Source organism: Amycolatopsis azurea DSM 43854 (assembly GCF_001995215.1).
GTDB classification, from domain to species: Bacteria; Actinomycetota; Actinomycetes; order Mycobacteriales; family Pseudonocardiaceae; genus Amycolatopsis; species Amycolatopsis azurea.
Genome location: NZ_MUXN01000045.1, coordinates 1 through 42,525, shown reverse-complemented (window position 1 = coordinate 42,525; position 42,525 = coordinate 1). Strand labels below are relative to the sequence as shown.

36 protein-coding genes are annotated in these 42,525 nt (G+C 69.9%); 18 read left to right on the top strand and 18 right to left on the bottom strand.

What is annotated here, in order from left to right:
• Positions 1–215 precede the first annotated feature (215 nt).
• Together B0293_RS42495 and B0293_RS42490 are read right to left on the bottom strand one after the other, a co-directional pair.
• On the bottom strand, positions 216–1,847 hold the full coding sequence (locus tag B0293_RS42495) for a carboxylesterase/lipase family protein (protein ID WP_005160693.1): 1,632 nt from the start codon (positions 1,845–1,847) through the stop codon (positions 216–218).
• Between the two features lie 177 nt (positions 1,848–2,024).
• The gene (locus tag B0293_RS42490) at positions 2,025–5,471 is read right to left on the bottom strand and encodes an indolepyruvate ferredoxin oxidoreductase family protein (protein ID WP_005160692.1); all 3,447 of its coding nucleotides are present in this window, start codon (positions 5,469–5,471) and stop codon (positions 2,025–2,027) included.
• Positions 5,472–5,634: 163 nt separating this feature from the next.
• On the opposite strand from B0293_RS42490, the gene B0293_RS42485 reads away from it, so the two are divergent.
• The gene (locus B0293_RS42485) at positions 5,635–6,102 is read left to right on the top strand and encodes an Lrp/AsnC family transcriptional regulator (RefSeq protein ID WP_039918905.1); all 468 of its coding nucleotides are present in this window, start codon (positions 5,635–5,637) and stop codon (positions 6,100–6,102) included.
• On the opposite strand, the gene B0293_RS42480 is transcribed toward B0293_RS42485, so the two are convergent.
• Complete coding sequence (locus B0293_RS42480; protein ID WP_005160689.1) at positions 6,011–7,045, bottom strand: helix-turn-helix transcriptional regulator; 1,035 nt, start codon at positions 7,043–7,045, stop codon at positions 6,011–6,013. The genes B0293_RS42485 and B0293_RS42480 overlap by 92 nt on opposite strands.
• Positions 7,046–7,102: 57 nt before the next feature.
• Between B0293_RS42480 and B0293_RS42475 the strand changes: the two genes are divergently transcribed.
• Positions 7,103–9,388: an excinuclease ABC subunit UvrA gene (locus tag B0293_RS42475; protein ID WP_052014508.1), complete on the top strand. Its 2,286-nt coding sequence runs from the start codon at positions 7,103–7,105 to the stop codon at positions 9,386–9,388.
• Positions 9,389–9,525: 137 nt separating this feature from the next.
• Here B0293_RS42475 and B0293_RS42470 read toward each other — a convergent pair whose 3' ends face one another.
• The 3 genes from B0293_RS42470 to B0293_RS42460 all read right to left on the bottom strand — a co-directional run bounded on the left by B0293_RS42470 (position 9,526) and on the right by B0293_RS42460 (position 11,336).
• On the bottom strand, positions 9,526–10,092 hold the full coding sequence (locus B0293_RS42470; RefSeq protein WP_005160683.1) for a hypothetical protein: 567 nt from the start codon (positions 10,090–10,092) through the stop codon (positions 9,526–9,528).
• Entirely contained in the window at positions 10,089–10,910 is an 822-nt protein-coding gene (gene yidC, locus B0293_RS42465) for a membrane protein insertase YidC (protein ID WP_005160680.1), read from the bottom strand. The genes B0293_RS42470 and yidC overlap by 4 nt, the downstream gene beginning before the upstream one ends.
• Before the next feature lie 69 nt (positions 10,911–10,979).
• On the bottom strand, positions 10,980–11,336 hold the full coding sequence (locus B0293_RS42460; protein WP_039918911.1) for a DUF6412 domain-containing protein: 357 nt from the start codon (positions 11,334–11,336) through the stop codon (positions 10,980–10,982).
• A 63-nt stretch (positions 11,337–11,399) separates the two neighbouring features.
• On the opposite strand from B0293_RS42460, the gene B0293_RS42455 reads away from it, so the two are divergent.
• The 7 genes from B0293_RS42455 to B0293_RS42425 all read left to right on the top strand — a co-directional run bounded on the left by B0293_RS42455 (position 11,400) and on the right by B0293_RS42425 (position 17,587).
• On the top strand, positions 11,400–13,019 hold the full coding sequence (locus tag B0293_RS42455) for an ABC-F family ATP-binding cassette domain-containing protein (protein WP_039918903.1): 1,620 nt from the start codon (positions 11,400–11,402) through the stop codon (positions 13,017–13,019).
• A gap of 58 nt (positions 13,020–13,077) precedes the next feature.
• A complete protein-coding gene (locus B0293_RS42450; RefSeq protein WP_157376427.1) occupies positions 13,078–13,473 on the top strand; it encodes an SseB family protein in 396 nt (131 codons plus the stop codon).
• A 34-nt stretch (positions 13,474–13,507) separates the two neighbouring features.
• The gene (locus tag B0293_RS42445) at positions 13,508–13,852 is read left to right on the top strand and encodes a hypothetical protein (protein WP_005160674.1); all 345 of its coding nucleotides are present in this window, start codon (positions 13,508–13,510) and stop codon (positions 13,850–13,852) included.
• A complete protein-coding gene (locus B0293_RS42440) occupies positions 13,852–15,057 on the top strand; it encodes a putative T7SS-secreted protein (protein WP_005160672.1) in 1,206 nt (401 codons plus the stop codon). Before B0293_RS42445 ends, B0293_RS42440 begins: the two co-directional genes overlap by 1 nt.
• Positions 15,058–15,064: 7 nt before the next feature.
• Positions 15,065–15,397, top strand: coding sequence for a hypothetical protein (locus B0293_RS42435; RefSeq protein WP_039918902.1), 333 nt, complete (start codon positions 15,065–15,067; stop codon positions 15,395–15,397).
• A 167-nt stretch (positions 15,398–15,564) separates the two neighbouring features.
• Positions 15,565–16,578 carry a YdcF family protein gene (locus B0293_RS42430; RefSeq protein ID WP_005160670.1) on the top strand — a complete coding sequence of 338 codons (1,014 nt, stop codon included), beginning with the start codon at positions 15,565–15,567 and terminating at the stop codon, positions 16,576–16,578.
• Positions 16,579–16,765: 187 nt separating this feature from the next.
• Positions 16,766–17,587 (top strand): class I SAM-dependent methyltransferase, encoded by an 822-nt coding sequence (locus B0293_RS42425; protein ID WP_005160668.1) that lies wholly within the window; start codon positions 16,766–16,768, stop codon positions 17,585–17,587.
• A gap of 1 nt (position 17,588) precedes the next feature.
• On the opposite strand, the gene B0293_RS42420 is transcribed toward B0293_RS42425, so the two are convergent.
• Positions 17,589–19,190, bottom strand: coding sequence for an ABC-F family ATP-binding cassette domain-containing protein (locus B0293_RS42420; RefSeq protein ID WP_039918901.1), 1,602 nt, complete (start codon positions 19,188–19,190; stop codon positions 17,589–17,591).
• 380 nt (positions 19,191–19,570) lie between these two features.
• Here B0293_RS42420 and B0293_RS42415 point away from each other — a divergent pair, with 380 nt between their 5' ends.
• Positions 19,571–20,389: a DUF2382 domain-containing protein gene (locus B0293_RS42415; protein WP_039918900.1), complete on the top strand. Its 819-nt coding sequence runs from the start codon at positions 19,571–19,573 to the stop codon at positions 20,387–20,389.
• Between the two features lie 42 nt (positions 20,390–20,431).
• Here the strand turns inward: B0293_RS42415 and B0293_RS42410 are convergent, their stop codons facing one another.
• The 3 genes from B0293_RS42410 to B0293_RS42400 all read right to left on the bottom strand — a co-directional run bounded on the left by B0293_RS42410 (position 20,432) and on the right by B0293_RS42400 (position 23,634).
• A complete protein-coding gene (locus B0293_RS42410) occupies positions 20,432–22,135 on the bottom strand; it encodes a serine/threonine-protein kinase (RefSeq protein WP_005160662.1) in 1,704 nt (567 codons plus the stop codon).
• Positions 22,132–22,911 carry a hypothetical protein gene (locus B0293_RS42405; protein ID WP_052014509.1) on the bottom strand — a complete coding sequence of 260 codons (780 nt, stop codon included), beginning with the start codon at positions 22,909–22,911 and terminating at the stop codon, positions 22,132–22,134. The genes B0293_RS42410 and B0293_RS42405 overlap by 4 nt, the downstream gene beginning before the upstream one ends.
• 171 nt (positions 22,912–23,082) lie before the next feature.
• Positions 23,083–23,634: a hypothetical protein gene (locus tag B0293_RS42400; RefSeq protein WP_005160658.1), complete on the bottom strand. Its 552-nt coding sequence runs from the start codon at positions 23,632–23,634 to the stop codon at positions 23,083–23,085.
• Between B0293_RS42400 and B0293_RS42395 the strand changes: the two genes are divergently transcribed.
• The gene (locus B0293_RS42395; RefSeq protein ID WP_005160656.1) at positions 23,633–23,893 is read left to right on the top strand and encodes a hypothetical protein; all 261 of its coding nucleotides are present in this window, start codon (positions 23,633–23,635) and stop codon (positions 23,891–23,893) included. The two genes, B0293_RS42400 and B0293_RS42395, sit on opposite strands and share 2 nt — an antisense overlap.
• Before the next feature lie 11 nt (positions 23,894–23,904).
• On the opposite strand, the gene B0293_RS42390 is transcribed toward B0293_RS42395, so the two are convergent.
• From B0293_RS42390 to B0293_RS42370, 5 genes are all read right to left on the bottom strand, one after another.
• The gene (locus B0293_RS42390) at positions 23,905–24,342 is read right to left on the bottom strand and encodes a response regulator (RefSeq protein WP_005160654.1); all 438 of its coding nucleotides are present in this window, start codon (positions 24,340–24,342) and stop codon (positions 23,905–23,907) included.
• Positions 24,339–25,862 carry a sensor histidine kinase gene (locus tag B0293_RS42385; protein ID WP_005160652.1) on the bottom strand — a complete coding sequence of 508 codons (1,524 nt, stop codon included), beginning with the start codon at positions 25,860–25,862 and terminating at the stop codon, positions 24,339–24,341. Before B0293_RS42385 ends, B0293_RS42390 begins: the two co-directional genes overlap by 4 nt.
• Complete coding sequence (locus B0293_RS42380) at positions 25,859–27,085, bottom strand: PP2C family protein-serine/threonine phosphatase (RefSeq protein WP_005160650.1); 1,227 nt, start codon at positions 27,083–27,085, stop codon at positions 25,859–25,861. Before B0293_RS42380 ends, B0293_RS42385 begins: the two co-directional genes overlap by 4 nt.
• Before the next feature lie 247 nt (positions 27,086–27,332).
• Positions 27,333–28,307, bottom strand: a complete 975-nt coding sequence (locus B0293_RS42375; RefSeq protein WP_005160646.1) for a TerC/Alx family metal homeostasis membrane protein — start codon at positions 28,305–28,307, stop codon at positions 27,333–27,335.
• A gap of 159 nt (positions 28,308–28,466) precedes the next feature.
• Positions 28,467–29,270 carry an LLM class flavin-dependent oxidoreductase gene (locus B0293_RS42370; RefSeq protein WP_005160638.1) on the bottom strand — a complete coding sequence of 268 codons (804 nt, stop codon included), beginning with the start codon at positions 29,268–29,270 and terminating at the stop codon, positions 28,467–28,469.
• A 332-nt stretch (positions 29,271–29,602) separates the two neighbouring features.
• On the opposite strand from B0293_RS42370, the gene B0293_RS42365 reads away from it, so the two are divergent.
• A complete protein-coding gene (locus B0293_RS42365; protein WP_005160632.1) occupies positions 29,603–30,040 on the top strand; it encodes an SRPBCC family protein in 438 nt (145 codons plus the stop codon).
• Here the strand turns inward: B0293_RS42365 and B0293_RS42360 are convergent.
• From B0293_RS42360 to B0293_RS42350, 3 genes are read right to left on the bottom strand one after another with little or no spacing between them, the layout of a single operon-like run.
• Positions 30,037–31,266: a glycosyltransferase gene (locus B0293_RS42360; protein WP_005160630.1), complete on the bottom strand. Its 1,230-nt coding sequence runs from the start codon at positions 31,264–31,266 to the stop codon at positions 30,037–30,039. The two genes, B0293_RS42365 and B0293_RS42360, sit on opposite strands and share 4 nt — an antisense overlap.
• A complete protein-coding gene (locus B0293_RS42355) occupies positions 31,263–32,096 on the bottom strand; it encodes an SDR family NAD(P)-dependent oxidoreductase (RefSeq protein WP_005160627.1) in 834 nt (277 codons plus the stop codon). The genes B0293_RS42360 and B0293_RS42355 overlap by 4 nt, the downstream gene beginning before the upstream one ends.
• Positions 32,093–33,139 (bottom strand): alpha/beta hydrolase, encoded by a 1,047-nt coding sequence (locus tag B0293_RS42350; protein ID WP_005160624.1) that lies wholly within the window; start codon positions 33,137–33,139, stop codon positions 32,093–32,095. The genes B0293_RS42355 and B0293_RS42350 overlap by 4 nt, the downstream gene beginning before the upstream one ends.
• A gap of 447 nt (positions 33,140–33,586) precedes the next feature.
• Between B0293_RS42350 and B0293_RS42345 the strand changes: the two genes are divergently transcribed.
• The 6 genes from B0293_RS42345 to B0293_RS42320 form a co-directional block, all read left to right on the top strand.
• Positions 33,587–34,255, top strand: a complete 669-nt coding sequence (locus B0293_RS42345) for a hypothetical protein (RefSeq protein WP_005160621.1) — start codon at positions 33,587–33,589, stop codon at positions 34,253–34,255.
• 35 nt (positions 34,256–34,290) lie between these two features.
• Entirely contained in the window at positions 34,291–36,036 is a 1,746-nt protein-coding gene (locus B0293_RS42340; RefSeq protein ID WP_005160619.1) for a fatty acyl-AMP ligase, read from the top strand.
• Positions 36,033–40,244: a type I polyketide synthase gene (locus B0293_RS42335; RefSeq protein WP_005160618.1), complete on the top strand. Its 4,212-nt coding sequence runs from the start codon at positions 36,033–36,035 to the stop codon at positions 40,242–40,244. Before B0293_RS42340 ends, B0293_RS42335 begins: the two co-directional genes overlap by 4 nt.
• Positions 40,241–41,737 carry an MFS transporter gene (locus B0293_RS42330; protein ID WP_005160616.1) on the top strand — a complete coding sequence of 499 codons (1,497 nt, stop codon included), beginning with the start codon at positions 40,241–40,243 and terminating at the stop codon, positions 41,735–41,737. The genes B0293_RS42335 and B0293_RS42330 overlap by 4 nt, the downstream gene beginning before the upstream one ends.
• A 72-nt stretch (positions 41,738–41,809) precedes the next feature.
• Positions 41,810–42,337, top strand: coding sequence for an RNA polymerase sigma factor (locus tag B0293_RS42325; RefSeq protein ID WP_005160614.1), 528 nt, complete (start codon positions 41,810–41,812; stop codon positions 42,335–42,337).
• The coding region (locus B0293_RS42320; protein ID WP_143254781.1) for a hypothetical protein at positions 42,330–42,525 on the top strand (196 nt) is incomplete at its 3' end. The genes B0293_RS42325 and B0293_RS42320, both read left to right, overlap by 8 nt.

Genomic DNA, 42,525 nt, shown 5'->3' with positions numbered 1-42,525 from the left:
GCCCGTACGCCGACCTCAGGTGTTGCGAAAGCCACTTTCGCAACGTTGAAGGTTGCGAACGTGGCTTTCACCACGCTGATCGCCACCGAACACCGGTCCGTGAAGGACTCCTTGAGGGACCCAGGGTCCCTCAAGGAGTCCTTCACGGACGTGGCACCTGACAGGACACCTTTGCCTATCTGCTCAATAACCCGAAACGCCACTCACGACCCAGACTATCGGCGCTCGTTGAACGGCGTCAGCGGGTCCCAGAGCTTTTCGCAGTGGTGCTGCCGCGGGATCTCGGTGGTGAGCTGACTGTCACCGGCGGCGTTGAGCGACATGACGACGGGATCGTCCTCGCTGTAGGGGTCCCAACGGGGAGCGCCGTCCACCGTGGGATTGCCGGTGCGGGCGAAGCCGGTCCACTGCGTGAGCAGTTGGTCGGACAGGACCTGTTGATTGGGGGTGAGCTTGTTGCCGCCCGGAAGCAGCAGGAGCATTTCGGCGATGTGGTAGGCGCCGTTCGGTTTGGTGGGATCGAGGAAGAACTGCGGCGGAACGTCGGTGTCGTCGAACTGGTAGGCGAACACCGGAATGTGCTTCGCCAGCCGCTCGGTGTTGAGCATCGAGGGGCAGACCGAATTGGAATCGGCCACGATGGTCCGGTAGGCGAGGAACGGCGCGGGCGCCGGGAACCGCTTCAGCGGATAAGTCCTGCGGACCGCGGGCGCGTGCTCGCCGTACTGCTGGCGCACCAGGTTTTCGTAGTCGGCAGGAGTCGTCGCGAAGGGCAACTGGGTCTCGTCGCGGTCCACGCCGTGGATCAGCGCGACGTCGTTGACGTGCCCGGTGGCGAAGGCCTCCCCCGGTGACATCGGCAGGAACTTCCCGTCCACGATCGGCGCCACCGTACCGTTGGCGGGCTCGCGTCCGTGATCCGCCTGTTTGAGGACTGCGGCCGCCGGAGCCTTGCGCAGACACGCCGCCGCTTCGGCGGCGACGCCGCAGCCGAGAGCGGCGGCGAACTTCGCTCCGGTGCGCTGCGCCTGCTCTTCGGTGGGCAGTTTCGCCTTGCAATCCTGCGCCTGCCAGACGGTGTCCACGCCGAGCAGCGAGTTGTACTCCCCGCTTTGGGCGATACCGCGCTGGAACAACCCCGCCGAACTCGGCGCCGCCGTGTGGGCGCAGACGCTCGAGCCACCCGCGGAAGCACCGTAGATCGTGACGTTGCGCGGGTCACCGCCGAACCGCGAAATGTTGCGCTGCACCCAGCGCAACGCGGCCTGCTGGTCCAGCAATCCGTAGTTCCCCGCGTGCTCGCCGAATCCTTCGTGGGCCAGGAAACCGAAGATCCCGAGCCGGTAGTTGACTTCCACGCTGATGACGTTGCCGCCGGTCACCAGACGGCTGGCGTCCTGTGGCTTCAACAGCAGGAAGCCGCCTCCGTGGATCTGCACCATCACCGCGAGCGGCCCTGGCCCCAGTTTGGCGGGCGCGCGGACGGTCAGGTTGAGGCAGTCTTCGTTGTCCGTGCCCGGACCCACGCTCGCCGGTTGCGGGCACTGGTTGCCCTCGGTGGTCGCGGCGAAGGTCTCGGTCCACGGGGCCGGGCGTCGCGGTGCTTTCCAGCGTAGTTCTCCGGTCGGCGGTGCGCCGTAACGGATTCCCTGCCACGACGTCACTCCGGCGGCCGTGACACCGCACACCGGACCGTCGTCGGTCTTCACCGTGGTGCCCGTCGAGCAGACCGGCGCGGGCGGGTCGCCTTTGTTCTGCTCACCGGCCATGGACACCGAACCGGTCAACGGCGTCGCGATCAGCACGGTGGCCGCTACGGCGGCGACCACCTTTCGGTCGAATCTCATCCGTCCTCCTCCGCGGCGGTGACGATCTCCAGTCTTGCCACCGCCGGGGAGGGCACAACCTCCGTTCGGCCGCCCGGGAATGGTCATATTCCCGGGCAAGATGGTCTTCGCCGGGGTCCGGATTCACCTGTTCAGGAATACGGAAACGAAGACCACGGAAACGACGGAATTCACCGGTCAGGATTTGACCCGGGTCTTTCCGGGTGCGAGATCGGCGAGGAGAGCGGACTGTTCCCGGCGATAGGCCTCGACATTCCTCAGTTTGACGTCCTCGTAACCGCGAACGAGGTCGGGCAGTTCGGCCAAGGCGAGCAGCCTGCCTCGATCGGCGTCCACGGTGGCGAAAGCGGTGAGGATCGTTTCCCGGTATTGCGTGACGAGTTCCCGCTCCACCTTCCGGACGTGCGCCTTGCCGAACAGGTCCCAGCGCGTACCCCGCAGTTTCCGCGCGGCGCGCAGCGCGACGAACACCGGGCGGAACTTCGGGCCCAGCGCGATTTTCCGTTTCATCCCCAGCGCGCGGAGCACGGGTGGGTGCAGGCGATAGGCGTAGCGGCTGCCGACGCCGAACTCCGCCTCGATCCCCGCGATCACGGCGGGATCGAGCGAAAGCCGCGCGACCTCGTACTCGTCCTTGTAGGCCATCAGTTTGTGCAGGTTGCGCGCCACCGCCTCGGTGACGGCGCTCGAATCCCCTTCGAGAACCCGGACCCGTTCGACGAACTCGGCGTACTCCCGCGCATAGCGAACGTTTTGGTACTGAACGAGTTCGGGGACGCGGATGTCCAGCAGGCGCGCGAGTTCCGAACCCGGCTCGGCGTGCACGAGCGCGCGGGCGCGGAAGGTGGCCGCAGACGGGGCGGGGGTCGCGGCGACAGCGGGCGGGGCGACCGCCGCGTGCAGCCCGTCGGGATCGGCGACGAGCTGCCTGCCGCGCCGGAACGCCTGGAGGTTGCCCGCGACGGCGACCCCGTTGAGTTCGATCGCGCGTTCCAGGCTGGCCGCGTCCAGCGGGATGGCGCCGGTCTGGTGCGCCGCGCCGAGCTGGAGGATGTTGGCGAACTGGTCGTCGTCGAACAGGGTTTCGGCCAGTGCCCGTGCGTCGAGCGCCACGGTCCGCGCCGCGTTGTCCGAGATCGCGCCGCGGACGGCCGCCGCGTCGGGGAAGGACACGGTGGTGTCGACGACCATCCGGCCGGTCGGCACCTCGGTCGTGGAGACCACGGCGGTGGTCCTGCCTGGATCGGTCACCGACAGATGCGCCGGGTCGGCGCCGACGAGGACGTCACAGGCCAGGTAGAGATCGCATTCGCCGGCGGCGAGTTTCGGGGCCTGCGGCGTCGGCTCGGCGGTGATCTTCAGATCCGAGACGACGGCGCCGCCCTTCTGCGCGAGCCCGGTCTGGTCCAGGGTGCGTACCTGCTTGCCCTCGATCACGGCGGCCGTGGCGAGGATCTGCGCGACGGTGACCACGCCGGTCCCGCCGACCCCGGTGATCCGCACGGTGAAGTCGGTGCCGGCGGTCTCGGGCCGGGGCAGTTCGGCCGCGGTGATCTCGCCGGCGTGGCGCCGGTGCTTCCGCCCGGTGGGCACGACCGTCATGAACGAGGGGCAATCCCCCGCCAGGCAGGAATAGTCGACGTTGCACGACGACTGGTGGATCGTGGTCTTGCGGCCGAATTCGGTGCTGACCGGCTGCACCGACAGGCAGTTCGACTTCTCGCCGCAGTCGCCGCATCCCTCGCACACGCGCTCGTTGATCACGACCTTGGCGGCCGGGGTCTCCAGCTTCCCGCGACGTCGTTTGCGGCGCTTCTCCGCGGCGCATTCCTGGTCGTGGATGAGCACCGTGACGCCGGAGACGCCGGCCAGTTCCTCTTGTGTGGTCAGCAGTTCGTCACGATGCCGGACCTCGACGCCGTCCGGGAGGCCGACCCCGCGGAACCGTTTCGGCTCGTCGCTGGTGATGACCACCTTGGCGACGCCTTCGACCAGGAGCAGCGCCGCCAGCCGTTCCACCGGGAGCCCGCCGACGGCGTCCTGGCCGCCGGTCATCGCGACGGTCGCGTTGTAGAGGATCTTGTAGGTGATGTTCACCCCGGCGGCCACCGCGGCCCGCACCGCGAGGCTGCCGGAGTGGGTGAACGTTCCGTCGCCGATGTTCTGCACGAAATGCCGGGCGTCGACGAACGGCTCCATCCCGAGCCACTGCGCGCCCTCGCCGCCCATCTGGGTCAGGCCGACCACGTCGCCGACCTGTTCCGGCTCCATGAACAGCGCCATGGCGTGACAGCCGATGCCGCCGCCCACCACGGTCCCCTCGGGCACCTTGGTCGAGGAGTTGTGCGGGCAGCCGGAGCAGAAGTACGGCGTCCTGGTCAGCAACGGGACCGAGATGCGCTCGCGGCGTCGGCGCTGCCGCCACGCGGTCACGGACGGGATCTCGTGGTGCTCGCCCAGCCGTCCGGCCAGCACCCTGGCGACGGCGTCCGGGTCGAGTTCGCCGAGTTCGGTGCACAGAGTGCGGCCGTCCGGGCCGGTCTTGCCGTACACGGCGGGCGCGCCCGCGGTGCCGTAGAGCACCTCCTTGATCGCCGACTCGACGAAGGAGCGCTTCTCCTCCACCACGACGATCTCGCTCAGGCCGTCGGCGAACCGGCGGACGATCGACGGTTCGAGCGGGTGGATGACGCCGAGTTTGAGGATCCGGATCCCGTGCCGGGACAACGCTTCCGCGTCCAGGCCGAGCAGCCGCAGCGCCTGCATCAGGTCCAAATAGGACTTTCCGGCGGTGACGATGCCGATCCGGTCCGAGGGTCCTTCCTGGACGATCCGGTTGACCCCGCTCGCCCGCACGTACTCGACGGCGAGCGGCACGCGTTCGGTGTAGAGGCTGCGTTCGAGCGCCATCAGCGTGGTCCCGAGCAGCCGGGAGCTGGGCTTGTGCCGGTACGCGGGCAGCGCCAGCTCCGGCGCCGTCCACCTCGGCCGGACGTGGGCGGTGCCCGCGGCGTCGGCCACGTTCGCCACGAGCTTCATCGACGACCACAGCCCGCTGGCCCTGGACAACTCGACGGCGTGCAGCCCGAAGTCCAGCACGTCCTGGGAATCGGAGGGGAAGAACACCGGCATGGCGAGATCGGCGAGCGCGAGTTCGGAGGCACAGGGCACCGACGAGGACTTGGCGTTCGGGTCGTCGCCGACCAGCGCCACCGCGCCGCCCGCCGGATCGGTGCCGGCGAGGTTCGCGTGCCGTAAGGCGTCCGTCGCGCGGTCCAGGCCGGGCGCCTTGCCGTACCAGAAGCCGGTGACCCCACCGGGTGAAGACCCGACCGACGCGGTGAGCTGGCTGCCCATGACCGCCGTCGCGGCGAGTTCCTCGTTCAGGCCCGGCCGGTGCACGACGTCGTGCTTGTCGAGCAGGACGGAACGGCGGCCGAGTTCGAGGTCGTACCCGGCCAGCGGGGAACCCTCGTACCCGGAGACGAACACGGCGGGCGACGCCCCGGCCGCGCGGTCGTGCCGCACCCGGTCGAACAGCATCCGGACCAGGGCCTGGACCCCGCTGAGATAGACGGTGCCGTCCTCCCGCAGATAGCGGTCCTCCAACGTGAACTGCTCCACCAGACCTGCCTCCTTCGGCACCCCCGCGTGACGTCACGACAGGAGACCCGAACTCGCCGGGCCGCCGCAACAAGCGGCAGTCTATTGCTCCCGATCGCGCAAAGAATCCGGCCCATCTTCTCCGCTGGCCGATATCCGTTGCGTCTGCGTACCATCTCGGCTCATGGCGGACCTGCTCATCGACGAGACCGATCGCGAGATCCTCGAACTGCTCCGGGAAGACGCCCGGCGCACCCTGGGGGACATCGGCGCCCGCGTCACGCTGTCGACCGCGGCGGTCAAACGCCGCATCGACCGCATGCAGGAGAACGGCGTCATCACCGGCTACACCGTCCAGATCGACCACACCAAACTCGGCTGGGGCATCGAGGCGTTCACCGAACTGCGGTTCACCGGGACCACCAAGGTCGGCGAGATCGTCCGCACGACCACCCGGATGCCGGAGGCCCAGGCGGTGTTCACCATCGCGGGCGACCCCGACGCGCTCGTCTGGCTGCGAGTCCGGGACATGGCCCACCTGCAGCGCACCATCGACGAGATCAGGCGGCACCACCAGGTGACGGGCACGAAGACCCTGATGGTGCTGGACTCGTGGACGCGGGGCCAGCAGTGGCCCCATCCCGACGCTTGAGCCCGAGGAACCGGCTCCCGATCCGCGCGAGGTGATCAGCGAATTCGGGTGGGTCCTCCACGGTGAACCCGATCTCGGTGAGCGTCAGGACCACAGCCAGCCACTCGAACGAATCGACGTACGCGACGTACCGGCACCTGTCCTCGCCGAGTGCTTCGAAACTCCCGTCGACCCGGTGCAGCCGCGCCGCGGCCTCCCCCGCACCGACGTCGAGCGTCAGCGTGATCCGGAGCGATTTGGGGCTCTGGAAGCGTTCCTGGAGATGACCCGCGACGTCGTCGATGGGCAGCTCACGGGGCTCGAACGCCACCTCGGTCGTCTTCGGCGAGGCGATCCGGTCGAGGCGGAAGCTCCGCCAGTCTTGCCGGTCGAGGTCCCAGGCGTAGAGGTACCACCGCCTGCCGAGCTGGACGAGACGCATCGGCTCGACCGTTCGGGAAGACGGGCCGTCCTTCGCCGTGTACGCGAATTCGAGGCACCGGCGAGCCGCGATCGCCGCGGCGAGGACGTCCAGGACGCCGGTGGTGACCCGCGGCTGTTCACCGCTCCCGAACTCGACGGCCGCCAGCATCGCGTCGGTCCGCCGTCGCAACGCCGGCGGGAGGACTCGCCGGAGTTTCGCGGCGGCGCGGTCCGCTGATTCGGCGGTCAGGTCGATGCCGGTCCCACCCGCGGCGGCGAGACGCAGCCCGAGCACGGTGGCGATCGCCTCGTCGTGTTCCAGCATGAGCGGCGGCAGCGCGGCGCCCGCGACCAGCCGGTAGTTGCCTCCCGGGCCCCGGCTGCTCTCCACGGGATAGCCCAGGCCGCGGAGGTGGTCGATGTCCCGGCGCAGGGTGCGGGGCGGGACCTCCATGGCCGTCGCGAGTTCGGCGGCGGGCCACGCCCGGCCGGTCTGCAGGAGCGACAGCAGCCGCAACATCCGTTCCCGTGGTGCGGTCACGACGCCTCCCGGTAATTGTGGCCGTAAACCGGCCACATCTCATCGTAGCGTGGTGTCATGGCGAAAGTGCGAGACGATCGCGGCCGGTGGATCACCGTCGAGGGTGCCCGGACGAACAACCTCCGCGAGGTGTCGGTGCGGGTACCGAAACACCGGCTGACGGTGTTCACCGGCGTATCCGGCTCGGGGAAGTCGTCGCTGGCGTTCGACACGATCGCGGCCGAAGCCGAGCGCCTGGTCACCGGGACCTATCCCGCCTTCGTCCGCAACCGGCTCCCGCAGCATCCGCCCGCCGACGTCGACCGGATCGACGGCCTGATCTTCACCACGATCGTGGATCAGCGCCGGTTCACCGGCAACGCGCGGTCCACCGTGGGCACGGCGAGCGACATCGCGCCGTTGCTGCGCCTGTTGTTCTCCCGCCTCGGAAAGCCAGGCGCCGGGTTCTCGCCCGCCTACTCGTTCAACGATCCCAGCGGGATGTGCCCACGCTGCGAAGGGCTCGGCGTGGTCGACGACATCGATCTCGACCGGCTGCTCGACCGCTCGCGAAGCCTGCGCGACGGCGCCGTGCGCTTCCCGACGTTCGCGCCGGGGACCTACCGCTGGAAACGGCTCGTCCACTCAGGACTCGTCGACCCGGATGTCCCCTTGCGACGGCTACCGGCGACCAAAGTGGACATATTGCTGCACGCCGAGGGACTTCCCCTCGACAACCCCGGCTCCGACTACCCCAAACACGGTCTCTTCGACGGCGTCGTCCCACGACTGCGGGACTCCTATCTGCGCAAGACGCCGTCGCGCCTGACGGCCGAGGAACGGGAAGGGCTCGACGGAGTCGTCACCCGTGGCGTCTGCCCGGACTGCGAGGGGACCCGCCTCGCCGAGGCGGCGCGCGAAAGCCGGATCGACGGGCGGTCCATCGCGGACTGGTCGGCCCTGCCGCTCGATGACCTGAGCGACGTCGTCGCGGCCGTGCGCGATCCGTCGGTGGCGCCGCTGGTGCGAGCGATCCGGGAACGTCTCGACGCGCTGGCGTCCGTCGGCCTCGGTTACCTCAGCCTGTCCAGGGAATCGAGGACGCTGTCCGGCGGCGAGGCCCAGCGCGTCAAGATCGTCCGCCATCTCGGCAGCGCGCTCAGCGACGTCTGCTACGTGTTCGACGAGCCCAGCACCGGCCTTCACCCGCACGACGTGCACCGGCTCCTCGAACTGCTGGCCAAGCTCCGCGACGCGCACAACACGATCCTCGTGGTCGAACACCATCCCGCGGTCATCGCGGCCGCCGACCACGTCATCGACCTCGGACCGGCCGGCGGTGAAGGTGGTGGCCGCGTCCAGTTCGAAGGCAGTCCCGGCGAACTCGCCGCGAGCCGTACCGAAACCGGGCGGAGCCTCCGTACACCGCTCCATTTCCGGGAGGAACCTCGCGCCGCCCGAGGAACCGTGACGATCTCCGGCGCCCGCAGCCACAACCTGCGTGACGTCACCGTCGACGTGCCGCTCGGCGTCCTGACCGTCGTCTCCGGGGTCGCCGGTTCCGGCAAGAGCAGCCTGATCACCGGCGAACTCCCCCGGCGGCATCCCGATTTCGTCGTCGTCGACCAGGCCCCGCTGCGCGGCGGCATCCGCTCCACCCCCGCCACCGTGCTCGGTGTCGCCGAATCCGTCCGCGACGCCTTCGGCAAGGCCACCGGGAAACACCCTTCGTGGTTCAGCGCCAACGGACGGGGAGCCTGCCCGGTCTGCAAGGGAAAGGGCGTCATCATCACCGATCTGGCGTTCCTCGACGACGTCCAGACCGGCTGCGACGCCTGTGGCGGTACCCGGTTCAATCCGGAGGCGCTCGCCGCGCGCCTGAACGACCGCAGCATCGCCGACGTCCTGGCGCTGAACCCCGCGGACGCCGCCGCCCTGTTCGGCGAGCGGTCCCCCATCGGGCAACGCTTGCGCTGGCTGGACCGGGTCGGACTCGGCTATCTGACGATCGGGCAGAGCCTCGACACCCTGTCCGGCGGCGAACGGCAACGGCTCCTCCTCGCCCGTCACCTCGCCGACGCGGGCCCGGCCGACGAACTGCGCCTGGTCCTCGACGAACCGACCGCTGGACTGCACGGCAGCGACGTCGACCGGTTGCTCACCCTCTGCGACGAACTCGTCGACGACGGCGCGACCCTCGTCCTGATCGAGCACGACCAGCAGGTGATCGCGCACGCCGACCACGTCATCGACATCGGGCCGGGCGCGGGTTTCGACGGCGGGACGGTCGTGTTCGAGGGCACGCCGTCCGCGCTGGCGGAGGAACCCGCGTCACTCACGGGCCGTTACCTGCGAAATCGCTGACTACGCGTTCCCGGCGCCGGACGGCGCCGGGAACACCCACCCGCCCGGGAACAGTTCCCGGGCGAGCGCGATGATTCCCGATCAGGCTTTGTCCGACACGCCGGTACCGAACAGTTCCTCGGTCGGATATCGGTGATCTAGCCCACCAGCTCGCACGCCTTGTCCGCCTTCATGGCCTGGTCGAGCCCGGGCACCTTGCCGGTCTCGACCGACGGCGTGTGCGTGACCAGGTCGGCCCCGCTCAGGTTGAGAGCGGCCTTCGCGTACTCGACGCCGCCCCTGGGCAGCAGAGCACGGTACTCGGTCACCTTCCCGTGCAGCTTCCGGTAGAAGGCCAGCTCACCGGACGCGAGCGTGTTGGCCTCCTGCGCGGGCGGCGCGACCTGCGGCAGTTTCTCGAGCCCGCCGATCGCCGCGACGAGCGCGGTGTCCAGCTTCTCCAGCGACGCCGACGCCTTCGGCAGGTCCGCCTCGGTGGTGATGTCGAAGCTCCTGGCCAGACTGTAGACGATCAACCGCATGTCCTTGACGGCGCCGCAATACCCTCCCGCCCAGGAGACCAGCGCCGGATCCGGGCCGGTCGGGGACGGTGGCGGTGGCGCCGAGGACGGCGCGGGCTCCGATGGGGTCGAACCGCACCCCGCGAGGACGAGTCCGGCGACGGCCGCGGTCACCCCGAGGCGCGCCGCTGTCCGGTTGATCATGCGGCGAGGGTAGAGCCATCCGGCGGGACCGGTCCCCGGCGTGTCTCCTCTTCCCTGTCGACGACCTTGGTGAGGAAATGCTGCTGCCCCAGCGTCCACACGTTGGTGGCCAGGAAGTACAGCAGCACGCCGATCGGCACCGGGAAGAACGAACCCGAGACCAGCATGCCGAGCGGCGCCAGGTACATCATCAGTTTGGTGATGCCCGCGGCCTGCGGGGCGGCCGAGGTCTGCCGGTTGAGGCCCGAGCGGATCGAGAAGAACGTGGCCAGGCCGGCGATCAGCATCAGCGGCACCCCGACCGCGATCATGTGGACATGGTCCGTGCCGAACGCGGCCAGCTCCGCCGACGGCTGCGAAAGCCAGTTGCCGAGCTTCGCGCCGAACAGGTCGGCGTTCAGGAACGACTCCACCCCGGCGTGGTCGAAGACGCGGTTCGACTGGGCTCCCGGCGTGAAATCACGCAAGACCCAGTACAGCGAAAGGAACACCGGCAGCTGGATCAGCGCCGGGAGGCAGCCGCCCAGCGGACTGGAGCCGCTTTCGGCGTGCAGCTTCTGGATCTCCTCCGCCATCCGGCGACGGTCCTTGCCGTACTTCTCCTGGATCTTGCGCATCTGCGGGGCGAGCGCCTGCATGCGACGGCCCGCGCGCAGTGCGCCCAGAGCGGGTTTGACCAGCAGAAGGCGCAGGGTGAAGACGAGGAACACGATGGACAGCACCCAGGCAACGCCCGAGTCGGGACTCGCGACGACACCGAAAACCTTGTGCCAGAACCAGAGAATGGCGGAAACGGGGTACAGGAAGACATCGAACATGAACGGGTCACTCCGTCGGTTGAAGGTGCGTGGGCAGGAGTGACTGCCTCACCTTCGGACGAAGAGAGGTCAGGCAGCCGCGATGCCCAGTGACGGAGCCCGTGGCCGGACGCGACCGCGCGCGTCGGGGTCGCGGAGGCTCAAGAACAGCTGCGCGCGTTCGCGCAGCTTGATGACCCGCACCTTCATCGCGGCGGCTGCCGGTTCCGGGCCGAAATGCGCCGCGAGCGCGAGCAGGACGACGGCGAGGGACGCCGTCAGGGCGGCGGCCAGGCCGAGCGGGTTGGCGACCGCGACCGACGCCGTCAGCGCGGTGACCAGGCTCAGCGGGTTGACCCCGCCGACGACCGGGAGCACGACGAACAACTCGGGCAGGAACAGCGCAAGCATCAGCTTGAGCCGCACGCCGAAGTAGGTTCGCTCCACGTCACTGAGACTACCGGAAATATTGCGTTGCGTGATTTCCGTGGTCGCGGGCAGTCTGGCGAAATGGGTCACGTGGAAGTCGCGCACGTCGAGTACTACCTGCCCGACGGGCGGTTGCTGCTCGGCGACGTCTCGTTCCGCGTCGGCGAGGGCAACGTCTGCGCGCTCGTCGGCGCCAACGGGGCGGGCAAGACGACCTTGCTGCGGCTGATCTCGGGCGAACTCGCCCCCGACGGCGGCTCGGTGACCATCAGCGGCGGGCTCGGGGTGATGCCCCAGTTCGTCGGCTCGGTGCGCGATGAGCGGACCGTTCGGGACCTGCTCGTGTCGGTGTCACCGGAAGCGCTCCGCGCCGCGGCCCGCGCCGTCGACGAGACCGAACTCGCGATGATGGAGCGCGACGACGAAGCGGCCCAGATGGCCTACGCCCAGGCGCTCGGCGACTGGGGCGACGCTCGCGGCTACGAAGCCGAGGTCATGTGGGACAAGTGCACGACGGCGGCGCTCAACCTGCCGTACGAGAAGGCGCGCTGGCGCGAAGTGCGCACCCTGTCCGGCGGCGAGCAGAAGCGGCTGGTCCTGGAGGCGCTGCTCCTCGGCGGTTCGGGTGTCCTCCTGCTCGACGAGCCGGACAACTATCTCGACGTCCCCGGCAAGCTGTGGCTGGAAGAGCGGCTGCGTGAGACCCAGAAGACCGTGCTGTTCGTTTCGCACGACCGGGAACTGCTCGCGCGGGCGGCGAAGAAGATCATCAGCGTCGAACCCGGGCCCGCCGGCGGCGACGTCTGGGTGCACGGCGGCGGCTTCGACACCTACCACGAGGCGCGCACGGAGCGGTTCGAACGCTTCGAGGAGCTTCGCCGGCGTTGGGACGAAAAGCACGCCCAGCTCAAGAAACTCGTCGCCGACATGCGTCAGTACGCCGCGCGCAGCGACGAGATGGCTTCGCGCTATCACGCCGCGCAGACCCGCTTGCGCAAGTTCGAGGAGGCGGGCGCGCCCGCCGCTCCCCCGCGCGAACAGAAGATCACCATGCGCCTGCGCGGCGGCCGGACCGGCGTCCGCGCCGTCACCTGCGAAGGGCTCGAACTCCGCGGCCTGATGAAGCCCTTCGACCTGGAGATCTTCTACGGCGAACGAGTCGCGGTGCTCGGCTCGAACGGCTCCGGCAAATCGCATTTCCTGCGGCTGCTGGCCGGCGAGGACGTCGCGCACGACGGACTGTGGAAGCTCGGCGCCCGGGTCGTCCCGGGGCACTTCGCGCAGACACACGCCCATCCCGAACTGCTCGGGCGCACGCTCGTCGACATCCTGTGGACCGAGCACGCGCGCGGCCGCGGGCCCGCGATGAACATCCTGCGCCGCTACGAACTCGACGGCCAAGGCGACCAGCGGTTCGAGAAGCTGTCCGGCGGCCAGCAGGCGCGGTTCCAGATCCTGCTGCTGGAGATCGGCGGCGCCACCATCCTGCTGCTGGACGAGCCGACCGACAACCTCGACCTCGCTTCGGCGGAAGCTCTCCAGCAGGCCTTGGAAGCATACGAAGGCACCACGATCGCGGTGACGCACGACCGGTGGTTCGCGCGCTCGTTCGACCGGTACCTCGTGTTCGGCACCGATGGCCACGTGCGGGAGACCCCGGAACCAGTGTGGGACGAGCGGCCGGTGCAGCGGCAGCGCTGACCTGGCGAGGTGGCCAGACGCACGGTTACGCTCCGTTTTCATATGTACACTGGTTGCCGTGACTCCGGAGGCGAGGCTGGCAGTCGTCGCGCGGGAGGTGCGGGACGGCACCCGGGGGCCGGGTGAACTGACGGACGTCTTTGCCGGTGTCGTCGTGTATGCGCAGCGTCCCGAGCAGCCTGGACTGTGGGTGACAGATCTAGGCGAGCGCGGCCGATGGATGGTGGTGTTCTCCACGTTGGAACGCCTGGCCCGCCACGCCGGAGAGTGTGACTACCTGTCCACGACCGGAGCCGATCTGCTGGAACTCGTACCGCCGGGAATCGGTCTGATGGTTGATCCCCATGACGACCACCGATTCCCCATCTTGTCGCGCATGGCGCCCCCGGACGTCGTGGCGAGGACATGGGCGCAAGCAGGGAAACGGCCGCCGCGTCCCGGTATCACCGGATAGCGACGCGGAGGCTGGAAATGGAGGGGGCTCCAAGATGGATGGTCCAGGCTTTCACGTCGAGATCGAGGTACTGGAAGGCGCCTCGAAGAACATGAGCCAGATCGTGCACGATCAGGAGAGCTTCGAGCTGCGTGGCCTGTGTGGCGAGCCACCGCTCTACGGCCACGACGGCGTACATGCGGCTCTGGCCGAATTCTGCGGCAGCTGGAGCGTCGGGATCGACGCGCTGTCCGACCGTGCGAACGACCTCGGAACCCTGCTCGGCAAGGCCGCCCAGGCATACCGCGCGGTCGAACACGACAACACCGGTGCGTTGAAGACCGATCCGGGTATCGACGCGATCACACCGGACATAGCACCCCGGATCGGTGGCCGCTGATGGCGGAGCTGGGCCAGACAACCGACCCGAAAGCGCTGATCCCCGGTGACCCGCCGTCGATCTACGAGAACGCCCGAGTCCTCGGCGCACGGGCGAACTCGGCGGGCGCGGTCGGCGATGCGTTGAAGCGGATCGATACCGGCGGATGGCATGGCCCGGCCTCGGACCGATTTCACGAGGACCACCAGACAGAAGTCCCGCGCTGGCTGCAAGCAGACGACTCACTCGACAACGCCGCTCAAGCCCTAACCGCCTACGCCGACACCTTGGCGTGGGCACAGGGCCAAGCCGGCGAAGCGATCACCCAATGGCAGCACGGGGACACCGCAACCGAGCAGGCCAAACAGGTATACGACCGCGCGGTAGCCGACGCGCAGACCCGAACGCGGGCCAACGCCGAGCGCGGAGATCCCACCGTCGTCCAACCACCGGCGTTCACCGACCCCGGCGAGGCACAACGGCAGGCGGCCCGCGACATCCTGAACCGGGCACGCCAGCAGTTGGCCGAAGCAGGCGACCGCTGCACGGCAGCCTTGCGGATCGAGGCGACACTGGCCCCGCAGGACTCCCGCAAGCAAGCGGACGCCAACTTCTACGGCGGTATCTGGGACTCGATCTCCGGCGCCGGTGAAGCCCTCTGGGGTGCGATCTCCGACCCAGGCGGAACGGTGGCGGCGATGGCGCACAACGTCATGCACCCCGTCGAGACCTTCAAAGCCATCACCGCCTGGGACGACTGGGCCAACGGCCACGGCGACCGCGCCCTCGGCAAGATCACCGGCGGCCTGTTCCTGGGCCTCGGGTCGGGAAAACTCCTCAAAGACTTGGTCGGGCGGAAACACCACGACACGGACACACCGGCCGAACACCGTCCCGGCACCCCCGCCGGCACACCCGAAGCCCGGGTTGAGAGGGTTCAGCAGGGCATCACGGACAACCGTGGCAATCTGCTCGGGGTGGAGGACAGCAAAGGCGTACGCCTCATCGACGAGGCGCAGCTCAACCAAGTCCGGCAACACTTCCACGACAACCTCGGCGCACCGACCAAGGTCTATGAAACACCGAAAGGAACTGTGGAATTCTGGGAGATCAGCACTGACCCCAAGCAGCAGGTCGTCTACCGAACATACAGCGGCTCAGGGGGTGCCACCATTGACATTAACGGCGTGTCAGGCGTTGACATGAAACGTTTCCACATAAAGTGAGCCACCAATGAACACAGACGAGAAGTACCAGGAAGAACTCGACTACTTTACCGAGTACACTCAAGGCGACTGGGTTCCCATTAACTACATATTTGTTTCGGCAAGCAATCTTTTGGGCGCCGGGGCGAGTTTGCGGCAGATCACTGACGTTGCCGAAGGAATGTTCAAGGACCTGTTCGCTCGGAACGTGTGCATCGGCGACCTCACGGCGCATGATCCCGGTTTCGAGGCGTGGCAGGGCACGCCCGGCGAGTGGCTTGAGCGAATCCGTGAAGATGTCGAAAAGCGCGGCGATATCCCCGACCCCGGCGAATTCGGATGGCTTCACACAGTCCGCTGACCAGCGGAAATGTCACTAGCCAGACCCTGGGCAACCACTGCCGGGTAAGGAAAAGCGACACGCCGACCGTGGGAGCCCGCGATGGCTCGGCAGTGTGTTTCAATGCCGCACGCACGCGTGCCCGTCCACCGGCGACCACGCCGAACCCGTTCGAAGCTGGAGATCCCGTGAGGGCCGCCGTAATCCCCTTCGCCATCGCCGCCTTGTGCTGCGCGGCGTTCCTGGTGAGTTTCCTTCGCGACCGGCGTCGGCTGCGGGTCGGTTTCTACCTGTTCTTCGCGCTCCTGTTCCTCGGCATCACCTTCATCGCGCTGCTCGCCTCGGTGTCGCCCAAGGCGGCGGGCTTCGTCGCGGTCGGCGTGATCCTGCTGATCATCCCGACGGTCCTCGCGCTGACGGTCTTCCTGATCTGCAACGGGATCACCATGCTCCGCCGCGAAGGACGCCGTCTGGCCAACGTGCTTTCGCTGCTGACGGGACTCGGCATCTGCGCGCTGATCGTGTTCAACGCGACGGTGACGCAACTGGCCTGGGAGCCGCTCGACATCGTCCGGGGCAGCCTCAACGGAATCCTCGTCTACGTCTCGTTCCTCTTCGTCTGCTTCCTGCTGTACTCGATCGTCTACGGCCGCATCCGCACCGAGAAGGGCGTGGACTTCGTCGTGGTGCTGGGCTCGGGACTGCTGGAGGGCCACAAGGTGCCGCCGCTGCTGGCCGGCCGCCTGAAGCGGGCCAAACGCGTCGTGGACGCGGAGGCCCGTCGCGGCCGGGAGCCGATGGTGGTCACCTCGGGCGGGCAGGGGCCCGACGAGGACCTGCCGGAGTCCCACGCCATGGCCGGCTACCTCGTCGAGAACGGCGTGCCGAGGGAGCGGATCCTGCTGGAGGACCGTTCGCGGACGACGTTCGAGAATCTGACCTTCAGCGCCGAGATCATGAAGGAGCGGAAGGCGGACTACCGGTGCACGGTGGTCACGAACAACTTCCACGTGCTCCGCGCCGCCCTCATCGCCCGCCGCGCCAAGGTGAACGGCCAGGTGATCGGGTCGCCGACGGCCTGGTACTTCTGGCCGAGCGCCACCATCCGCGAATTCGTGGCGATCCTGGTGGACCACAAGATCAAGAACCTGGTCATCTGCGGGCTCATCGTGCTTTCCCAGGTCTCCCGCGCCTTCTCGTGAGGCTGAAGGGGACTTTCCCCGCATGCGATGCGACGAAAGCGCCCTTCACCGCGTGAGATGAGGGGAAAGTCCCCTTCAGCCATCTTTGACACCCTGGCACGAATTCCCGCTGCCACCACCCAGAGCGCCGTGACAAATCCCGGAAGCCCGTTGACAACACCGTTTTCACCGGGCCATCGTCCTGCGCATGACCACCGACACCCGGCAGGCGATGGCGCTGCTGTTCGACCGGACGGCGAAGACCTACGACGCCCTCGGCGTCGACTTCTTCAGCGTGTTCGCCAGGGAACTGCTCGACCGGGCCGGTCTCGTCCCCGGTGAGCGGGTGCTGGACGTCGGCTGCGGACGCGGCGCGGTGCTGTTCCCGGCGGCCGAACTGGTCGGCGCGGACGGGTCGGTGCTGGGCATCGATCTGTCCGCCGAGATGATCGAGCGCACCGCGAAGGACATCGAGGACCGCGGAGCCAACGCCTCGGTTTCCCTTATGGACGCCCAAGAACCCACACTGCCCGACGCCTCCTTCGACGTGCTCCTCGCGTCCTTCGTGGTCTTCTTCCTGCCGGATCCGGTCGCCGCCCTGCGGTCGTGGCACCGCGTCCTCAGGCCCGGCGGCCGGCTGGGGGTGACGACGTTCGGCGCCGACGATCCGCGGTGGGCGGCCGTGCGCGAGGTGTTCAAACCGTTCGTACCGCCGGAATTGGCTTGGACATTGGCGATCAGAGCCGGATTGTTCTCCTCTGTCGAGGGGTTCGGCCAGGCCGTGGAGTCGGCGGGCTTCACCGGTGTCACGTCCGAGGAACGGGTCTGTCCGGTGAAGTTCGCCGACCCCGGGCACTGGATCGATTGGTCCTGGTCGCAGGGCCAGCGGATGTTCTGGGAGCTGGTCCCCGAAGACCGCCTCGACGCCGTGCGCCAGGCCGTGCTCGCGGAACTGGAACCGCTGCGCGAACCCGACGGGAGCGTGGTGCTGGCGCAGACCGTGCGCTACACCCTCGCCCACCGAGCCTGACTCACAGCGCGAGCCGCGGCCAGGATTCCGTGTCCCGAGACAACTGCCGGTCGTGCGTGGCGATCACCACCGCGGCAGGTGTCGCCCCGAGCGCGGCGGTCAGTTCGTCGACGAGGGTGGCGGACAGGTGGTTGGTCGGCTCGTCCAGCAGCACCACATGCGGACGGCGAGCCAGCACCAGCGCCAGATCCAGCCTGCGCCGGGCGCCGACCGAGAGTTCGGCCACCGGCCGGTGCCGGTCGTAGCCGGCGAGCAGACCCAGTTCGCCCAGCCCCGGCCCGGAAATCCCGGCCCTGGCGAGCTGCTCGTCGTACAGCTCCATCGCCGTCCGCCTGGCTGGCAGGTCGGATTCCTGCGCCAGCCGCCCGATCCGCGCCGACCGGGAGCGGGTGACCGTACCCGTGTCGGGCTCCCTTTCCCCGGCCAGCACGGTCAGCAGCGTCGACTTCCCCGCGCCGTTGGGTCCCGTGATCACCAGCCGGTCACCGCTTTCCAGCGTCAGATCGGCCGGTCGGGTGAGCCGTCCGGCCACCGTCACCCCGGCGGCGCGGAGCAGTGTCGCGCCGCGACGTTCGGGCAGTTCCGGCATGGCGAACCGGGCGGGCGGCGGCGGGACGGCGACCACGTGCTCGGCCAGTTCCTCCTGCCGCCGGTGGACCGCGCGGACCAGCCCGGGCGCGCGGGTGGCACGGGTATGCCTGCCGGTGCCCTTGGGAGGCCGCCAGTTGTCGCGCAACCGGTTCCGCGCCGCGCTCAAGTCGTCGGCCAGCCGTTGCCGCTCGGCGATCTGCTCGGCGTGCGACGCCTCCCAGCGAGCGCGTTCGGCCCGCCGGCCCTCGACGTAGGCCGCGTAACCGCCGCCGTAGACGCGCGGCCGGTCGTCGCTCGACGGATCGAGGTCGACCACCGTGGTGGCCACGTCCGCGAGCAACGCCCGGTCGTGGCTGACCAGGACGACCACTCCCGGATGGGCACGCAGCCGCTCCGTGAGGTGTTCGAGCCCGGCGGCGTCGAGGTGGTTGGTCGGCTCGTCGAGCAGCAGGACCGGATGTCCGGCGCCGAGCAGACAGGCCAGCCGCACCCGGTGGCGTTGCCCGACCGACAGCGTCCCGAGTGGACGGTCACGATCGTCGACGGCGTTCAAGGCGGCCAGTGACACCTCGACCCGCCTGTCGGCGTCCCACGCGTCGAGGACCTCGGCCTCCTCCAGCGCGGCGGCGAAGAAGTCGTCCGCGCCAGGACGACCGGCGCCCAGCGCCTCGGTGGCGGCCTCCAATCGAGCCAGTGCTGCGCGGACGGCGGCCAGCTCGAGGTCGATCAGCGCGCCGACGGTGTCGGTGGCACCGAGCGGGATCTGCTGGTCGGCGACACCGACCGAACCCGAGCGGTGGACCTCACCCCGGTCGGCGGCCAGCTCACCGGCGAGCACACGGAGAAGGGTGGTCTTGCCGCGGCCGTTCTCCCCGACGAGGGCGACGCGTTCACCAGCGGCGGCGACGAGGTCGACCCCGGAAAGCACGGGCCGTCCCCCGAAGGAGAGGTGGACGCCGGACAGGCGGACGTGCGCCGCGCGGACAGGCGCGGGCGAAAGAGGGGATGACATGAAGGAACTGCCTCCGATGAAAGTGATGAGCAGGAAGAACGAACTCCGGTACCGCGGCTCGCGGTACCGGTGGAGGCGTCGTTCCTCAGAGGAACAGCAGTTGCTGCATCACGATCACGAGGTTAGGACACGCCGGACCTCCGCGCAGCTGATTTTCGGCGCGCGGAAGATCCACACCTTCGCTTCATCCCCCATGCGGTCCGATCACCCCACGGGCACCCACTCCCACCTGCGAAGACACGCCACTCCTAACCCGCGGGCACGTCCTCAAACCCGCACTTTCCGGGGTCACCCACAGGTGCACCACGACGGTTGCCATGATCACCGGCCCGGCCGACGGTGGCCTTCTCAGCAGCATCGTTCGAAAGGAGCCAGGACCGATGGCGAAGACCATGCAGCCGCAGGAACTCATCGACAGTGCCGTGGTCGACCCGACCGGCACGAAGCTCGGCAAGGTCGGCACCGTCTACCTCGCCGACGCGACGCATCAGCCGGAGTGGATCACGGTCAAGACGGGCCTGTTCGGTTCCAAGGAGAGTTTCGTCCCGCTCTCGGGCGCGCACGCGGACCAGGACGGCGTGCACGTCCGCGTCGACAAGGACGCCGTGTCCGAAGCGCCCCGCATCGAGGCCGACGGCCACCTGTCCCAAGAGGAAAGCGCACGGCTGTACCGGCATTACGGGCTGCCGATGCCGCGGACGTCGCCGGACGGCCGGATGGACGACCGGGCGCAGGGTCGAGGCACCCAGGGCAAGGGCACCGGCCGAGGCGACACCGGCCGCGGCAAGGCCGGGATGGACGCGGGCACCGGAAAGTCCGGCCAGGACACCGAGCACACCATGACGCGCTCCGAGGAACGGCTGAACGTCGGCACCGAGCAGGTCGAGACCGGTCACGTTCGGCTGCGCAAGTACGTCGTCACCGAGGAGCAGCAGGTCACCGTGCCGGTCAGCCACGAGGAGGTGCGCATCGAACGGGAACCGATCACCGGTGCCTCCGGCGGGAAGGCCGAGATCGCCGAGGACGAGCAGGAAGTCGTGCTCCACGCAGAGAAACCTGTGGTGAGCAAGGAAACCGTCGCGGTCGAACGGGCGAGGCTCAAGACCGAGACCGTCACCGAGGACCAGACGGTCTCCGGCAAGGTCCGCAAGGAGCAATTCGAGGTCACGGACGACGAGGGCAAGCACCGCAAGTCCTGACCCCGGAGCGGGGGCGGCTCGCGTGACGGGCCGCCCCCGGGTTCAGCGCGTACGCACGCGCGCGGCCGCGACCACGAAGCCCGTGGCCACCGCGCCCGCGACCGAGCAGCCGACGCCGAACAGCACAGCGGGCTCGTGCACTCGCAGCGCCGAGACGCACAGCCACACCGTCGCGCCGAACAGCAGGCCGAGCACCGGCCCGCCGACGAGCGCGCCCCGCCAGCGGTGACCGTTGCGGAGCGTCCGCAGCCCCGATTCCAGGTACGCCAAGGCGAACAGCGCCAGGATCAGGCTGCCCGCGCCGAGCGCGCTGGCGAGCGGATGCTGCCGCGTGACGACGGTGAAGGACTGGGGAACGCCGTCCGTCGTCACCGTCGCGGTGACGGCTCCCCCGACGATCCACCGGGTGAGCCCGGGGAACCGGACGTCGGCGCGGAAGCCGTCGCCGTCGGCCTTCGGTACCGCCGAGGCCGAACCGAGCGGGATGCCCGCCGCCGCGAGGTCGAAGGTCAGCCGCCCCGGGTTTCCCGGACCGGTCACCGCGAACGTCTTGCTGAGGTCCACGGTCGCCGACGAGGCGGCGGCACCGTCGATCGTCAGCGCCGTGGCCTCGTGCGACAGCCTGTCCGGGGTGATCAGCACCAGCACCACGAGCGCGATCGCGGCGAGCGCCGCGGCGAGCCGGAACCAGAGCACCGCCCCGGAACCGCCATCGGCCCGGGGCTCGGGTTCGAACGCCGCGCGGGTCGCCGACAGCGTCGGATCCGGGGCAGGGCGGCGTACCGGTCGGGTCGGACCGTCCCCGGCCGGGACGGGCGCGGTCGGACCGGGTACGGCGGCCGGGGTGCTGAGCGCGGAAATCACCCGCGGGGTGAGATGCCGGACCGGGACGCGGGAGCGTTCCAGCCAGCCTTGCCCGTAGACGGCGGTGGCGGCCGAGGCGAGATCGGCCGCGAAGGTCTCCGCGTCCCGGTACCGGGCGTCGAGCTCGCGCGCGAGGCCGCGCATGATCACCACGGCGATCGGCGCGGGCACGCCGTCGATCGGACGCGGATCGGTGAACATGTGCTGGCGCATCATGCTGATCGCGCCCCGCGTGTTGTCGAACGGCAGCTTCCCGGACAGCAGTTCGTAGAGCACCGTCCCCGCCGAGTAGACGTCGGCCGCCGGGCTCAGCGCGTTGCCCATCGCCTGCTCCGGCGCGATGTAGGCGGGTGTGCCGAGGACTTCGCCGCCGTGCGTGACGAGAGTGGCGCCCTCGCTGATCACCTTCGCGATGCCGAAGTCGGCCACCTTCATCACGCCTTGCGTGGTGAGAAGCAGGTTCTTCGGTTTGACGTCCAGGTGCAGCACGCCGGCTTCGTGCGCCGCGTGGAGCCCGGCGAGCATCGCCAGCCCGATCGCGCAGGCCTGCTCGGCGCTGACTCCCCCGCTCTGGAAGCGGCTGTGCACGGTGCCGCCGTCGAGGCGTTCCATCACCAGCAGGTGCTCGCGGCCGGTGCGCACGTAGTCGTACACCGGCACGATGTGCGGGTGGTCGAGGCTGGCCAGCACCCGCGCTTCGCGGTCGAACAGTTCGCTGCTGACGGCGTGGTTCAGCACGTCCCACGGCAGCTGTTTGATGGCGACGTCACGACGCAGCGAGCGGTGGACGCCCGCGAAGACGACCCCCATCCCGCCCTGGCCGATCGCGGCCCCGATCTCGTACTGCGGCAGCGCCGCGACGACCTCGGCGGGTGCGCTCATCGGTTGAATTCCCTGGTGGTGTCGGAAAAGCGGACCGTCTCGTCGCTGGCGGGCCCGGGCGCCGGATGCGGTGTCAGGTAGCCGAGCAGGAACGCGATGACGGCGGCGCCGAGCACCACCGGGATCTCGATCGCCGGTTCCGGCGGGACGAGCCGCAGCACCGACAACGAGACGACGGCGACGAGCCCGGTGCCGAATCCGGCGGGCAGGAAACGCAGGCCGCGGCGCCAGCGGTTGGCGGGCAGGCGATGGCGGGCGAGCGCGAGCAGCGCGGTCAGCCACGCCAGCACCGTGAGCACGAGCATCGCGAGCCCGAAGCCGCCGTAGACGGACCAGAAGGACCCGCGGATGTCGGCGACCGTGGTCGCCTCGCCGAGCGTGCCGCGCTGCGCGTCCAGCAGTTCCACCGTGGACGGCAGCAGCCCGATCGCCTGGCCGGAGAGGTCGGCCATGTCCAGCACGAAGGTCCTGGTGACCCGGCTGTGCGCGGGCACCTCGAACGGCGCCGTGGTGTCGTAGGCGAAGAACGTGAGGGCGAGCGCGACGCCGGACACCCGCACGCTGCGAACCCTGACCGACGTCCCGCCACTGTTGGTCGCCGTGACGGTCAGTTCGATCTGCTTCGCCGGATCGATCATCACCGTGGCGTTGGTGATGGGCTGGTCGTCGAGGGTGACCGAGAGATCCAGTCCGCCACTGTCCGCAGTGGCCGGTGGCGAGCCCAAGAGGACAGCGCACAGACCCAACGCAACCCCTGCCGCGATGACACGTCCCATTTTGCGCATCCCCTGTTTTCCTCAGCCGACTGGTCCGGAATGCTACAGCGAGTACTTACCGGAGAGGGACGTCCCAATGCGTATCGTGGTTCGCCTGATATTCGGCGCCGTGACCGGCTTGTTGTTCCTGCTTTCCCTTCCTGGAGCGGGAAACGCGCAACAGTCCCCGTATCAGTCGACGGTTGGTTTGAAACCTTCGAGCGGGCCCGCCGGGAGTTCCTTCACCATTTCCTGGAATTTCTCCCCGTGCAAAGGGCCGATTTCTTTCACCTGGGAAGGCGCGGCCATCACGTCGGTCAGCGCCCCGAGTGGACAGGTGGGGGCGACGGTCCCGGGCAATGCGACACCCGGTGGCCACACCGTGTCGGGCACCTGCACGAACGCGCGGACCGGCCTGCCGCTGACCGGGAGCGCGGTGTACAGCGTGACCGGGACGGTGACCACGGCGCCCCCGACGACGAAGGTGCCTCCGACGACGAAGCCGACCGTCCCGGTGACCACTCCGACCACCCCGACCAGACCGGGGACGACCACCACGCCGACCACCTCGGTCACCACGACGCCCCCGTCCACGACGACACCACCGTCCACAACGGACACTCCCCCGCCGTCGACGGACGTCCCGTCGACGAGCAGCACCCCGCCGAAGGCGAACGATCTGCTCCTCGACAGGTCGAGCGTGCATCCCGGCGAGAGACTGTCCGCGACCGGCAAGGGCTGCATGCCCGGCGAGCCCGTCAACCTGACTTCGAACGGTGACAAAGTCGGCCACGCCTACGCCGACGGCACCGGGGCCTTCACCACGGCCGTCGAGTTCACGCGGATCGAGGCCGGCAGGCACACCGTCGTCGCGGACTGCGGCGTGCGGCTGACCGGCACCGTCGACCAGGTCGTGACCAGCTCGTCCGGCGGGCACAGCGGAACCCTCGTGGTGCTGGTGTTCTTCGTGCTGGCCGGGATCACCGCGATCCGCTTCCCCTGAGGCCGGCGGGGTCAGCGGGGGAGCTTCACCACGGTGACGAAGAAGTTGTCGATCTGCCGCACCACGTCGATGAAGCGGTCGAAGTCGACCGGTTTGGTGACGTAGGCGTTGGCGTGGAGGTCGTAGCTGCGGAGGATGTCCTCTTCGGCTTCGGACGTGGTGAGCACGACGACGGGGATGCTGCGCAGCTCCGGCGACGCCTTGACCTCGCTGAGCACCTCGCGGCCGTCCTTGCGGGGCAGGTTCAGGTCGAGCAGGATCAGCCCCGGCCGTTCCGCGTCCTCGTACGGCGCTTCGCGGCGCAGGAACTGCAAAGCCTGCTCGCCGTCGGAGACGACCGAAAGGGTGTTGCGGATCTTGTGGTGCTCGAACGCCTCCTGCGTCATGAGGACGTCGCCGGGGTCGTCCTCGACCAGCAGGATGTGGATCGGTTCCAGGGAGTCGTTCATGCTCGTTCGTTTCCTTCGCTGGAGTTCTGGGCTACGGGCAGGGTGAAGCGGAACCGGGTCCCGGTCGTGACACCGGTGTCCAGCCAGATCTTCCCGCCGTGGTGCTCGACGATCTTGCGGCACAGCGCCAGCCCGATCCCGGTACCCGGGTAGTCGCCGCGGCCGTGCAGGCGTTGGAAGATCACGAAGATCCGCTCGGCGTACTCGTCGCTGATGCCGATCCCGTTGTCGGTGACGGAGAATCGCCAGTCCGCGCCGTCGCGTTCGGCGGAGACCTCGATCTCCGGCGGCTCCTCCCCGCGGAACTTGATCGCGTTGCCGACCAGGTTCTGGAAGACGGCCGTCAGGAGGGACTTCTCCCCCAGCACCGCGGGAAGTTCCCCGTGCGTGACCCGGGCACCGGACTCGGTGACCGCGTCTTCGAGATTGCCGAGCGCGGTGTCGAGCAGGTCCCCGGTCTCCAGCAGGACGTTCTCCCCCGGACGGCGTCCGACGCGGGAGAAGGCGAGCAGATCGTTGATCAGCGCCTGCATCCGTTTCGCGCCGTCGACGGCGAACCCGATGTACTGGTCCCCGCGCTCGTCCAGTTTCCCCTGGTACCGCTTCTGGAGCAGCTGGCAGAAGCTGGCCACCTTGCGCAGCGGCTCCTGCAGGTCGTGCGAGGCGACGTAGGCGAACTGCTCCAGATCCGAGTTCGACCGCTCCAGCTCGCGGGTCCGGACGGCGATCGTCTCCTGCGCCCGCTCCAGATCCGTGACCTCGGCGATGATCCGCGACCGCAGCGATTCCACATCGGACGCCAGTTCGCGCATCTCCTGGGGACCCGAGCCGCGGACCTCGCGGTGGATGTCGGTCGTGGCGACGTCGCGGACCTCGGTGGCCAGCCGCCGGATCGGCTTGATCAGTTTCCGGTGCAGGACGAGGAAGACCAGCGCCAGCGCGCCGCAGAGCAGGACCGCGATCACGATGAGCATCGCGCGCAGGACGTCGGCGGAGGACGACAGGTCTTCCCGCGCGTCCAGCCGTTCCGTCTCCAGGCGGTTCTGCAGCACGCTCAGCGAACCGCGGACCTCGTCGAAGAGCGGTTTGCTCGCGTCCACCTGCGCGCCGGTGGCGGGAGCGCCGGCGAGCACGGGTTCGATGACCGTCCGGCGCCAGATCGCCGCGGCGCCGAGCACGCGGTCCAGGTCGTCGCCGATGGCGGTACCCGGGGTGGCGCCGAGCCGTCGCAATTGGGCGACCGCGGCGTCCTGCGCCTGCAACCCGTCCTGGTAGGGCTCCAGGAACTCGCGCCGCCCCGCCAGGATGTAGCCGCGGACGCCGGTCTCCTGGTTCAGCATCGCCGTCGAGAGCGAGGTGGACTGCAGCACCTGCGGCCCGGTGACGTCCAGCAGCCTGGCGCGCGAATCGGTGAGGTTCGTCAGGGCCAGCGACCCGGCCACGATCGCGCCGCCGAGCAGCAGGGTGGCGATCACCCCGGACAACGCGGCCCAGCGGCTGATCGACCAGACGGGCTTCATCGAGGCGGCTCCCCGGAATCGAACGTGAGCAGGGCCAGCGCGACGTCGTCGTCCAGCGGCCCGCCGTGCAGGACGTCCATCTCGCTGATGAGCTGGTCGAGCGCGGCGGCGGAACCGCCCTCGGTGGTCAGGCTGCTCAGCGCGGCGTCGGCCATCCGTTCGAGCCCGACCCGTTCCCCGCTGCCCTCGACGCGCCCTTCGAACAGGCCGTCGGTGTACAGCAGCAGCGACCATCGCGGCCCCATCGGCACCGTCAATTCCCGCCATCCGGTGCCCGGTGCGACGCCCAGCGGCGGACCGAGGTTCTCCCTGGACAGCAGCCTGCCACCCGAGTCGTCGACCAGCAGCGGCTGCGGATGACCGGCCAGGCTCATCCGCAGCGACCGGCGGTCCGGGGCGACGGTGATCATGCAGACGGTGGCGAACAGCGGGCCCAGCGCCTCGTGCTGGAGCATCTTTTCCACCATCGCCAGCGTTTCCGCCATCGGCAGTCCGGCGAGCACCACCGAACGCCACGCGATCCGCAGCGCGACACCGAGCGCCGCCTCGTCCGGGCCGTGCCCGCAGACGTCCCCGATGACCAGCTGGAGGGTGCCGTCGGGGAGTTCGACGGCGTCGTAGAAGTCGCCGCCCAGCAGCGCCCCGTTCCGGCCGGGCCGGTACCGCACCGCGAGCCCGAGCCGGGGATCGGTGACCAGCGGTGTCGGCAGCAGGCCGCGTTCGAGGCGCGCGTTCTCCCTGGCCAGCAACTGATGCTGGAGCAGCTGCTGCTCGACGCGTTCGGCGCGGCTGCGTTCCCAGGAATAGCGCAGGGTCCGCGCCAGCAGCTGGCCGTCGACGTGGTGTTTGACCAGGTAGTCCTGCGCGCCGGCACCGAGCGCGGAGACCCCGAGCGCCTCGTCCTCGCGGCCGGTCAGGACGATCACCGCCGTCGACGGCGCGTGCTGCCGCAGCCGGGTCAGCCCCGTCAGACCGGTCGCGTCCGGCAGCTGGAGGTCGAGGAGCACGCAGTCGGCCGTGATCGGCCGCGCGAGGACCTGTTCGAGTGTCGTCGCCCTGTCGAGCACGACCCGTTCGAGGCTCTCGGCCGCGTCCGCGAGCATTTCCTCGACCAGGAGCGCGTCGCCGTCGTCGTCCTCGATCAGCAGGACGTGCAGGCGATCCAGCTGAGGTGAGGGTCTACGAGGTGGGGACTGCTCGCCGTGACGCACGGCGTTGGACACGGACAGCCACCTTTCCTCACCGGTTCACCGGCGCGCGAACAGAAGACGGCTGTCTTCTCAACCACCGGGAGAGTACCGGTCGTACCGGACACGCCGCCGGTTCGGACACCCCGACACGCCACCGTCCGGGTCACGGCGGCGGCCGGGGCGGCCGCATCGCCGCGAAGACCAGGAGCAGCGCGCCGAGGAAGAGCGCGGTCACGGCGAGGTCGATCAGGAAGCCGACGACGAGTCCGGTGATCATCGCTCACTCCTGTGCGGTCCTGGCGGCTTCGCGACGGCGCGCGTACAGGCTGGTGAACGAGACCGCGACGAGGACGGCGATGATCACGCCCAGCGAGATCGGCGTCGGGACCTGCGGCACGGCGGGCCAGATCCCGTGTGCCCAGTGCAGGACCAGCTTCACCCCGATGAACGCGAGGATGATCGCGAGACCGTGGTTCAGGTGGATCAGCTTCGCCAGCGCGGAGTGGAGCACGAAGTACAGGGCGCGCAGGCCGAGCAAGGCGAAGGCGTTGGTGGCGAACACGAGGTACGGGTCTTCGGTGATGCCGTAGACGGCGGGCACCGAATCGACCGCGAACACCACGTCGGTGGCGAAGACCGCGACGACCACGACGGCCAGCGGGGTGAGCGCGCGGCGCCCGTGTTCGCGCACGGTCAGCCGGGTACCGCGGTAGTCGTCGGTGACCGGCATCAGCCGTCGCAGGAACCGGACCGATCGCAACTGGGAGAGGTCCTTTTCGGTGTCGTCCTTCGACAGGGCCTCACGCAGGATCTTGACCGCCGACGCGAACAGGATCAGGCCGAAGACGAGGAACGCCCAGGTGCCCGCCGACAGCATCGCGGCCCCGGCCGCGATGAAGACGCCGCGCAGCACCAGCGCGCCCACGATGCCGTACAGCAGCACGCGTTGCTGCACGGCCGCCGGGACCGCGAAGGCGGCGAGCAGCAGCATGAAGACGAACAGGTTGTCCACCGACAGGGACTTCTCGACGACGAACCCCGTCATGAACTCGACGGCCTGGCCACCGCCGAATTCGAGCCACAACCAGAGCCCGAACACCACCGGGAGCGCGAGGTAGAAGACCGACCAGCCGGCGGCCTCCCGCATCGACACCTCGTGCGGTTTGCGGGTGACGGCGAAATCTGCGACCAGCAGGGCCAGCAGGACGGCGATACTGATCGCCCACAAACCCGGCGATCCCACGGATCCGGACATGGAGCCTCCTCGAACTCGAAGTTCGAGGTCTCCTTCACCCCTGCGGGGCGGCCTCCCGGGGACACTTGCGGAGTGTCCGTACTGACCGGGCAGACCCTTGGGAAGTACTCCCCTCGTCGGACCAGTATCGCACTCGGTAAAGAGTTATTAAAGAGTGGGTCAAGCGGGCCCCTCCCTGAGCACGCCGCGGACCGCGTCGACCGACAGGTCGTCCCACGGAAATTCGGCCATCCACCAGGTCGCCCCCGCCTTCGCGTACGGGTCGAGATCCGTGCCCGCGGGGACGCCGATGGCGAAGTCGTACGGCTTCTCGGCGTCCTCGCGCAGCGCGGTGATCGTCTCGACCGTCTTCGCGAACTCGTCCGCGTGAGGCAGGTTCACCGGAAAGAAGCCGTCGTACCGCGCCGCCCGGCGCATCGGCTTCACCTTCCCGGGGAAGCCCGCGAGCCATACGGGAACCGGATGCGCGGGACGAGGCAGGAAGGTGATGTCGTCGACCGTGTAGTGCTCGCCGTGGTGCCGCACGGGCTCGCCGGACCAGGCGGCGGTGAGGATCTCCAGCGACTCGTCCAGCATCTCGCCGCGTTTGCGGTCGTCCTGTTCGTCGCCGGTCTTCGAGAACTCCCCGCCGAAGCGGTCACTGCCGAGCCCGGCGCCGAGAATCAGCCTCCCGCCGCTCAACCGGTCCAAAGTGGCCGTCTCGCGGGCGAGCTTGACCGGACGCCGTCGCGCCAGCGGCGTGACCATCGGGCCGAAGACGAGCTTCTCCGTGGCCGAGGCGACGGCGGCGAGCGTGATCCACGGGTCGGCGATGGCGCGCACCGGCTCGTCCCAGCGGACGTGGTCCCAGACGAACAGGCCGTGCCAGCCCGCCTCTTCGGCCTCCGCGGCCAGACGCGCGATGATCACCGGGTCGGACAACTCGTCGAAGATCGGCAGCCAGAGTGCCGAGCGCAGATTCATGCCCGAGACCGTACGACGCCGCACCGACAGTTGTGGCCGTTTCGCGGGCGAGCGTGCGGTGTCACTCACAGTGAAGGGTGTGGATTTCTGCGCGTCCAACGCACCAAATCCACACAGTCAGTGGCACGTCAGCTTTGCCTTACCCTCAGTAACCCGAATCGCCACTTACGCCCCCTGGACCGACGCCGACCGTCCGTAGCCCACCGTCCGTGAAGCGGCGATCGCGCGGCGAGTCGCGAGCCGACGCCAGCCGCAACCAGTCACCTGCTTGCGGTTTGACACGGGGACTAGAGTTCAACCAGACGGTTGAATACACTGCGGAAGAGAACCCGATGACCGACCTGACGATCACGCGTCTCCTCGCCGCGCCCCGCGAGCTCGCCTTCCGGGTCTGGACGGATCCGGACCATCTCGCCCGCTGGTGGGGTCCGGCCGGGTTCAGCTCCAGGTCCTGCACGGTCAACCTCACCGAAGGCGGCCGCTGGCGCATCTGCATCAGCGACGGCGAGACCGACCTGTGGGCCTCGGGCGTCTACCACGAGATCGTCCCGCCGGAACGGCTCGTCTTCAGCTTCGCCTGGGAGGAACCGGAAGGCGCGCGAGGGCACGACACGCTCGTCACGGTCCTTCTCTCCGACCACGACGGCAAAACCGAGATGTCGTTCCACCAGGCCATCTTCGAGACCGTGGCGGACCGCGACGGCCACGTCGAGGGCTGGCAGTCCTGCTTCGGCCGTCTCACCACCTATCTCACGCGAGAACAGCGCTAGCCCACCTGCCGAAGGACTTCGCACGCCCGCGCCACGCCGTCCTCCTCGCGCAACCGCGCGCCGACGTACTGCGCCCCGCGACGGAACAGGAGGTTGCCGGACAGCTCCAGCAGCCGTGCGGTCAAGGCGTCCGCGGTCAGCTCCCGCAACGGCAGCGGACGCGGTCCGGCACCGAGACGGAACACCCGCTCGCCCCAGTACGGCTGGTCGGAGAAGACCGGGCAGACCAGTGCCGGGACGCCCGCGCGCAACGCGGCCGCGGTCGTGCCCGCGCCGCCGTGATGCACCACCGCCGCCGTACGCGGAAAGAGCCACTCGTGCGGGACGTCTCGAATCGTCAGCAGATCATCGTCGTCGGAGCCGGTATCGGTGGCGAGCAGGCCGCGCAGCCCCACCCGGCGCAACGCAGTGCGGACCGCGGCGAACGTCCGCTCCGCCTCCGACGGCCGCATGCTGCCGAAACCGACGTACACCGGAGGCGGTCCCGAGGCGAGGAAGTCCCGCAGGCGCGGATCCGGCCGCCACGCGGCGGGCGCGTCGAGGAACCAGTACCCGGTGACGTGGATCCTGTCCGGCCAATCCTCCGGCCGGGGCACCACGGCGTCGGAGAACCCGCACAGCACCGGGGTTTCCGTTCGGCAGGGTCCGCGCCATCCGGCGGCCGGGAGACCGAGTTCCGCACCCCGCCACCGGTTCACCTCGGGCCGCAGCACCTGCCACGCGACGGCGTCGACGGCGTGAAAGCTCAGCCGTCGTCCGCATGGCCCTGCCTTGGCCGCCCACGGCAGCAGCGGATGCGCGAACCTCCTTGTCGGCACGCTGGGCTGATAGTGCAGCTCGACGTCGGGCACGCCGAGCGACGCGCCCAGGTGCGCGCCGAGGAAACCCAGCGTCGGCGCGAGCACGAGGTCCGCCCCCGACGCTCCTTTGTGGACATCGGCCAGCAGCCGCTCCAGCACCGGGGTCAGCGCACCTCGCAGCCCGCGCAGGAACGTCGCGGGATTGCGTCCGCCCTCGGTCCATTCACGGCCGCCGTCCGAGCCGAGGATCTCGCCGGGATCCGCCGACAGCGGCGCGAACTCCAGACCGTGCCCGGTCACCAGGGTCCGGAATCGCTCGGCCGCCAGCACCCGGACCCGGTCACCGTCGAGGCCACGCCCGAGAGCGATGCACGGCTGGACGTCGCCCCGCGAGCCCGGAGCGACGATCACGACGAGCCGGGTCACCGCTTCGCCGCCGTCAACCGGTAGCGGAGGCGGAACGGCAGGTTCGCCAGCACCGCCGCGATCCGCGCGTCCCGGCCGACCAGGTAGCGCGGCGCGACACGGCGGGCCGTCAGCGCGTGGACGACGACCCGGGCCGCCCGCTCGGGTGGTACGCCGTTCCGCGCGGACCGCTCCGCGCTGCGTTCGGCCTCGTCCAATTGCGCCGCATACCTTTCCCGAGCGGCTTCCGGCAAGGCGGCACGCACCTCTTCGGCGGCGGCGCGGGCGCGCGGCCAGATCGAGGTGGCGACCGCGCCCGGCTCGACGAGGACGACGTCGATCCCGGACGGCGCCAGTTCGGCGCGCAGGCTGTCGGTCAAGCCGACCAGGGCGAACTTCGACGTGTGATACGGCCCGACCATCGGCCCGGCGATGCGCCCGCCCATCGACCCGACCGTCACCACCCTGGCGGCGGGCTCGGCTCGCAACGCGGGCAGCATCGCCTGCGTGACGGCGAGCTGACCGGTGACATTGACCTCCAGCTGCTGCCGGAAATCCTCGAGCGGGACGTGTTCCAGTGGTCCGGGCCGGGCCATCCCGGCGTTGTTCACCAGACCCCGCACCGGCCCCGCCGCCGCGACCTTCTCACCGCACGCCGCGATCGACGCCGCGTCCCGGAGATCCATCCGCAGGACGGTGACCGCTTCGCCGTGGACGCGGGCGAGTTCCGTTTCGTCCGCGTCGGTGCGCACACTGGCCCAGACGTGCGCGCCCCGCCGGACGAGTTCGGTCACGCAGGCCCGGCCGATCCCGCTCGACGCGCCGGTGACCACAAAGGACGGACGGGTCACGACGCCTCCCCCGTCTTCACCGGCGCCGAGAGGGCGCGCAGCATCCGCGGCCAGGTCTTGTGCAGCTGGTCCTGCCAGTACGCCCAGTGGTGCGTGCCGGGTCCGTAGAAGTCGGTCATGACAGGGACGCCGAGCCGGTTCAGCCGATCCGCCATCGCGGTGGTCTGGCCGGAGCACAGGAATTCGAGCAGCATCGCCCCGGGCAGCACGTCGATCGGGAGCTTCCCGTCGAACGGCCCCGGCAGGCCGTTGCCCGTCGACAGGTACAGCTCGGTGCCACGCAGGCGGTCGGCGTTCACCAGCGGGTCGTGCGCGTCCCAGCGGGAGGCCTCGCGTCGCCGGTCACCCCACAGCGCCTCGGGATCCTGCCGGGCCGACGCCACGATCGCACTGGTCAGCAGCTCGCCGTACGGGCCGGTGGGGTTGAGGTTGCCGCTGAACGATCCGGCGAACCGGAACACCCCGGGCCTTCGGGCGGCCAGTTCCACCGCGCCGTACCCGCCGAGCGAGAGCCCGGCCGCCACCCGCCGTCCGTCACCGCGATAGCCGCGATCGATCAGTTGCGGGATTTCGACCGCGGTGAAGGTCTCCCATTGGTTCAGGACGACGTTCTTGCCGTAATTCCACCAGTCGGAAAAGAACCCCGCCGAACCGGAACCCGGCATCACCACCAGGACGCCGGCGTCGTCGGCCAGTTTCCGGATGTCGGTGTTGGCGGTCCAGCCGCGATAGTCCTGGAGCCGGGTTTCTCCGGCGAGCAGGTACACGGCCGGCCACTTCCGGTCCGGTTCGGCGCTCCACCGTGACGGCAGGATCAGCCGCACCATCGCGTAGCTCCCGACGCCGACCGAGCGCACGGTGAGGTCCAGCGTCCGCGGGTCACCGTCCACAGTGGTCTGGGCGACGACGTGCGAACCGTCGTCGGCGCGGGCGTCCGGGACACCGCTCTCGGCCCGCGCCGGTGCGACGGCGACGCTCGGCAGCAAGCACGCCACGGCGGCCAGCACCGCGACGGCCCGCGGCCGCCTTGAAGTAATGCGCATACGTAATCCTTTGTCCCGGTCGTTCGACAGAATTCGAAAATGTGACGGCGATTACCCGCAAAAGGAATCCGAAGGTGCCGACACGTTAGGCGGAAGAAGCCCCTCCAGGCAATTGTCCTGTCCACAATCCGGGAGGACAATATGAATGCCAGGGAAACAAGAAAACCATCGACCTCCCCCATCAGGGTGACCCGTCACTCACGGAGCGTGAACGACACTGGCACGGCTGTACCAGACTGCCGCACGCACCTGCGAAAAGTCCGGAAGCAGCAGGTCACGCCTAGTACACGAAGGACATTTACGTTCTCTTGATGCCTTCCGGTATTCGATTTCCCGTCGTAGCCTTCGTCGTGCCGCCCGGGTTCGGCATCCCCTGAAGCGACCCCGGTGCCTGCGTCCCACCGAAGGGACCGTGACCCCCTCAGGACCCTTCCGAAAGGGCTATTCATGACTGCCCGAATTCGTGCTCTCGTCATCTCCATCGCCGCGTTGGCCACCATTTCCGGCGTGCCAGGAGAATCGATCCAGGCGGCCGCAGCGCCGCCTGCTCCCGCCGTTCCACCCGCCGCGTTACTCCCTCCCGAGACCGTCCCGCACGCGTCCGCGCGCGACGGTTTCGACCTGACCTCGGCACTGTCGGCGCGGTCCGGCCGGGACCGGGCGGAAAGCCGGGTCGACGTCGGCGGCTGCGAGGACGTCGTCCACGGCAGGCTGGTCGGCGACGACGCCGCCGGTCAGGGTTTCCAGTCCGCCGTACCCGGCGGCCAGGTGTCCGAGCTGGTCGCCCGCCTGACGAACCCGCCCGATCTGGCGGCCTGGGCCGCGCAGGCCGGGCGGTGCTCGAAGGTGACGGTCGACGACGCGGCCGGTACCGCGTTGTCGACCGTCACCGTCCACCCCACACCCGTCGTCCCGGGCGCGAAAACCCTTTCCTACCAACAACTCCTGACGCTTCCCGGACAGCCCCCCGAGCTGCCGGGACTGCGCCTGCGCACCGTCGCCATCGCCGCCGACGACGTCTTGGTCGTGCTTCGTGACGCCGGGACGACCGGCCTCGACCTCGACGCTCTCGCCGTCGCCGCCTGGCACCACGCCGCCGGACCGCTCGGCCGCTGAACCCGCACCACCCCCGCCGACCCCGAGGAGACGTCATGTCCCTGGCCCCCGAAAACCTGCCCGCCACGGCCGGCCCTACCCTCCCCGCCTGCCTCCGGCATTGGGCCGACACCGACGGCGACCGGCCCGCGCTGACCTTCGCCGACTTCGCGACCGACCGCGCCGGACGGCGGCGGACCCTGACCTGGAAGCAGCTCCGGGAGCGCGTCGACGCCGTCGCGGGGGCGCTGCCCGTCCGGCCCGGCGACCGGGTGGCCGTGCTGTGCCCGCAGAGCGCCGACTACGTGGTCGCCTTCCTCGGTGCGATCACCGCCGGCGCGATCGCCGTGCCACTGTTCGATCCCGGGCTGCCGGGGCACGCCGGACGGCTCGCCGCGGTGCTGACCGACTGCTCCCCCAGCGCGGTGATCACCACCTCCGCGGCCGAGGACGCGGTCCGCGAATTCCTCGCCGGGCTGCCCGGCGGCGAGCGTGTCGCCGTCATCGCGGCCGACAGGCCGTCCGAAGGCCCGGCCCGCGCGTGGCCCGCGCCGGATCCGGTGCCGGACGACGTGGCCTACCTCCAGTACACCTCCGGTTCGACCCGCAGCCCGGCCGGCGTGGTGCTGACCCACGCGAACGTGCTGGCCAACGTCCGCCAGGCGGTTCAGGGCCTCGGCATGGACCCCGCCAAGGGAACCACGGTGTCGTGGCTGCCGCTGTTCCACGACATGGGTCTCGTGCTCGGCCTGATCACGCCGCTGGCGACGGGCATGCGGTCGGTGCTGATGGATCCGCTGGCGTTCATCGAACGTCCGCTGCGCTGGCTGGAGCTGCTCGGCGACTTCAACGGAAGCTGGAGCGCCGCCCCGAACTTCGCGTTCCACTACGCCGCGAGCCGGGTGCGTGAGGAGGACCGCGCCAAGCTCCGCCTCGACCGCGTCGCCGCGATCGTCAACGGCGCGGAACCGATCAACGCGGGCGTCCTCGACCGGTTCCACACCGCCTTCGCCGATTCCGGCTACCTGCCGGAGAAGACGCGCCCCGCGTACGGGCTCGCCGAGGCGACCGTCTTCGTCACCACCGGCCCCGGTGTTCCGCCGCGCGTCACCACGTTCGACCGCGCCGCGCTGGGAACCGGCACCGCACGACAGGCGGACGACGGGCTCCGGCTGGTCGCCTGCGGTGTCCCGGTCGGGCAGCACGTCGCGCTGGTCGACCCGGAAACCGGTGTCGCGCTGGAAGACGGCTCGGTCGGCGAGATCTGGGTCCACGGGCCGAACGTCGGCACCGGCTACTGGCAGAAACCTTTGGAGAGCACCGAGACCTTCGGCGCCCGGCTGACCGGCGCCCACGACGGGCTCCCGGATGGGCCCTGGCTGCGGACCGGGGACCTCGGCGTCCGGTACGACGGCGAGGTCTACATCGCGGGCCGGATCAAGGATCTGCTCATCGTCGACGGCCGCAACCACTACCCGCAGGACGTCGAAGCGACGGCGGCCGCGGCCGACCGCGACATCCGTCCGGGCAGTGTCGCCGCGTTCGCCGTCGAGGGCGCGGACACCGAAGCGGCGGTCATCGTCGCCGAACACCGTGGTCACACCGCCCTGACCACGGAAGACGAACGAGCCCTCGCCGTGTCGATCCGGCGGCTGGTCTCCGACGCGCACGGCCTCGCGCTGCGCGACGTCGTGCTCGTCCCGGCGGGTCTGGTCCCCCGGACCTCCAGCGGCAAGATCGCGCGCGGCGCCTGCCGCGACCGTTACCTCGCCGGCGATTACGGAAAGGCCTTGGTGCGATGAGAAACCCGACGTTCGACACCCCTGCCCTCCGCAGCTGGCTGCTCGACACGGTCGCCGAGCACACCGGCGTGGAGGCGGCCCGGCTCGAAGCCGACCGACCCCTCAGCGACTACGGCCTGTCCTCCCGTCAGGCCGTCGGTATCGCCGCCGATCTCGAAGACCTGCTCGGCACCCCGCTCCCGGCCACCCTGCTGTGGGAAAGCCCGACCATCGACCACCTCGCCCGCTCCCTCACCGGCGGCACCGAACCCGAACCCGAGCCGACGGGCACGGACCGGCGCCGGACCGACCCGATCGCCGTCGTCGGCCTCGGCTGCCGCTGGCCGGGGGCGAACGGCCTCGACGAGTTCTGGGACCTGCTGCGCAGCGGACGGGACGCCGTCCGGACCGCGCCGCCGGGCCGATGGGACGCCGACGCGGCACCGATCGTCGGCGGCTTCCTCGACGACGTGGCCGGTTTCGACGCCGACCACTTCGGCATCACCCCGCGTGAAGCGTCCACAATGGACCCGCAACAGCGGATGCTGCTGGAGATCACCTGGGCGGCGCTGGAACACGCCGGGATCGCCCCGGCTTCCCTGCGCGGCAGCCGGACCGGTGTGTTCACCGGGATCTCCACGCACGACTACGGGCACCTCACGATGTCCGGTGGTGGCGTCGATCTCTGGACGGCCACCGGCGCGGCCGGGAGCATCTCGGCCAATCGGCTGTCCTACGTCTACGACCTGCGCGGACCGAGTATGGCGGTGGACACCGCGTGCTCGTCGTCGCTGGTCGCGGTGCACCACGCGGTCCGCGCGCTGCGTGACGGCGAGGCGGATCTCGCGCTGGCCGGCGGCGTGAACCTCATGCTGCTGCCCGGTCCGACCGCCGCGTTCGCCGCGGCGGGCCTGCTCGCCGGGGACGGCCGGTGCAAGACGTTCGCCGCGGGCGCCGACGGCATCGCGCGTGCCGAGGGCTGCGGTGTCGTCGTGCTCAAACGGCTGGCGGACGCCGAGTACGACGGTGACCGGGTACTGGCGGTGATCCGCTCCACCGCGGTCAACTCCGACGGCCGGTCACAGGGCATGGCGGCGCCGAATCCCGTCGCGCAGCAGGACATGCTTCGCACGGCGTACCACGGCGCGCGACTCGATCCGTCCACTGTGGACTACGTCGAGGCGCACGGGACCGGCACGCTGCTCGGCGACCCGATCGAGGCTCGCTCACTCGGCGCGGTCCTCGGCAAGGACCGCCCGGCCGACGCCCCGCTGCTGATCGGTTCGGTGAAGACGAACATCGCGCACGCGGAGGCGGCCGCGGGGATCGCCGGGCTGATCAAGGTCGTGCTCGCGATGTCCCGTGACGAACTGCCGCCCCAGCTGCACTTCTCCGCGCCCAATCCGCACATCCCGTTCGACGACCTGCGCCTGAAGGTGGTGACGGAACCGACGCCGTGGCCACGCCGGTCCGGCCGCGCCACGGCCGGGGTGTCCGCGTTCGGTTTCGGCGGGACCAACGCGCACGTCGTCCTCGAACAGGCGCCGGCACCGGAACCGGGCGCGGATCGCGCGGGCGTCCGGATCGGGCTGCTGTCGGCCCGCACTCGCGACAGGCTCGCCGAACGCGCGGCGCAGCTGGCGGACTGGCTGGAATCCACGCCGCCACTTTCCCTCGCCGACGTCACCCACACGCTCTCCCGGCGCGACAACGGCGGGCCGCGTCGCGCCGCCGTCGTCGCCGGGGACACCGCCGAACTGGCCGTACTACTGCGTGCCGTCGGCGCCGAGGCCGATCCGCTGCCCGCGGGCGCGGTCACCGGCACCGCGCTGAGCAGCGACGGTCCGGTGTTCGTGTTCTCCGGGCACGGTTCCCAGTGGCCGGGGATGGGTCGCGGGCTGCTGGCCGCCGAACCGGCCTTCGCCGCCCAGGTCGACAAGCTCCACGACCTGTTCACCGAGCACACCGGCCGATCGCTGCGCGCCTTGCTGCTCACCGAGGATCCCTTGTCCCTGCCCGAAACCCAGACGGCGATCTTCGGGACGCAGGTCGCGCTGGCCGCCCAGTGGGAGGCGCTCGGCGTCCGGCCCGCGGCCGTCGTCGGGCACTCCCTCGGCTCCGCCGCGGCCGCCGTCGTGAGCGGCGTGCTCACTCCCGACGAGGCCGTCCACCTGGTCGCGACCCGGGCCCGGCTCCTGGGCACCATCGGGCCGGGCGGCGCGATGGCGGCGGTGGAACTGGCGCCGGAGGAACTGGAGCTGTACCCGGACATCGAACTCGCCGTCGAATCCGCGCCGGGCCAGCTGACCGTGGCCGGGGACGCGACCGTCCTCGACCTGCTCGTCGCGGAGCTGGAGGCCGCCGGGCTGACCGCGCGGCGCCTGCCCGTCGAGGTCGCCGGGCACTCCGCCCGCGTCGACCCGGTCCTGCCCGCGCTCCGGGAGGCGCTCGTCGAATTGGGCGGCCGCCGTCCGACGGTGCCCTGGTACGACACGGTGCTGACCGATCCGCGGGAGCTGCCGGACTTCGACGCCGGGTATTGGGCCGCGCATCTGCGCCGTCCTGTCCGGTTCCGGCAGGCCGTGGTGGCCGCCGCCGCGGACGGGCACCGGGTGTTCCTCGAGGTGTCACCGCATCCGATCCTGCGGGGTTCGGTGGCGCGAACCCTGGCGGCCGAGGGGATCGACGACGCCGTCGTCACCGGGACGCTGCGCCGTGGTCAGGACGAGGTCCGCGCACTGGGCGCCGCCGCGGCCGAGCTGTACTGCGCGGGGACCCGGATCACCACCGCCGACCCGGACGACGGCGCCCGGCTGGTCGACGTCCCGCCGATGCCGTGGCGGCACGAACGCCACTGGTACACCGCCGCCGAGGAGCCGCCGTCGTTCGCGGCGCGGACCACGGAACCAGAGCCCGTGCGCGGTGGTGATGGCGGCAGTGGCGGCGGCGATCGGCTGACCGAGATCGTCGCCGCCGTCATGGGGCTGCGTCCCGACCGCATCGACGCCGACGTCCCGCTCGTCGAACTCGGGCTGGATTCCCTGATGGCGAACCGGATCCGGGAGGCCGTCCGCCGGGAGTTCGGCACCGAACCCGACGCCGTCAGCGTGCTCCGGGGCGCCACCCTCGCCGACCTGAGCCGCGATCTCGCGCCACGCGACGACGAGGATCCGCGTCCCGCCCGCGGTCGCGCCTGGGACGCGGCCGACCGTCTGGTGCTGCGGCTGTGGCAGGAGCACACCGGAACGGACGCGGGCGGCACTCATGTCCGGCTGAGCGAGAGCGACACCCCCGATCGGTTGGCCGAGCTGCTCGCCGAAGGACTCAGCACCGAACTCGACACGCCCGTCGACGCCGCCGAGCTCCGGCGGCACGACTCCCTCGCGGCCATCGCCGACGTCGCCCGCGCCGTCCTCGACACGCGGGAGGAACGAGGGCCGGTCCACGTCCTCGCGCCCGGCTCGGAGGGGGTCGCGCCGCTGCTGCTGTTCCATCCCGGCGGCAGCACCTGCACCGTGTACCGGCCGCTGCTGGACCGGCTGCCCACCGCGGTCCCGTGCGTCGGGTTCGAACGCGTTCCCGGCGTCAGCATCGAAGAACGGGTCGAGCAGCTCCTGCCGTTGGTGCGGGCACAGCGCCGCGACCGGCCGTACCGGCTGGCGGGCTGGTCGTTCGGCGGTGCGCTGGCCTACGGCGTCGCCGCGAGGCTCGCCGACGAAGGCGAGGAGGTCGAGTTCGTCGCGCTGATCGACACCATGCTCCCGCTCCCGGAGCCCGACCTCGACCCGCGCGCCTCCTCCGCTCGGCGGTTCCTACGGTTCACCGGCTACGTCGAAGGGACCTACGGCCGCGAGGTGCGGCTCGGCCACGAGGAACTGGCTCCGCTGCCCGAGGAGGAACAGATCGAGCTGACCATGCGACGGGTCGCCGAAGCCGGTTTGCTCAGCCCCGGTGTGCTCCGGCACCAGCGTCAGTCCTTTTTGGACACCCTGGCGGCCGAACGTGCCACGCCCCGCCGTTACGACGGCCGGGTCGTGCTCTACCGGGCCGTCGAGCAGTACGCGGCCGGACTGGCGATGGAGCCGAGGTACTCACGCACGGATCTCGCGGCGGGCTGGGCGGAGTTGTGCCCGGAGCTGGAGATCGTGCCGGTCGAGGCACACCACCTGTCGGTGGTCGACCCGCCGCACGTCGATGTCGTGGCGCGGCATCTGGCGGCACTCCTGTGACCACGGCCCGGGCCGAGCGAGCGGTCGACCGCGCCTGGCCGCTCTTGGCGGTACTCGGCGCCGGGCTCTTCCTCGTCGCGGTCGACGCGACCGTGCTGCACGTCGCGCTGCCCGACCTCGTCCGACAGTTGCGGCCGGACGCGGTGGCACAGGTGTGGATCGTGGCGATCTACCCGCTGACCGCCGCGCCGCTGCTGCTGCCGTTCGGCACCCTCGGCGACCGGTACGGACGGCGACGTGTGCTGGTCACCGGGTACGTGGTGTTCGGGATCGCGTCGCTGGGCTGCGCGTTCGCGCCGAACGTGCCGGTGCTGCTGGGTTCCCGCGCGGTACTCGGCTGCGGTGGCGCGATGATCATGCCGGTCACGATGTCGCTGCTCCGGGAGCTCTTCCCGGAGCAGCGGCAGCGCCGCACGGCGATCGCGGTGTGCAGCGGGATCGCCGGGACCGGGTCGGTGTTCGGGCCGATCCTCGGCGGGGTGCTCGTCGAGACGTGGGGCTGGCGGGCGACGTTCCTGCTGAACCCGCCGGTGATCGTGGCGGCGGTGGTGCTGGCGCTGCGATGGCTGCCCCGGACTCCACCGGGACGACGGTCGTGGGACGCGCTCAGCGCCGTCCTCTCCGCAGGCGGTGTCCTCGGGATCGCGTTCGCCATCGGGCACCCCGGATCCTGGCCGCCCGCCGTCGTTTCGGGCCTGCTCGGCTGTGTCCTCATCGGACTGTTCGTGCGCCGTCAGCGCCGGACCGATCCGCCGCTGCTGGATCTCGCCCTGTTCCGGCTGCCCGGAGTGCGGGCCGCGGTGGGCGGCGTCCTGCTGGTGATGAGCACGCTGGTCGGGCTCGGGCTGTTGTTCGCCCAGTACCTCCAGGTGGTGCTCGGCCTTTCCCCGACGGAGGCGGCGGCCCGGCTCCTGCTGGTGCTGGGCGCGTCGGCCGTCGGCAGCGTGGTGACCCCTTCACTGCTGGGACGGTTCGGCAACGCGCGGATCCGCCGGGCCGGATTCGCGGTGGCGGCGGTGTCCTTGCTGGTCCCGGCCGCCGGATCGGCCGCGCTGACGTCGCCGGTACTGCTGGGCGCCGGCCTGACAGGGCTGGGCCTCGGGATGGCGCTCGCCCTCACGTCGAGTACCGACACCCTGCTTTCGGCGACCTCAGCCGACCAGGCGGGCGGCGCCGCCGCGGTGGAGAAGACGGGCTACGAGCTGGGCGCCGGTTTCGGGACGACGGTGTTCGGTTCCCTGGCGGCGGTGGTGTACGCCGGGCATCTGGCCATCCCGGCCGGGGTGCCCGAGACGGCTCGGCAGCTCGCTCTCTCCGGCCCGGCTCAAGCGGAGACGGCGGCCTCGGGACTCCCGTCGCAAGTAGCCGGCGAATTGCTCGACGCCGCCCGAGCCGCCTGCACGACGGGCTTGCAGGTGTCGGCGGCCGTCGCTTGTGGGTTGTTCCTCGTGGCCATGTTCTTCTCCGGAGTCCCCCGGCAACGCGTCGGCTGACCTTGCACGAAGCAGCACGCTCGCCGCACCTACTGGTGAAATACGACGTAGGGGAGGGAGTGGTGATGTTCGGTGAACGAGTACTCGGACTTCGACGAGTTCTTCAAGCACGACTTCGCACCATTGGTGGGGTTCCTGTGCAAAGCAGGCTTCGATCTCGAAACCGCGAAGGACGCCGCCGCGGATTCGATGGTCCACGCCTTGGAACGCTGGAGCACTATCGACCACCCGCGAGCCTGGGTGCGCAAGGCCGCGCACCGGATCGCCCGAGCACAGGTTCAGCGAACGGAAGAGGGTGTCCGGCGCGCGGTCAAAGGCGACTGGTCCCAGTCTCTCGACCGGGAAACCGAGCGATTGATCTCCCTTCTCGATGAGACGGCATGGGTCGCGGATCTGGTGAACCAGCTACCCGAGCGACAACGTGACGTCATCGTTTGGGCGCTCGACGGGTTCTCTCCCGCGCAGATCGCGGACCACCTCGGACTGCCGGGCACGACGGTCCGGTCCAACCTGCGCCACGCGCGCAAACGGCTCGAACATCTTTATCGGAAGCAAAGACCGGCGCACGGCCTGACCGAAGGAGGCGGCGACAGTGACTGACACCCGCGACCTGCCGGCCTGGCTGTCCCAAGCCAACGATGCCTTCAACGACTCTCTCGGCCGCGAATTGGATCTCGACAAGACGCTGGAACAGGTCAAGAGCCGCGCGCGGATCCGTGAGGTGGTCCCGGCGAGCCGGCCGATCTCCGTCCCCCATGCCTCGGACGAGCCGGTCGCCGCTGCTGTTG

Excerpts from the sequence above, each read along its gene's own strand:
- B0293_RS42385 (WP_005160652.1), bottom strand. The coding sequence starts at position 25,862 with ATGAAGCCCGTCTGGTCGATCAGCCGCTGGGCCGCGTTGTCCGGGGTG.
- B0293_RS42375 (WP_005160646.1), bottom strand. The coding sequence starts at position 28,307 with ATGTCCGGATCCGTGGGATCGCCGGGTTTGTGGGCGATCAGTATCGCC.
- B0293_RS42350 (WP_005160624.1), bottom strand. The coding sequence starts at position 33,139 with ATGCGCATTACTTCAAGGCGGCCGCGGGCCGTCGCGGTGCTGGCCGCC.
- B0293_RS42390 (WP_005160654.1), bottom strand. The coding sequence starts at position 24,342 with ATGAACGACTCCCTGGAACCGATCCACATCCTGCTGGTCGAGGACGAC.
- B0293_RS42435 (WP_039918902.1), top strand. The coding sequence starts at position 15,065 with ATGAACACAGACGAGAAGTACCAGGAAGAACTCGACTACTTTACCGAG.
- B0293_RS42365 (WP_005160632.1), top strand. The coding sequence starts at position 29,603 with ATGACCGACCTGACGATCACGCGTCTCCTCGCCGCGCCCCGCGAGCTC.
- B0293_RS42475 (WP_052014508.1), top strand. The coding sequence starts at position 7,103 with ATGGCGAAAGTGCGAGACGATCGCGGCCGGTGGATCACCGTCGAGGGT.
- B0293_RS42420 (WP_039918901.1), bottom strand. The coding sequence starts at position 19,190 with ATGTCATCCCCTCTTTCGCCCGCGCCTGTCCGCGCGGCGCACGTCCGC.
- B0293_RS42455 (WP_039918903.1), top strand. The coding sequence starts at position 11,400 with ATGGGTCACGTGGAAGTCGCGCACGTCGAGTACTACCTGCCCGACGGG.
- B0293_RS42345 (WP_005160621.1), top strand. The coding sequence starts at position 33,587 with ATGACTGCCCGAATTCGTGCTCTCGTCATCTCCATCGCCGCGTTGGCC.
- B0293_RS42410 (WP_005160662.1), bottom strand. The coding sequence starts at position 22,135 with ATGAGCGCACCCGCCGAGGTCGTCGCGGCGCTGCCGCAGTACGAGATC.
- B0293_RS42485 (WP_039918905.1), top strand. The coding sequence starts at position 5,635 with ATGGCGGACCTGCTCATCGACGAGACCGATCGCGAGATCCTCGAACTG.
- B0293_RS42445 (WP_005160674.1), top strand. The coding sequence starts at position 13,508 with ATGGATGGTCCAGGCTTTCACGTCGAGATCGAGGTACTGGAAGGCGCC.
- B0293_RS42400 (WP_005160658.1), bottom strand. The coding sequence starts at position 23,634 with ATGCAGCCCTTGCCGGTCGCGGACAGTCTCTCGCCGGGATGCACGCTC.
- B0293_RS42495 (WP_005160693.1), bottom strand. The coding sequence starts at position 1,847 with ATGAGATTCGACCGAAAGGTGGTCGCCGCCGTAGCGGCCACCGTGCTG.
- B0293_RS42470 (WP_005160683.1), bottom strand. The coding sequence starts at position 10,092 with ATGATCAACCGGACAGCGGCGCGCCTCGGGGTGACCGCGGCCGTCGCC.
- B0293_RS42395 (WP_005160656.1), top strand. The coding sequence starts at position 23,633 with ATGCCCGGCGAGCCCGTCAACCTGACTTCGAACGGTGACAAAGTCGGC.
- B0293_RS42335 (WP_005160618.1), top strand. The coding sequence starts at position 36,033 with ATGAGAAACCCGACGTTCGACACCCCTGCCCTCCGCAGCTGGCTGCTC.
- B0293_RS42440 (WP_005160672.1), top strand. The coding sequence starts at position 13,852 with ATGGCGGAGCTGGGCCAGACAACCGACCCGAAAGCGCTGATCCCCGGT.
- B0293_RS42425 (WP_005160668.1), top strand. The coding sequence starts at position 16,766 with ATGACCACCGACACCCGGCAGGCGATGGCGCTGCTGTTCGACCGGACG.
- yidC (WP_005160680.1), bottom strand. The coding sequence starts at position 10,910 with ATGTTCGATGTCTTCCTGTACCCCGTTTCCGCCATTCTCTGGTTCTGG.
- B0293_RS42340 (WP_005160619.1), top strand. The coding sequence starts at position 34,291 with ATGTCCCTGGCCCCCGAAAACCTGCCCGCCACGGCCGGCCCTACCCTC.
- B0293_RS42415 (WP_039918900.1), top strand. The coding sequence starts at position 19,571 with ATGGCGAAGACCATGCAGCCGCAGGAACTCATCGACAGTGCCGTGGTC.
- B0293_RS42370 (WP_005160638.1), bottom strand. The coding sequence starts at position 29,270 with ATGAATCTGCGCTCGGCACTCTGGCTGCCGATCTTCGACGAGTTGTCC.
- B0293_RS42405 (WP_052014509.1), bottom strand. The coding sequence starts at position 22,911 with ATGGGACGTGTCATCGCGGCAGGGGTTGCGTTGGGTCTGTGCGCTGTC.